54 protein-coding genes (2 of these 54 cut by a window edge) are annotated in these 56,050 nt (G+C 64.3%); 19 read left to right on the plus strand and 35 right to left on the minus strand.

The annotated features are described in order from the left end of the window. Nucleotides 1-681 carry the start of a beta-mannosidase gene (locus OSH12_RS13015; protein ID WP_266343998.1) on the minus strand. The gene continues 1,758 nt to the left of window position 1, outside the view, so the window shows 681 of its 2,439 coding nt (coding positions 1-681); it begins with the start codon at nt 679-681; the stop codon falls past the left edge of the window. A 93-nt stretch (nt 682-774) separates the two neighbouring features. Here OSH12_RS13015 and OSH12_RS13020 point away from each other — a divergent pair, with 93 nt between their 5' ends. The 4 genes from OSH12_RS13020 to OSH12_RS13035 all read left to right on the plus strand — a co-directional run bounded on the left by OSH12_RS13020 (nt 775) and on the right by OSH12_RS13035 (nt 4,608). Continuing rightward, a complete protein-coding gene (locus OSH12_RS13020) occupies nt 775-912 on the plus strand; it encodes a hypothetical protein (protein ID WP_266343999.1) in 138 nt (45 codons plus the stop codon). A 132-nt stretch (nt 913-1,044) separates the two neighbouring features. Further along, nucleotides 1,045-2,016: a transaldolase gene (tal, locus tag OSH12_RS13025; RefSeq protein WP_266344000.1), complete on the plus strand. Its 972-nt coding sequence runs from the start codon at nt 1,045-1,047 to the stop codon at nt 2,014-2,016. Between the two features lie 139 nt (nt 2,017-2,155). Next, on the plus strand, nt 2,156-3,400 hold the full coding sequence (locus OSH12_RS13030; protein ID WP_266344001.1) for an NAD(P)/FAD-dependent oxidoreductase: 1,245 nt from the start codon (nt 2,156-2,158) through the stop codon (nt 3,398-3,400). Nucleotides 3,401-3,576: 176 nt separating this feature from the next. Continuing rightward, the gene (locus OSH12_RS13035) at nt 3,577-4,608 is read left to right on the plus strand and encodes an NAD(P)-dependent alcohol dehydrogenase (RefSeq protein WP_266344002.1); all 1,032 of its coding nucleotides are present in this window, start codon (nt 3,577-3,579) and stop codon (nt 4,606-4,608) included. A 231-nt stretch (nt 4,609-4,839) separates the two neighbouring features. Here the strand turns inward: OSH12_RS13035 and OSH12_RS13040 are convergent, their stop codons facing one another. From OSH12_RS13040 to OSH12_RS13075, 8 genes are all read right to left on the minus strand, one after another. After that, the gene (locus tag OSH12_RS13040) at nt 4,840-5,208 is read right to left on the minus strand and encodes a PRC-barrel domain-containing protein (protein WP_266344003.1); all 369 of its coding nucleotides are present in this window, start codon (nt 5,206-5,208) and stop codon (nt 4,840-4,842) included. A 68-nt stretch (nt 5,209-5,276) separates the two neighbouring features. Beyond that, nucleotides 5,277-5,723 carry a MaoC family dehydratase gene (locus OSH12_RS13045; protein WP_266344004.1) on the minus strand — a complete coding sequence of 149 codons (447 nt, stop codon included), beginning with the start codon at nt 5,721-5,723 and terminating at the stop codon, nt 5,277-5,279. Between the two features lie 239 nt (nt 5,724-5,962). Beyond that, complete coding sequence (locus OSH12_RS13050) at nt 5,963-6,697, minus strand: SDR family oxidoreductase (RefSeq protein WP_266344005.1); 735 nt, start codon at nt 6,695-6,697, stop codon at nt 5,963-5,965. 29 nt (nt 6,698-6,726) lie between these two features. After that, complete coding sequence (locus OSH12_RS13055) at nt 6,727-7,833, minus strand: mandelate racemase/muconate lactonizing enzyme family protein (protein WP_266344006.1); 1,107 nt, start codon at nt 7,831-7,833, stop codon at nt 6,727-6,729. Between the two features lie 23 nt (nt 7,834-7,856). Next, nucleotides 7,857-8,960 carry an ABC transporter ATP-binding protein gene (locus tag OSH12_RS13060; RefSeq protein WP_266344007.1) on the minus strand — a complete coding sequence of 368 codons (1,104 nt, stop codon included), beginning with the start codon at nt 8,958-8,960 and terminating at the stop codon, nt 7,857-7,859. A 6-nt stretch (nt 8,961-8,966) separates the two neighbouring features. Next, on the minus strand, nt 8,967-9,812 hold the full coding sequence (locus OSH12_RS13065; protein ID WP_266344008.1) for a carbohydrate ABC transporter permease: 846 nt from the start codon (nt 9,810-9,812) through the stop codon (nt 8,967-8,969). Continuing rightward, nucleotides 9,813-10,715 carry a carbohydrate ABC transporter permease gene (locus OSH12_RS13070; protein WP_266344009.1) on the minus strand — a complete coding sequence of 301 codons (903 nt, stop codon included), beginning with the start codon at nt 10,713-10,715 and terminating at the stop codon, nt 9,813-9,815. Between the two features lie 168 nt (nt 10,716-10,883). Beyond that, nucleotides 10,884-12,212, minus strand: coding sequence for a type 2 periplasmic-binding domain-containing protein (locus OSH12_RS13075; protein ID WP_380224359.1), 1,329 nt, complete (start codon nt 12,210-12,212; stop codon nt 10,884-10,886). Between the two features lie 167 nt (nt 12,213-12,379). Between OSH12_RS13075 and OSH12_RS13080 the strand changes: the two genes are divergently transcribed. From OSH12_RS13080 to OSH12_RS13110, 7 genes are all read left to right on the plus strand, one after another. After that, a complete protein-coding gene (locus tag OSH12_RS13080) occupies nt 12,380-13,162 on the plus strand; it encodes an IclR family transcriptional regulator (protein WP_266344011.1) in 783 nt (260 codons plus the stop codon). 147 nt (nt 13,163-13,309) lie between these two features. Continuing rightward, nucleotides 13,310-14,140 carry an amidohydrolase family protein gene (locus OSH12_RS13085; protein ID WP_266344012.1) on the plus strand — a complete coding sequence of 277 codons (831 nt, stop codon included), beginning with the start codon at nt 13,310-13,312 and terminating at the stop codon, nt 14,138-14,140. Between the two features lie 184 nt (nt 14,141-14,324). Continuing rightward, on the plus strand, nt 14,325-14,654 hold the full coding sequence (locus tag OSH12_RS13090) for an L-rhamnose mutarotase (protein WP_266344013.1): 330 nt from the start codon (nt 14,325-14,327) through the stop codon (nt 14,652-14,654). A gap of 81 nt (nt 14,655-14,735) precedes the next feature. After that, nucleotides 14,736-15,827 (plus strand): Gfo/Idh/MocA family protein, encoded by a 1,092-nt coding sequence (locus OSH12_RS13095; RefSeq protein ID WP_266344014.1) that lies wholly within the window; start codon nt 14,736-14,738, stop codon nt 15,825-15,827. Nucleotides 15,828-15,918: 91 nt separating this feature from the next. After that, nucleotides 15,919-16,479 carry a MaoC family dehydratase gene (locus OSH12_RS13100; protein WP_266344015.1) on the plus strand — a complete coding sequence of 187 codons (561 nt, stop codon included), beginning with the start codon at nt 15,919-15,921 and terminating at the stop codon, nt 16,477-16,479. Nucleotides 16,480-16,484: 5 nt separating this feature from the next. Further along, entirely contained in the window at nt 16,485-17,642 is a 1,158-nt protein-coding gene (locus OSH12_RS13105) for a CaiB/BaiF CoA transferase family protein (RefSeq protein WP_266344016.1), read from the plus strand. Between the two features lie 214 nt (nt 17,643-17,856). Next, nucleotides 17,857-18,996: an extracellular solute-binding protein gene (locus tag OSH12_RS13110; protein ID WP_266344017.1), complete on the plus strand. Its 1,140-nt coding sequence runs from the start codon at nt 17,857-17,859 to the stop codon at nt 18,994-18,996. A gap of 132 nt (nt 18,997-19,128) precedes the next feature. Here the strand turns inward: OSH12_RS13110 and OSH12_RS13115 are convergent, their stop codons facing one another. Beyond that, nucleotides 19,129-19,824 carry a GntR family transcriptional regulator gene (locus tag OSH12_RS13115; RefSeq protein ID WP_266344018.1) on the minus strand — a complete coding sequence of 232 codons (696 nt, stop codon included), beginning with the start codon at nt 19,822-19,824 and terminating at the stop codon, nt 19,129-19,131. 69 nt (nt 19,825-19,893) lie between these two features. On the opposite strand from OSH12_RS13115, the gene OSH12_RS13120 reads away from it, so the two are divergent. After that, entirely contained in the window at nt 19,894-20,916 is a 1,023-nt protein-coding gene (locus OSH12_RS13120) for a C-terminal binding protein (protein ID WP_266344019.1), read from the plus strand. A 97-nt stretch (nt 20,917-21,013) separates the two neighbouring features. Here OSH12_RS13120 and OSH12_RS13125 read toward each other — a convergent pair whose 3' ends face one another. The 4 genes from OSH12_RS13125 to OSH12_RS13140 form a co-directional block, all read right to left on the minus strand. After that, nucleotides 21,014-21,904: a carbohydrate ABC transporter permease gene (locus tag OSH12_RS13125; RefSeq protein ID WP_266344020.1), complete on the minus strand. Its 891-nt coding sequence runs from the start codon at nt 21,902-21,904 to the stop codon at nt 21,014-21,016. Between the two features lie 105 nt (nt 21,905-22,009). Beyond that, on the minus strand, nt 22,010-23,284 hold the full coding sequence (locus OSH12_RS13130; RefSeq protein ID WP_266344021.1) for an ABC transporter substrate-binding protein: 1,275 nt from the start codon (nt 23,282-23,284) through the stop codon (nt 22,010-22,012). 44 nt (nt 23,285-23,328) lie between these two features. Continuing rightward, nucleotides 23,329-24,126 carry a carbohydrate ABC transporter permease gene (locus tag OSH12_RS13135; protein WP_266344022.1) on the minus strand — a complete coding sequence of 266 codons (798 nt, stop codon included), beginning with the start codon at nt 24,124-24,126 and terminating at the stop codon, nt 23,329-23,331. Nucleotides 24,127-24,137: 11 nt separating this feature from the next. Beyond that, nucleotides 24,138-25,268 (minus strand): ABC transporter ATP-binding protein, encoded by a 1,131-nt coding sequence (locus OSH12_RS13140; protein WP_266344023.1) that lies wholly within the window; start codon nt 25,266-25,268, stop codon nt 24,138-24,140. A 436-nt stretch (nt 25,269-25,704) separates the two neighbouring features. Between OSH12_RS13140 and OSH12_RS13145 the strand changes: the two genes are divergently transcribed. From OSH12_RS13145 to OSH12_RS13155, 3 genes are all read left to right on the plus strand, one after another. Next, nucleotides 25,705-26,469 carry a DeoR/GlpR family DNA-binding transcription regulator gene (locus OSH12_RS13145; RefSeq protein WP_266344395.1) on the plus strand — a complete coding sequence of 255 codons (765 nt, stop codon included), beginning with the start codon at nt 25,705-25,707 and terminating at the stop codon, nt 26,467-26,469. Between the two features lie 34 nt (nt 26,470-26,503). Next, nucleotides 26,504-27,304 carry a BtpA/SgcQ family protein gene (locus tag OSH12_RS13150; protein WP_266344024.1) on the plus strand — a complete coding sequence of 267 codons (801 nt, stop codon included), beginning with the start codon at nt 26,504-26,506 and terminating at the stop codon, nt 27,302-27,304. 308 nt (nt 27,305-27,612) lie between these two features. After that, the gene (locus OSH12_RS13155; protein WP_266344025.1) at nt 27,613-28,701 is read left to right on the plus strand and encodes an Ldh family oxidoreductase; all 1,089 of its coding nucleotides are present in this window, start codon (nt 27,613-27,615) and stop codon (nt 28,699-28,701) included. 48 nt (nt 28,702-28,749) lie between these two features. Here the strand turns inward: OSH12_RS13155 and OSH12_RS13160 are convergent, their stop codons facing one another. From OSH12_RS13160 to OSH12_RS13185, 6 genes are all read right to left on the minus strand, one after another. Then, nucleotides 28,750-29,694 (minus strand): threonine ammonia-lyase, encoded by a 945-nt coding sequence (locus OSH12_RS13160; protein ID WP_266344026.1) that lies wholly within the window; start codon nt 29,692-29,694, stop codon nt 28,750-28,752. A gap of 36 nt (nt 29,695-29,730) precedes the next feature. Continuing rightward, a complete protein-coding gene (locus OSH12_RS13165) occupies nt 29,731-30,576 on the minus strand; it encodes a carbohydrate ABC transporter permease (RefSeq protein WP_266344027.1) in 846 nt (281 codons plus the stop codon). 1 nt (nt 30,577) lies between these two features. Then, the gene (locus tag OSH12_RS13170) at nt 30,578-31,450 is read right to left on the minus strand and encodes a carbohydrate ABC transporter permease (protein WP_266344028.1); all 873 of its coding nucleotides are present in this window, start codon (nt 31,448-31,450) and stop codon (nt 30,578-30,580) included. 67 nt (nt 31,451-31,517) lie between these two features. Further along, entirely contained in the window at nt 31,518-32,852 is a 1,335-nt protein-coding gene (locus OSH12_RS13175; protein WP_266344029.1) for an extracellular solute-binding protein, read from the minus strand. A gap of 280 nt (nt 32,853-33,132) precedes the next feature. Further along, entirely contained in the window at nt 33,133-34,137 is a 1,005-nt protein-coding gene (locus tag OSH12_RS13180; protein WP_266344030.1) for a succinylglutamate desuccinylase/aspartoacylase family protein, read from the minus strand. 80 nt (nt 34,138-34,217) lie between these two features. Next, complete coding sequence (locus tag OSH12_RS13185) at nt 34,218-35,003, minus strand: SDR family NAD(P)-dependent oxidoreductase (RefSeq protein WP_266344031.1); 786 nt, start codon at nt 35,001-35,003, stop codon at nt 34,218-34,220. A 223-nt stretch (nt 35,004-35,226) separates the two neighbouring features. On the opposite strand from OSH12_RS13185, the gene OSH12_RS13190 reads away from it, so the two are divergent. Beyond that, nucleotides 35,227-35,730 (plus strand): RidA family protein, encoded by a 504-nt coding sequence (locus OSH12_RS13190; protein WP_266344032.1) that lies wholly within the window; start codon nt 35,227-35,229, stop codon nt 35,728-35,730. Nucleotides 35,731-35,777: 47 nt separating this feature from the next. Here OSH12_RS13190 and OSH12_RS13195 read toward each other — a convergent pair whose 3' ends face one another. Continuing rightward, nucleotides 35,778-36,593: an IclR family transcriptional regulator gene (locus OSH12_RS13195; RefSeq protein WP_266344033.1), complete on the minus strand. Its 816-nt coding sequence runs from the start codon at nt 36,591-36,593 to the stop codon at nt 35,778-35,780. Nucleotides 36,594-36,774: 181 nt separating this feature from the next. Here OSH12_RS13195 and OSH12_RS13200 point away from each other — a divergent pair, with 181 nt between their 5' ends. Beyond that, entirely contained in the window at nt 36,775-38,031 is a 1,257-nt protein-coding gene (locus OSH12_RS13200; RefSeq protein WP_266344034.1) for a M24 family metallopeptidase, read from the plus strand. Here OSH12_RS13200 and OSH12_RS13205 read toward each other — a convergent pair. The 10 genes from OSH12_RS13205 to uxuA all read right to left on the minus strand — a co-directional run bounded on the left by OSH12_RS13205 (nt 38,028) and on the right by uxuA (nt 47,503). Continuing rightward, a complete protein-coding gene (locus OSH12_RS13205) occupies nt 38,028-38,600 on the minus strand; it encodes an NADPH-dependent FMN reductase (protein ID WP_266344035.1) in 573 nt (190 codons plus the stop codon). The two genes, OSH12_RS13200 and OSH12_RS13205, sit on opposite strands and share 4 nt — an antisense overlap. Nucleotides 38,601-38,762: 162 nt before the next feature. After that, nucleotides 38,763-39,551, minus strand: coding sequence for a GntR family transcriptional regulator (locus OSH12_RS13210; protein WP_266344036.1), 789 nt, complete (start codon nt 39,549-39,551; stop codon nt 38,763-38,765). Between the two features lie 11 nt (nt 39,552-39,562). After that, nucleotides 39,563-40,453: a carbohydrate ABC transporter permease gene (locus tag OSH12_RS13215; protein WP_266344037.1), complete on the minus strand. Its 891-nt coding sequence runs from the start codon at nt 40,451-40,453 to the stop codon at nt 39,563-39,565. 10 nt (nt 40,454-40,463) lie between these two features. Further along, nucleotides 40,464-41,411, minus strand: coding sequence for a carbohydrate ABC transporter permease (locus tag OSH12_RS13220; RefSeq protein WP_266344038.1), 948 nt, complete (start codon nt 41,409-41,411; stop codon nt 40,464-40,466). A 72-nt stretch (nt 41,412-41,483) separates the two neighbouring features. Further along, nucleotides 41,484-42,722 carry an ABC transporter substrate-binding protein gene (locus OSH12_RS13225; RefSeq protein WP_266344039.1) on the minus strand — a complete coding sequence of 413 codons (1,239 nt, stop codon included), beginning with the start codon at nt 42,720-42,722 and terminating at the stop codon, nt 41,484-41,486. Between the two features lie 38 nt (nt 42,723-42,760). Beyond that, a complete protein-coding gene (locus tag OSH12_RS13230) occupies nt 42,761-43,864 on the minus strand; it encodes an ABC transporter ATP-binding protein (protein WP_266344040.1) in 1,104 nt (367 codons plus the stop codon). Nucleotides 43,865-43,868: 4 nt separating this feature from the next. Next, on the minus strand, nt 43,869-44,654 hold the full coding sequence (locus tag OSH12_RS13235; protein WP_266344041.1) for an SDR family NAD(P)-dependent oxidoreductase: 786 nt from the start codon (nt 44,652-44,654) through the stop codon (nt 43,869-43,871). A 105-nt stretch (nt 44,655-44,759) separates the two neighbouring features. Continuing rightward, nucleotides 44,760-45,389 (minus strand): bifunctional 4-hydroxy-2-oxoglutarate aldolase/2-dehydro-3-deoxy-phosphogluconate aldolase, encoded by a 630-nt coding sequence (gene eda / locus OSH12_RS13240; RefSeq protein ID WP_266344042.1) that lies wholly within the window; start codon nt 45,387-45,389, stop codon nt 44,760-44,762. After that, nucleotides 45,389-46,306: a PfkB family carbohydrate kinase gene (locus OSH12_RS13245; RefSeq protein WP_266344043.1), complete on the minus strand. Its 918-nt coding sequence runs from the start codon at nt 46,304-46,306 to the stop codon at nt 45,389-45,391. Before OSH12_RS13245 ends, eda begins: the two co-directional genes overlap by 1 nt. Further along, a complete protein-coding gene (gene uxuA / locus OSH12_RS13250) occupies nt 46,307-47,503 on the minus strand; it encodes a mannonate dehydratase (RefSeq protein ID WP_266344044.1) in 1,197 nt (398 codons plus the stop codon). 433 nt (nt 47,504-47,936) lie between these two features. Between uxuA and OSH12_RS13255 the strand changes: the two genes are divergently transcribed. Further along, on the plus strand, nt 47,937-49,199 hold the full coding sequence (locus OSH12_RS13255; RefSeq protein WP_266344045.1) for a metallophosphoesterase family protein: 1,263 nt from the start codon (nt 47,937-47,939) through the stop codon (nt 49,197-49,199). Next, the gene (locus tag OSH12_RS13260) at nt 49,196-52,663 is read left to right on the plus strand and encodes an ATP-binding protein (protein WP_266344046.1); all 3,468 of its coding nucleotides are present in this window, start codon (nt 49,196-49,198) and stop codon (nt 52,661-52,663) included. The genes OSH12_RS13255 and OSH12_RS13260 overlap by 4 nt, the downstream gene beginning before the upstream one ends. Before the next feature lie 150 nt (nt 52,664-52,813). Here the strand turns inward: OSH12_RS13260 and OSH12_RS13265 are convergent, their stop codons facing one another. The 4 genes in view from OSH12_RS13265 to OSH12_RS13280 are tightly spaced (at most 4 nt apart) and all read right to left on the minus strand, a layout consistent with a single transcriptional unit that may run on beyond the window. After that, nucleotides 52,814-53,563 carry a cyclase family protein gene (locus tag OSH12_RS13265; RefSeq protein ID WP_266344047.1) on the minus strand — a complete coding sequence of 250 codons (750 nt, stop codon included), beginning with the start codon at nt 53,561-53,563 and terminating at the stop codon, nt 52,814-52,816. A gap of 4 nt (nt 53,564-53,567) precedes the next feature. Next, nucleotides 53,568-54,743, minus strand: a complete 1,176-nt coding sequence (locus OSH12_RS13270; protein ID WP_266344048.1) for an ABC transporter substrate-binding protein — start codon at nt 54,741-54,743, stop codon at nt 53,568-53,570. Beyond that, a complete protein-coding gene (locus tag OSH12_RS13275) occupies nt 54,740-55,789 on the minus strand; it encodes a branched-chain amino acid ABC transporter permease (RefSeq protein WP_266344049.1) in 1,050 nt (349 codons plus the stop codon). The genes OSH12_RS13270 and OSH12_RS13275 overlap by 4 nt, the downstream gene beginning before the upstream one ends. Further along, nucleotides 55,786-56,050, minus strand: the final stretch of a protein-coding gene (locus OSH12_RS13280) for a branched-chain amino acid ABC transporter permease (protein WP_266344050.1). Its footprint extends 638 nt past the window's final position; the window shows 265 of its 903 coding nt (coding positions 639-903); its start codon lies off the right edge, out of view — the gene reads right to left on this strand; the stop codon is at nt 55,786-55,788. Before OSH12_RS13280 ends, OSH12_RS13275 begins: the two co-directional genes overlap by 4 nt.

Raw genomic sequence — 56,050 nt, forward strand, 5'->3', positions numbered from 1 at the left:
GGCCACCGGAACGGTGATGTCGGCCTGCGCCAGAAGCTCGATCTCGGCGATTGCCGTCACCGTGCCGTCGGCATGGTGGCGCTGGCGGATCTGCACGGCTTCGATGCGCGCGGCGTCGTAGAAGTGCAGGACGGGCTCGGCATAGATGCCGGCCACCATCAGGCACAGACCCCAGTCCCAGCCGCCATGCGACTGCGGCTTGCGGATCATGTTGAGGTCGGGAACCCTGTTGTTCGAGACGCTCCACGGGATCGGGAAAGGCTGTCGCTTCGCCCGGGCAATTGCCTCGGCGCCGGCAGGCGAGAAGCGGATGCGAAGCGTGTTGGCGCCCGGCCGTAGTGCTTCGGTGACGTCGATCCTATGGCGGATGAAGCAGGAACCCAGCTTCGCCAGCGACTGGTCGTTCACGAATACCTCGGCGAAGGTGTCGACGAATTCGAGTTCCAGGACGGCCCAGCGATTGGCCAGTGCCTCGGCCGAAACGTCGAATGTGCGGCCGATTTCCCAGCTTGCCTCGCCGACCCACTGCATGTCGGTCTCGTTCGTGCCCTCGTAGGGCGAGCCGATCCGGCCGAGCGCGATAAGCGCCGAATGGACGTCGCCGGGAATCGGGCAGGGGCCGACGGCCTCGCCTTTGGCGTCCGAAAGCTGCCACGAGCCTGCAAGCGATAGCTGGGTCATTCGATGTCTCTGGCCATCTGGTTGGGGTTAAGGGTCAGGCGCCGCCATGAGCCGGATCGGTTGCGACAGGAGCCGCCTCGGCACGCGGCCGAAGTGTGCCGTTCTACCATGTCGGCGGCGCGGCTCAACCTCAGCGCGCCAGTGCGTGCGATCGGCGGCTACCCCAAGGATGTCGGCGGCGGGTACGAGGAAGGCATCCACGGCAATCTCGGCCTGTGCTTCACCTGGTAGGCGAAAGCCGCGGCGGAGAAGTCTTATATTTGACCTTCGAACCTATTTTCGCGCTTCCATTTGTCGGCGGCGATGCTCATATGCCAGGTACAAACGTGCGAGTGCGCGAACGTCAGCCTGGAGGAGAGTCAGATGACCTCGAAACTTGATCAGCTCAAAGCCATGACCGTTGTCGTTGCAGACACCGGCGATCTTGAAGCCATCAAGACCTATCGTCCGGTCGACTGCACGACGAATCCGTCGCTGGTGCTCAAAGCCGCCGAACTGCCGGCCTATCAGGACGTCATCGAGAGCGCGATCTCCTGGGGCCGCAAGCAGGGCGGTACGCAGGACGCCATCGCTGGTCATGTCGCCGATCGCCTGGCTGTCGCTTTCGGCGCCGAAATGTCGAAGCTCGTCCCGGGCCGCATCTCGACCGAAGTCGATGCCGACCTCTCCTTCGACGTCGAAGCCTCGGTCCAGCGCGCGCGCGACATCATCGCTGCCTATGACGCCCTCGGCGTTCCGCGCGAAAAGATCCTGGTCAAGCTCGCCTCGACCTGGGAAGGCATCCGCGCCGCCGCGATCCTTCAGAAGGAAGGCATCGACTGCAACCTGACGCTGCTGTTCTCGCTCGCCCAGGCCGCAGCCTGCGCCGAGGCCGGCGTGTTCCTGATTTCGCCCTTCGTCGGCCGCATCCTCGACTGGCACGTCAAGGCTTCCGGCAAGACGTTCGAGCCGGAAGAAGATCCGGGCGTCCTCTCGGTTCGCCAGATCTACAGCTACTACAAGCAGCGCGGCATCGAGACCGTCGTCATGGGCGCTTCGTTCCGCTCGACGGGCGAAATCGAAGCCCTGGCCGGTTGCGACCGCCTGACGATTGCTCCGGCTCTGCTCGAGAAGCTCGCGGCCGATAACGGCACGCTGGTGCGCAAGCTCGACGCAAGCAACACCGGCGAGAAGATCGCGACAATTGCCTCGGACGAGAAGAGCTTCCGCTGGGCCATGAACGAAGACCAGATGGCGACCGAGAAGCTCTCGGAAGGCATCCGCATGTTCGCCAAGGACCTGCGCGCGCTCCGTACGCTGATCACCAAGCGCCTGGAGACCGGCGTCCCGGCCTGATCGATCCTGGTTTGAAGACAGGAGGCCGGTCGCCCCGTGGGCGGCCGGCCTTTTTTGTTTCGCGGCGCAGGTATAGCGGAAGTGGGCTGACCCTTCCCCAAACGTCGGCTGCCCGCCCTGCGCAGCCTGAGGAGAGCGCATGCGCATCGGCATTATCGGGTCGGGGATCGTCGGTGTCGCGACCGCCCATGCGCTGCTCGACGAGGGACACGTCGTCGACCTGATCGACCGCGAAGGCATCGCGGCCGGTATCTCCGCCGGCAATGCCGGATGGATCGCTCATCTCGACATCCTGCCGCTTGCCTCGCCAAAAGCCTGGCGCAACCTGCCGCGCTGGGCGCTCGACCCGCTTGGACCGCTGGCGATCCGGCCGGCCTATCTGCCGGCTCTGGCGCCCTGGCTCGCCCGCTTCGTCGCGGCGAGCCGCCCGTCGCGCATCGAAGCTTCGACGCAGGCGATCGCGGCGCTGAATGGCCGGGCCTTGCCGGCCTGGCAGAAGCGGCTGGCGGCGCTCGGCCTCGATCATCACCTTCGGGAGAGGGGGCTGCTCTCCATCTGGGCCGATGCGCGCGGCTATCACGCCGCGTTGCCGCTGTTCGAGCGTCAGCGCAGCCTCGGCATGGAGGTCGAGACGCTCGATGCGGCGGCGCTGCATGCGCTGGAGCCGGCACTCGGCGCCCGCGCCGTGGCGGGCGCGCTGTATCCGACGGGTTGCCATGTTTCCGATCCGCTCGATTTTACCCGCGCACTTGGCGAGGCAGCGATCGCCCGTGGTGCGCAGGAGCGAAAATTCGAGGCGGTCGAAATTCGCGCCGGCGGTGGCGAGGTGGCGATCCGCACCTCGTTCGATTCGCTGGCGCTCTATGACCGCATCGTCGTGGCGACCGGCGCCTGGTCGAAGCCGCTCGCCGCATCGCTTGGCGACAAGATCCCGCTCGACACCGAGCGCGGCTACAATGTCACCCTGCCTTCCGGCAGCCTCGGCCTGACACGTCCCGTCATGTTCGAAGGCGAAGGTTTCGTCACCACGCCGCTCGATACCGGCGACCGTGTCGGCGGCAGCGTCGAGTTCGCCGGACTGGAAGCCGCCCCCAATTTCAGGCGCGTCGATGCGATCCTCGGCAGGCTGAAGCGCTATCTGCCGGATGCCGATCTTTCCGGGGGCACGCGCTGGATGGGCTTTCGACCGTCGACGCCGGATTCGCTGCCTGTCATCGGTCGGGCGACGCGCGATCCGCGCATCGTCTATGCCTTCGGCCATGCCCATCACGGCCTTACCCAGGCGGCGGCGACGGCGGAACTCGTCGCCGGCCTGATCGCCGACCGACGGCCGGAATTCGACCTCGCTCCCTATTCCCCCGAGCGCTTTGCAAAAAGGTTCTGAGCTTCTTCTTCGATGGAGGATCGCGAGCCGTTCCGGACGAGCCTTCGGCTTGTGGACGGCGCGGGCCAAGCGCCTCAACTTGCAAAGAAGTGTGATGTCCGCGACATCGGACTCGTAGCGTGAGGGGCGCACCTCGGCTAGAATCGCCCTCCCGACGCCAATCTGGATCTGCCGCCATGCGCGCCCTCGTTCTCGAAGAAAAGCTGAAGCTCTCGCTCCGTGATATCGACCTGCCGCTCGAGGTCGGTCCGCGCGACGTTCGCATCGCCATCCACACGGTCGGCGTCTGCGGCTCGGACGTGCACTATTACACCTATGGCGGGATCGGCCCGTTCATCGTCAAGGAGCCGATGGTGCTGGGCCATGAGGCCGCCGGCACGGTCGTCGAGATCGGTTCGGAAGTGAAGTCGCTCAAGGTCGGCGACCGCGTCTGCATGGAGCCGGGCGTTCCCGACCTGACCTCCAAGGCTTCCAAGCTCGGCATCTACAATGTCGATCCGAGCGTCACCTTCTGGGCGACGCCGCCGGTGCATGGCTGCCTGACGCCGGAAGTCGTTTTCCCGGAATCCTTCACCTACAAGCTGCCGGACAATGTCTCGTTTGCTGAAGGCGCGATGGTCGAGCCCTTCGCCATCGGCATGCAGGCGGCGACCAAGGCCAAGATCGTGCCCGGCGACACGGCGCTGGTGATCGGCGCCGGCCCGATCGGCATCATGGTGGCGCTGGCGGCGCTGGCAGGCGGTTGCAGCCGCGTCTATATCTCCGATCTGGTCAACGAGAAGCTGGCGATTGCCGGCCGCTATGAAGGCGTCATTCCGGTCAATGTCCGCGAGCAGGACCTGAAGGCGAAGATCGCCGCCGAGACGGAAAACTGGGGCGTCGATATCGTGTTCGAGGCTTCGGGCAGCCCGCGCGCCTATGACGGTATCTTCAACTTCGTTCGTCCCGGCGGCGCCATCGTCTTCGTCGGCCTGCCGGTCGAGCCGATCGCGCTCGACATCGTCTCGGCCTCGGCCAAGGAAGTGCGGATGGAGACGGTGTTCCGATATGCCAACGTCTTCGATCGCGCGCTGGCACTGATCGCGTCCGGCAAGGTCGACCTGAAGCCGCTGATCACCGGCACTTACGATTTCGAGGAGTCGATCGCTGCGTTCGAGCGCGCCGCATCGGCCAACCCGAACGACGTGAAGCTGCAGATCACCCTCTGATTTGTGCGTGGCACCCGCTGCGTGCTTCACCTCTCCCTGAGGGAGAGGTCGGAGCGAAGCTCCGGGTGAGGGTTTAGGAAACGATCCGGTGAGGCCGTAAACCCTCACCCGCCGCCCTTCGTGCGTCGACCTCTCCCTCAGGGAGAGGTGAGTTCCGGCTCTGTCACCGCAAGCAAAAAAGGCCCCGGACTACTCCGGGGCCTTTCCTTTAGTCGGCTTAGAACTGCTGGATTACATCATCCAGTAGGGCGGCATGCCGTAATAGTCATGCACCTTCTTCTCATAGTCGCGATCGCCCCAGGCGGGCTCGCTCCCCTCGTCATAGGTGGGGCCTCCCTCAAGCTGCTCCAGCGTGAGGCCGACAACATAACCACCCTGGTTCGTGTCGTATTTCAAAGTGTTCCACGGCAGCGGATGGTATTTCTCGCCGATGCCCAGAAAGCCGCCGAAGGACATGATCGCATAAGCGACGCGGCCGGTCTGCTTGTCGATCATCACGTCGTGAATATCACCAAGGCGGTCGCCCTGCGTATTGTAGACGGCGGTGCCGTCAACCTTCGCTGCACCGATCAGGGAGCTGGTGGTGTGAACCTGTTCCATCGTCTTCCTCCATGGTTGCTTGTCCATGGAGTGAAAACGTCGATCGCGGGCGATGGTTCCGAGCTATCTCAGACCGGCTTTTTCGCGACCAGATAGATGTGCTCGCAGGCAAGCACCGTTTCGCCGGTCTGCTTGGTGACGGTCACCAACTCGGACACGATGCCATGCGTCGCCCGCTTCGGGTGGTCGCGCTTGTCGACGATCTTGGCTTCGACGGTGATGGTATCGTTGATGAAGACGGGCTTCACGAACCGCACCTTGTCATAGCCATAAGACATGGCGTGCGGATTGATCGTCGTCGCCGTCATGCCGACCGCGACCGAGAGGATCAGCGTGCCATGGGCGACGCGCTGCTTGAAGTCCTGCGTCGCGCACCATTCGGCGTCCATGTGGTGCGGGAAGAAATCGCCCGTCTGGCCGGCATGCAGGACAATGTCGGTCTCGGTGATCGTCCGGCCCATCGTGCGACGGGTGAAGCCGATTTCGTAGTCTTCGAAGTACTGCTCGACGATCATGGGTTTTCTCTTTCACGATCAGGCGCCGCGCCATACTCGAATGGCTCCGTCATCCCGGGCCCCGACCCGGGATCCATTCAGCCGGAGTCGTCGACGGCAAGGCTTCGGCTGGATGGATCCCCGCTCTCGCGGGGATGACGGCGGGGGCAGGGGAGCCGCCGCCGGCGGCAGAAAATCCTCTCCCGCATCATCGGCGCATGCCGGAGGCGGGAGAGGGTAGGGTGAGGGACTTGCTGGTCTTAGTTGACCCAGCCGCCGTCGATGATGTGCATCTGGCCGGTGGTGTAGGTCGCCGTCGCCAGGTAGATGGCGAGGTCGGCGATTTCGCTCGGCTGGCCGATGCGGCCGATCGGCTGACGGGCGATGAAAGCGGCGCGGGCCACTTCATAGTCGCCCTGGTCGCGCAGGCGCTGCTGCAGCGACGGGCTTTCGACCGTGCCGGGGCAAATGCCGTTGCAGCGGATGCCCTTGGTGACGTAGTCGGCGGCGATCGACTTGGTCAGGCCGACGGTGGCTGCCTTGGTCACGGCATAGGCGAAGCGGTTCGGCACGCCCTTGATCGAGCCGGCGACCGAGCAGATGTTGACGATCGAGCCGTCCTTCTGCGCCAGCATGCCCGGCAGCGCGGCGGAGATCGTGCGCCACATCGACTTGACGTTCAGATCGTAGGCGAAGTCGAGATCGGCCTCGGTGGCCTCTTCCAACGTGCCGGCATGGACGATGCCCGCGCAGTTGAACAGCACGTCGATCGTGCCGATCTCGGCGATCAGCGCCTTCACGTCGTCGTTCGACAGCACGTTCAGCTTGCGCGTGGTGATGCCGTTGACGCCGTTCAACTCGGCCAGCGCCGTCTCGTTGATGTCGGTCGCCCAGACGATGGCGCCTTCGGCCGCGGCCTGTTCCGCGATCGCACGTCCGATACCCTGTGCCGCTGCCGTGACCAGCGCGACCTTGCCTGCGAGCTTGCCGCCCATGTCGTCAGTCCCTTCGGTTCGTCGTCAAATCAAGTGGTCAGGAAGTTCGAACCTTCGACCGTCTGGCGGCCAATGGCGTCAAAATCCCACGCGATGCCGAGTCCGGCGTCGGCGCTCGGAATGGCATATCCGTCCGCGATCGTCATGCCCTTTGTCGTCAGGCTGTCGAGTTGCGGAATATATTCGACCCAACGCGCATTCGGCACGGCCGAGCAGAGCGCCACATGCAGTTCCATCAGGAAGTGCGGGCAGACCACGACGTTGAACGTCTCGGCCAGGTGCGCGACCTTGAGCCAGGGCGTGATGCCGCCGATGCGGGCGACGTCGACCTGGACGATCGAGCAGGCGCGGCGCTGCAGGTAATCGCGGAAATGCAGGCTCGAATAGAGGCTTTCACCGACCGCGATCGGGATCGAGGTCGATTCGCAAAGCCGGATGTGGCCGTCGACATCGTCGGCCGTCAGCGGCTCTTCGAGCCAGCCGATATCGGCCGCCTCATAGTGGCGCGCGCGCCGGATCGCCTCGTCGACCGAGAAGGCCTGGTTGGCGTCGGTGAACAGCTCGAAGCCGGGGCCGACAGCCTCGCGCACGGCGTTGAGACGGGCGACATCCTCGTGGATCGGCCGGCCGACCTTCATCTTGGCGCCGCCAAAGCCGTTTTCCTTGGCCCGTAGCGTGTCCTCGATGATCGATTCGACCGGCAGGTGCAGCCAGCCGCCCTCGGTGGTGTAGAGGCGGATCTTCTCCTGCGCGCCGCCGGCCAGGATATGCACCGGAAGGTCGGCCTTGCGCGCCTTCAGGTCCCAGAGCGCCGTATCGATGGCGGCGAGCGCCAGCGAGGTGATGGCGCCGACGGAGGTGGCGTGCGTCATGAACAGGAGGTCGCGCCAGATCTGCTCGATCATGCCGGCTTCGCGGCCGATCAGGGCAGGGGCCAGCGTCTTCTCGATCAGCGACATGATCGCCGGGCCGCCGGTGCCGATCGTGTAGCTGTAGCCGGTGCCGACGACGCCATCGGCATCGGTGATGCGGATGATCGGCGTTTCCTGGCTGACGAAGGACTGGATCGCATCGACCCGCTTCACCTTCGGCTTCAAATCGACCATCAGGCCTTCGACACGAACGATCTTTGCCATTTGTCTCCCCCGAATTCTCTTTTTTAGACCAGTACGCTCATGCCCGATGCCTTGTCGAAGACATGCAGGCGCGAGAGGTCGAGATTGAAGCTCAGTTGCTCGCCCGGCTTGACGACGCGCGGGTTCAGCATCTTGCCCTGAACTTCCTTGCCGCCGAGCTCCGTGTAAAGCAGGGTTTCGGTGCCAAGCGGCTCCGGCAGGATGATCGTGCGCTCGATGGTGGCGACTTCGCTATCGCCGAACAGGCCGTAGCCGACCGGCGAGAACGCCTCGGCGCGGAAGCCGACCGTGATCGCCTGGCCATCCCTGACCTTTTCGGCAGCGGCGGCGGGGAGGGCCAGCGTCACGCCATCTGCGAGCTTGGCCACCTTGCGGCCGGCCTCGTCTGCCACCGTCGCGTCGAGCAGGTTCATCGGCGGCGAGCCGATGAAGGAGGCGACGAAGGTGTTCTTCGGCTTCTCGAACACTTCGGCCGGCGTGCCGACCTGCTCGATGTGGCCGTCCTTCATGATGACGATGCGGTCGGCGAGCGTCATCGCCTCGACCTGGTCATGCGTCACGTAGACGATCGTCGTCTTGACCTTCTGGTGCAGTTTCTTGATCTCGACGCGCATCTGCCCACGCAGCTTGGCGTCGAGGTTGGAAAGCGGCTCGTCGAACAGGAAGACGTCCGGGTGGCGCACGATGGAGCGACCCATGGCGACGCGCTGGCGCTGGCCGCCGGAGAGTTCGCCGGGCGTGCGTTCGAGCAGCGGCGTCAGGCCGAGGATCTCGGCTGCTTCCGCCACGCGGGCTTCGATGGTCGCCGCGTCCTGCTTGGCGATCTTCAGCGAGAAACCGAGGTTCTCCTTGACCGTCATATGCGGGTAGAGCGCGTAGTTCTGGAACACCATCGAGATGTTGCGCGCCCGCGGCGGCAGGTCGTTGACGACCCGGTCGCCGATCGAGATCGTGCCTCCGGTGATGTCTTCGAGACCGGCGATCATCCGGAGCGTCGTCGACTTGCCGCAGCCCGAAGGCCCGACCAGCACGACGAACTCATTATGCGCGATGGTGAGATCGATGCCGTGAACGACGCCAATCTTGCCGTAGCTCTTGACGAGCTTTTCGAGTCTGACCTCTGCCATATCGAATTATCCTTTGACGCCGCCGAAGGTGAGACCGGCGATCAGATGTTTCTGCACGATGAAGGTCAGGATGAGCGCCGGCACGATGATGATCACGGCCATGGCGCACATGCCGGTCCAGTCGACCGTGAACTGTGCGGTGAAATCCATCAGCCCGACCGGCAGCGTCTTCGACGCGGTGGTCCGGGTGAGCTGGGATGCGAGGGCGAATTCGTTCCACGAGGTCAGGAAGGCGAAGATGCCGGCCGACGCGATGCCGGATTTCGCCAGCGGGAACTCGATCTTCCAGAATGCCTGCCAGCGGGTGCAGCCATCGACCTGGGCGGCTTCCGAAAGCGACAGCGGGATCTGGCGGAAGAAGCCGTCGATCAGCCAGATCGTGAACGGGATGTTGAGCGCCAGATAGACGAGAATGACGCCGATGCTGGTGTCGATCAGGCCGAGCCGGCTCCAGATGATGAAGACGGGCAGCGACAGGGAAATGCCCGGCACCGTGCGCGAAAGCATCAGCCAGAGGAAGGCGACGTTCTTGCCCTTGAAGCGGTAGCGGGCGAAGGCGTAGCCGCCCATCATGCCGATCAGCACCGCCAGAACCGTGCTCGTCACCGAGATGACCAGCGAGTTCAGGAAGTAGCGGATGACCGGGATGCCCTGCTGGGTCTCGGACAGGCCCAGGATGGCGCGGAAGTTATCGAGCGTCCAGCGTTCGGGGATCCAGACCGGGGGACGGGCCATCACTTCGACATTGTCGCGGAAGGCCGTCATCACGATCCACAGACCGGGGATGCAGATGATCGCCATGACGATGAAGATGCCGAAGCGGATCAGCCAGCGCTGCCAGGAGCGTTCCATTTATTCGACTCCGCCCATGGTGCGTCGCGCCGCGGCGAGCTTCCGGAAGAAATAGACGGTGAAATAGACCGACAGCAGGATCGAGGCGTAGGACATGGCGTTGGCCATGCCCATGCGGGCGTCCTGGTAGCCGGTGCGGGCGATCAGCGTCCAGAGCAGCTCGGTGCGGCCGGCCGGGCCGCCATTCGTCATGATCTTGACCGTGTCATAGGCGCGCGCCACGTCGAGCGAGCGGATGGCCATGGCGATGTAGACGAAGGGCATCAGGTAGGGCAGCGTGATGTGGCGGAAGACTTGCCACGGATTGCAGCCATCGACCTTGGCCGCCTCGACCGGATCTCGCGGCATGGCCATCAGGCCCGCCAGCAGCAGGATCGCGAAGATCGGCGTCGACATCCAGACCTCGGCCATCAGGATGGCGAGGTTGGCGGTGACCGGGTTCACCAGCCACGGGATCGTCACGTTTTCCCAGCCGAGCGACTGGATCGCGTTGTTCACCAGGCCGACATTGTCGTTGAAGATGTACTTGAACTGGAAGCCGACCAGGATCGGCGAGAACATCATCGGGAACATCATGATGGTGCGGATGATGCGCTGGCCGGCGGTCAGCTTGTCGATCAGCAACGCGATGCCGAGACCCAGCACCAGTTCCAGATTGAGCGCGACCGTCAGGAAGACCAGCGTGCGGCCGAAGGCCCACCAGAAATCGACGTCGGTCAGCAGGCGCTGGTAATTGCGCAGGCCGACCCACTGCCAGAGCGAGGCCGGCTGCACCAGGCGATAGCCGGTGAAGCTCGTATAGAGCGAAAACAGGAGCGGCACGGCCACCACCAGCGTGATGATGACGAAGGCCGGCATCAGCAGCAGGATCGGAGGCGAGAGCCGGCTTCGGAAGAAACGCATGAAAGGATTCCGTGAGCCGTTGAACTGGCCTGGACCTAACGGCCCGAGGTCTTTGTGCCCGCTCTCCGCGAGGAGGGCCGGGCGGGAATGCCGTCGCAATCGTGCGGCATCCCAGAAACAAAACCTCGCCCGCGAGCGGGCGAGGTTTCAATCTTGGTCGGTCGATGCCTACTGGAGGACGCCGGCGTCTTCCATGATCTGCGTCGCCTTCTTGGCGGCCGTGTCGAGCGCCTCCTGGGCGGTCTTCTGGCCGACGATGGCAGCCTGCAGTTCCGGCCAGATCACGTTCGACACTTCGATCCACTGCGGAACCAGCGGCGGCGTACGAGCGTCGGCGAGCGAAGCGCCCCAGACGGCGAACATGTCGGCCATGTACGGCGTGTCGCTCTTCTTGAACTCTTCGACGACGTCGGTGAAGGCCTTGGTCCGGGTCGGCAGATTGCCGGCGCGGGCTTCCATCATCGCGGAATCGTAGTTGGTCAGGAAGTTGGCGAGGCTGGCGGCAGCCGGCTTGTTGTCACAGGCTTCGGTGACCGAGAAGGAGTGCGAGCCGGACCAGCCGCCGCGCTTGCCGGCGGTGCCGAGCGGCGACAGGGCGAAGCCGACCTTGCCGGCGACCTTGGACTTGGCCGGGTCGTTGTAGAAGGCGGCGAAGCCGGGCCAATCGAGATCGACGGCGAGCGTGCCGGCGGCGAAGGCCTGGCCGATATCGTCCCAGGTGTAGTTCACGGTGCCGGCCGGAACAGCCTTGGCGTTGTAGATGTCGATGAACCACTGCAGGGCGTCGACGCCGGCCTTCGAATTGAAGATCGGCTTCCAGTTCTCGTCGAACATGTCGCCGCCATTGGCGCGCACGATCTCCATGAACCGGCCGGTCATGCCTTCGTCCTTGCCGGCGAAAGCGGTGCCGTAGAGGTTCGGCGGATTGGCGAAGAAGATGACCTGCTGCTTCAGCTCGTCATAGGTGACGGGCGGCGCGAGCTCTGTGCCGAACTTCTCCTTGTACTTCGCCTTGTTGTCGGCGTTCTCGTACAGGTCCTTGAGGTAGTACAGGTTCGATACGTCGGTGACGCGGGGCAGCTGCACAAGGCGGCCGTCCACCATCGATGCCGCGAGCGTGCCGGGGACGAACTCGTCCAGCGTCGCCTGCGGGATCAGCGTCTTCAGGTCGACATAGAGGTCGCCGTACTGCGGCGCGAAGCTGGTGTGGTTGGAACCGACGCACCAGGTGATCGCACCGGACGCGATGTCCTGCTTGATCTCGCGGTCGAGCTCGAAATGGTTCTTCGAGGAAACGATCTCGACCTTGGCGCCGGTCGCCTTTTCCCACTCGGGAATGCGCGTGTAGAGCTTCTCGTACTGCGTGCCGCCGACGAGCTTCACCTTCAGGGTGTAGCCGGGGAACGAACCCCAATTGGCAGCGTCCTCAGCCGAGGCGACAGCGGTCAGCGCGCCGAGGGCTGCGCACGAAAAAAAAGCGGCCTGAATGCCGCGCACAAAATTCATGTGTTGAATTCCTCCCAGAAAACGACCGAACCGCTTTGGTTCAAGGCCGCCACATTCTCCACTACTGAATGGAGCATTCGTATATAAGCGAAATTGACTGGAACGAGTCAATGTCTAACTTGTCACGGCCGGGCCCTGCGCCCATGGGGAGGCGCATCATGCTGGACGACGCGAACGACCGATATCGCGCACCCGCCCTCGACAAGGGGCTGGATATTCTCGAACTGCTCGCCGCGACCGACGAGAGCATGACGCAGGCGGAAATCGCCAAGGCGCTGAACCGTTCGCCGAACGAGATCTACCGCATGCTCGACCGCCTCGTGCGCCGTAGCTATGTCGCGCGCGTGCATGGTGACCGCTACGAGCTAACGCTGCGCCTGTTCGCGCTGGCGCATCAGCATGCGCCCGTTCGCCGGCTCGTCAGCCAGGCGCTGCCGGTGATGCGGCAGTTCTCGCGCGATTCGGAACAGGCCTGCCATCTCGCCATCTATGACCGCGGCCGGATCGTCGTCGTCGCCCAGATGGATGCGCCAAGCTATTGGAGTTATTCGATTCGTGTCGGTGCGCGGGTCAGCTTGTACAACACCGGCTCCGGCCATGTGCTGCTCGCTTTCGCTACGCCGGAAGAGCGCGTCATGATGGAAGCCGAGCGCGAGGAGCAGGCCGAGGACAAGGGCCGGCCGGATAATCTCGACGAGAGGCTGACCCAGATTCGCCGTCGCGGCTACGAATCGACGCCGAGCTCCCAGTCGCAATCCGTCTACAATCTGTCGGTCCCGGTGCTGGGCGCCAATGATACGGCACTGGCGGCGCTGACCTGTCCGTTCCTGCCGCGCATCGATCGTCCCAACGTCCCCGACATGCAGGAGGCGATGACCATCCTGCTCGCCGCCAGCCGCGACCTGTCGCATGTGCTCGGGCGCGGCCAAGCCGAAGCGTGATCCCTGTTCCATGCGGCCGGCAGGGAATCACCCCGCTTTGACCGCCCAGAATCCCGACAGATCGGCTTGTCAGGCGCCGGTTTGACGTAAATGATGAACTCACAGATGAATGGACCGGACGTTCAAATTCCGGCCGGAGGAGACGCCATGCGGATGATCGATACCCACCTCCACCTGGTCTATCAGGAGCGGTTTTCCTATCCGTGGCTCGGCGGCGCGCCGGCGCTCAATCGCAATTTCACGCTGGAAGATTACCTGCCGCAGGCGAAAGCCGCCGGCATCACCGACATGCTGCACATGGAAGTCGATGTCGCCGAGGCTGACATCGAGCCCGAGACGGCGTTCGTCACCGGGCTCGGCCAGGGTGTGATCGGCGCGATTGCCGCCTGCCGTCCCGAGAGCCCGGATTTCGCCGGCCAGCTTGAGCGCCTCGCCGCCAATCCGAAGGTCAAGGGCCTGCGCCGCATCCTGCATCAGTCGCCGGACGAGCTTGGCCAGCAGCCGATCTTCGCCGAAAACATCAAGCGCCTCGCCGCCCACAAGCTGACGTTCGACTTCTGCGTGCTGCCGCGCCAGATCCCGATTGCGATCGCCATCGCCAAGGCGGCGCCCGACGTGCAGTTCGTCGTCGATCATTGCGGCGTGCCGGATGTCAAGGACAAGGCTTTTGAGCCCTGGCGCACCAACATGACGGCGATCGCCGAACTGCCCAACGTCGCTGCCAAGATTTCCGGGGTCATCGCCTATGGCGATCCCGTCAACTGGACGGTCGACGACCTGCGCCCCTTCGTCGAACACACGATCGGTGCGTTTGGCTGGGACCGCGTTGTCTGGGGCTCGGATTGGCCGGTCTGCACGCTGACCGCCGATCTCGGCCGCTGGGTCGCGGCGACGCACGAGATCATTGCCGGCGCCAGCGAAGACGAGAAGGCCGGCCTGCTTCACCGCAACGCCGAGCGGATTTACCGGCTGGACTAGCTTTTGCGACTGTTGTGCGTGCTTCGAGGCCCGGCTCTGCCGGGCACCTCAGCATGTTGAGTTTGGGAAAGACCCGCCTCCGGTAGGCGGAGCCTGGTTCCCCAACATGCTGAGGAGCCCGCGCGAGCGGGCGTCTCGAAGCACGCACGACCAACCGATCCAAACTGAACGGGAGGGAAATTCCATGCAGCGTATGGGAAATGTCATCGGCCTGCAGGACGGGGCGATCGCCGAATACAAGCGCCTGCACGCCGCCGTCTGGCCGGGCGTCCTGGCCAAGATTGCCGACTGCAATATCAAGAACTATTCGATCTACCTGAAGGAGCCGGAAAACCTGCTCTTCGCCTATTTCGAATATCACGGCACCGACTTCGCCGCCGACAGCGCCAAGATGGCCGAGGACGCGACCACGCAGGAATGGTGGGCCGTCTGCATGCCGCTGCAGAAGCCGCTCGACACCCGCAAGGAAGGCGAGTGGTGGGCTGGCATGGAAGAAGTCTTCCACATCGACTGAGGGTTCCCCCTTGCCATCCCTTCTCCCGCACGCGGGAGAGGGCGTCCGGCGCTCGTCGCCGAGCCAATCGAGGTTTACTCCATGACGTCCTTCGACCCCGCATCGCTGGCCCAGTCCTGGCCGCTTCCGACCGCGCCCCGGCCCATCGTCATCATCGGCGCCGGTGGCATCGTCAACGACGCACATCTGCCGGCTTATGCGCTGGCGGGCTTCCCTGTCGCCGGCATCTTCGATCGCGATGTTGGGCGCGCCAAGGCGCTGGCCGATCAATGGGGCGTGCCCTTCTTTCGGGCGATGGATGAGGCGGTTGCGGTTCGTGATGCGGTGTTCGATCTAGCAACGCCGCCTGTCGCCCATCTGGAGATCCTGCGCCGCCTGCCCAAGGGAGCGGCGGTGCTGATCCAGAAGCCGATGGGCCGCGATCTCGACGAGGCGACGGCGATCCTGAACCTCTGCCGCGAGCGCCAGTTCAAGGCCGCCGTCAATTTCCAGCTCCGCTTCTCGCCGATGATGCTGGCGGTCAGGGATGCGCTGGAGAAGGGCCTGCTCGGCCGGCTGGTCGATGTCGAGATGCATCTGAACCTCGTCACGCCCTGGCATCTGTTCCCATTCCTGAAGGGGATGTCGCGGGTCGAGATCGCGGTGCATTCGATCCACTATCTCGACCTGATCCGCGGCATGCTGGGCAATCCGACCGGCATTCATGCGCGTACGCTGGGCCATCCCGGCAACGAACTGGCGCAGACCCGCACCTCGGCGATGCTCGATTTCGGCGGGGATGTCCGTTGCGCCTTGTCGATCAACCATGACCATGATTTCGGGCGAAAATTCCAGGACGCGACCTTCCGCTTCGAGGGCGACAAGGGCGCGGCTTCGGTCAAGCTCGGCCTGCTGCTCAACTATCCGGAAGGCGAGCCGGATGAACTCTGGATCACGGCCTCGCGTGGGGCGGACGCCAACTGGCAACAAGTGCCGCTTACCGGCGGCTGGTTCCCGCATGCGTTTGCCGGCGTGATGTCGAATTTGCAGCGCTTTTCTGCCGGCGAGGACGCGAGCCTCGTCACGTCCGTCGAGGACGCCTGGCACACGATGGCGCTGGTCGAGGCGGCGTTCCGCTCGGCCGCAGAGCCTGCCACGCCGGTGCCGCAACAGCCCGGAGCGAGCGTGGCCTGATCAAAACAATCAATCGATCTGCAGGGTGGAATCTTGATTTGCAGATGAGCGGATGATTGATATATGAATTCTGCTTTAGGGAGGATGAGCCATGGCAGCCGAGACATTTGCACCTACGGTCGGTGTGGAATCGACGCATCCCAAGGACATGCCGAAGGAGCATTCCAACCTGCCGGTCTGGAATGCGGAAAACTGGCTGTATGAGGATTGGCCGGTCGGCCAGAAGATCCGTTCGCTGCGCCGCACGATCGGCGAGGGCGAGTCGCACCTGTTCAACGCGCTGGTCGTCGACATCCATCCCTACGTCCAGGATCAGATGTTCGCAGAGAGCGAAGGCGTGTTCGGCCGCCGCCTTGTCGCCGGCGCCTTCGTCTTTTCGGCCGGCCTCGGCCTTGTCGCGACCAACTGCGTCAACGCCTTTTCCTATGGCTATGACAAGCTCCGCTTCATCAAGCCGGTCTTCATCGGCGACACCATCTACACGATCCGCACCAACATAGATAAGCGGCCGAAATACGAGAAAATGGGCCTGATCCGTGCGGCCTATGAAGTCTACAAGGGCGACGGTGAGCTGGTGCTTTATTGCGAGCATCTGCAGACCGTCCGCTACCGCGATCCCACCGCCTTCGCCGACCAGGTCGAGAAGAAATAGGCCCCATGTCCCAGTCCGATTTGCCACTCGACGGTCTGCTCGTCGTTGATCTCAGCCAGTTCTTGTCTGGTCCCTATTGCGCGCTGCGGCTGCGCGATCTCGGCGCCCGCGTCATCAAGATCGAGCGCCCGGATGGCGGTGATCTCTGCCGCCGCCTGTATCTGACCGACACCGAAATCGGCGGCGATTCCACGCTCTTCCACGCGATCAACCGCGACAAGGAGAGCTATGCCGTCGACATGAAGAACCCGGTCGAGCTGGAGAGCCTGAAGAAGCTCCTGGCCAAGGCCGATGTCGTCATGCAGAATTTTCGCCCCGGCGTGATCAACCGCCTCGGCCTCGGCTACGAGACGATCACGGCGATCAATCCCGACGTCGTCTATGGCTCGATCACCGGCTATGGCGACGAGGGGCCGTGGGTCACGCGTCCCGGCCAGGATTTGCTGGCGCAGGCGCGTTCCGGCGTCACCTGGCTGAACGGCGACGAGGGGCAGGGGCCGGTGCCGTTCGGCCTCGCCATCGCCGACATGCTGGCGGGTGCAGCGCTTTGCCAGGGCGTGCTGGCGGCGCTTGTCCGGCGCGGCATTTCGGGCAAGGGCTCGCATGTCGAGACCAGCCTGATCGAGGCGCTGGTCGACTTCCAGTTCGAGGTGCTGACGACGCATCTGAACGATGGCGGCCGCAAGCCGACCCGCGCCAATTTCCGCAGCGCCCATGCCTATCTGTCGGCGCCCTACGGCATCTATCCGACCCAGAACGGCTTCCTCGCCGTCGCCATGACGCCGATTCCGAAGCTGGCCGACCTGCTGGAAATGCCGGAACTGGACCTCTATCGCGACACGCCGAAGAGCTGGTTCTCGGAGCGCGACGCGATCAAGCGCCTGATCGCCAACCGGCTTGCGACCGAGACGACCGAGCATTGGCTGTCGATCCTCGAGCCGGCCGATATCTGGTGCGCCAAGGTGCTGGAATGGCCGGAGCTGCTGCAAAGCGAAGGCTTCACCTCGCTCGACATGCTGCAGACGGTGGAGCGCGCCGACAATGTCCGCGTCGTCACCACGCGCTCGCCGATCCGCGTCGATGGCAAGCGCCCGCCGGTCTCGCGCGCCGCGCCGCGCATCGGCGAGCACACGGAAGAGATCCGGGCCGAATTCGGCCTGTGAGGGAGAAAGCTCGTCCTCGCTTCATCTCTCCCTGAGGGAGAGGTCGACGGCCAAAGGTCGGCGGGTGAGGGTTTAGGGAACCATCCGGGAGAGGGCGTAAACCCTCACCCGGACCTGCGGTCCGACCTCTCCGTTAGGGAGAGGGGAAGGGCCAGTTTCATTGCCAGCCGGGATCCTGCGCGACGCGAGCGATCTCGACCGAGGGGGAATAGAAATGACCAAGCCAATCACGCTCAAGGGCATGACCTGGAGCCATCCGCGCGGCTACGATCCCGTTGTCGCCGGCGCCGAACTCTATCTCAAGGAGACGGGCGTTCAGGTCGAATGGGACAAGCGCTCGCTGCAGGATTTCGAGAGCTTCCCGGTCGAGGAACTGGCGCGCACCTATGATCTGATCGTCATCGATCACCCGCATGTCGGCCAGATCACCAAGGAAGGCTGCCTGGCGCCGCTCGACGTGCCGGGCCGCGAGGCCGAGCGCGAGGCGTTGGCCGCCGGTTCCGTTGGCCTGTCCTATCCGAGCTACACCTGGCAGGGCCATCAGTGGGCTTTCCCGATCGATGCCGCGACGCCGGTTCTGGCGTATCGCCCCGATCTGATCGATACGCCGCCGACGACGTGGGACGAAGTCCTGGCGCTCGGGGCCGGCAAGGCGCTGATGCCGTTCCGCGCGCCGCATTCGCTGATGAGCTTCTATTCGCTCGCCGCCAATCTCGGCCGCCCTTGCAACGTCACGGGCGAGGGCAACCTGATCGACCCAGAGGTGGGCGTTCGCGTTTATGAGCTGCTGCAGAGCCTCGCTGCCAACGGCGTGGCTGATTTTGACAGCGACCCGATCGAGGTATTCGAGAAGCTGGCGGCGGAAGGTTCTGAAATTGCCGTCGCGCCGCTGCTCTATGGCTATGTGAGCTATGCGTTTGAGGGCTTCCGCCCCAATCGTCTCGCCTTCGCGGACATGCCGATTCTGGGTGAGAACGGCCCGGTCGGTTCGGCGCTTGGCGGTACGGGCATCGCCGTCTCTGCCTATTCGGAAAACCGCGACGCGGCCATCGATCTCGCCTACTGGCTCGCCAGCGCCACCATCCAGCGCGGCATCTATGCGCAAAATGGCGGCCAGCCCGGCCATGCGACGGCGTGGGAAGATCCCGCCGTCAATGCGCCGACGCATGGCTTCTATGAGAACACGCGGCCGACGCTGGAAGGCGCCTGGCTGCGCCCGCGCCACAATGGCTACATGGAGTTCCAGGACGCAGCGGCAAAGCGCATCAACGAGGCGCTGAAGGCCGGCGAGCCCGGCGCGTCGCTGGTCGCCGAGCTGAACCTGCTGTTCCGCGAGAGCTTCGCCAACGCCTGAGCCGAGGCTAGCCTTGGAACGAAACGGGGCGCGATTGCGCCCCGTTTTTTTGTCTGAAGTGTCCGCCGGTCGGGCGGTCAGTCGAACATTGTTAACAATCGTGTCGAGGGCTGAAGCCCCTACGGTTTGCGATCAGGCGGGAGAATCCTGCAACAGCTGCTCGCGCAGACGGCCATAGGCGGCCTGGATATGCGCGTCGATAGCGCTGACGGCTTTCGCCACGTCGCGCTCGCGCAATTGCGCCAGCAGGCTCGAATGATCGCGGTGCCAGGACGTCAGGTAGTCGTCCGGCAGACCGTCGCGCAGCAGCAGGAACACCAGGATCTGCGAGCGCAGCGCCTCCCAGGCGCGATAGAGCCGGGCATGATGGGCGGCCCGAAACAGCGCATCATGGAAATCGATATCCAGTTCGGCGACGCGGCGACGGGTCATGCTCGCGCGCGGAACGGATTGAAAAACCAGAAGAATTGCTTCCATCGGGGCCAGATCCGCCTCGGTCGCCTTGAGACAGGCGCTCTCTATGGCCAGCCGCTCCAGGGCGCGACGCAGCGTGTAGATCTCGTCCGCGTCTTCGACCGACACGCGCGCCACCGTGGCGCCGCGATGCGTCTCGTGGATGACCAGACCTTCCTGCTGCAGGCGAAAGATTGCCGCCCGGATCGGCCCCCGGCTCACCTTCAGGCTTTCGGCCAGTTCGTCCTCGATCAGGCGCGCGCCGCTCGCGATGCGGCCGCTCAAAATGGCTTCGCGGATTGAATCCGCGACATCGTCGGTCAGGACGCGGCGTTCGCGTCTCTCGAAGGGAGGCGTCACTGGGCTCTTGCTCATCGCTACAGTCTACTGTTAACAATCCGAGGAACGCCAGCTTCTAGATCGGCGACGACCGGAGGAAACACTATGCGCATTCTCAAGGCCAATTGGTATCCGCCCTTGAACGAGGAGCTGACGCGCCTCTTCGGCTCGACGGTGGATTTCGACATCGATCCGATCTCGACGGATCCCGACTATCGGCTGTCGAACGACCGTGCCGCCAGCGCGGACGGGTTGATCAATTGCTCCGCGACGCACCTCCTGCCGGCCGATCTCGACGCTTTTTCGAATGTGAAGATCGTGGTGCGCGAGGGCGTCGGCTACGACAATCTCGATCTCGAAGGCTGGGGCGCGCGGGGTATCCCGGTCTGCAACGTGCCCGACTATGGCACCACGGAAGTGGCCGACCACGCCCTGGCGCTGATGCTGGCGCTGACGCGCGGCACAAACACTTATGATCGCCTGCTCAATAGCGACCCGGTCAATGGCTGGAGTTTTTCGCGCGCGCCGCTGGTCCGGCGCTTGCGCGGCGCGACGTTTGGCGTGGTCGGTCTCGGCCGCATCGGCCTGGCCGCGGCGCGGCGCGCGGCGGCGTTCGACATGCGCGTCGTGTTCTACGATCCGCATCTTTCGAACGGCGTCGAGCTCTCCACCGGCTATGAGCGCGTCCACAGCCTCAACGAACTGATGGCGATCAGCGACATACTGAGCCTGCATGCGCCGCGCAGCGCCGAGACGATCGGCATGATCAACGCGGCAGCGCTCGCGGCCGCAAAGCCGGGCCTGATCCTGATCAACACGGCGCGCGGACCGATTGTCGACCTCGACGCTCTGTACGACGCCATGCGCGACGGTCGGGTTGCCGGCGCCGGTCTCGATGTGCTGCCGGCGGAGCCCGCCGATCGCAGCCAGAAGCTCATCGCCGCCTGGGCCGCGAACGAACCCTGGATCGAGGGCCGGCTGGTCCTGAGCCCGCATGCGGCCTTCTACAGCCCCGACGCGATGAACGACATGCAGCGCAAGGCCGTCGAGTGCATCCTGACTTATGTGAACGAGGGTCGCCTGACCAACTGCGTCAATCGCGAGTATCTGAAGACCCCGCTGCGCTAGGCGTCTTCGTCGGCTGAGTCTAAACGGGGAAGGGGCGATGATCGCGGGATCGTCGCCCCTTTTCATTGCCGGGTGCCCGAGGAGGCGGGTTCTCGCTCTATGACTTCGACTGGCGTTCCAGCAGGGCGAAGAAGACCACTGTCATAGCCAAGACGATGACCAGCAGCACGAAGGCGGCAGCCGCGCCCTCATTGATCGATAGGCCGAGGAACGCCTGTCGATAGGCGAAGAAGCTCAGCACCTCGGTCGATGTGCCGGGGCCGCCCTTGGTCAACACATAGGGCAGGTCGTAGGTACGGAATTCATTGATCAACTGGATGATCACGGCGATCGCCGCGACCGGGCGCAGCATCGGCAGGGTGATGAACCAGAATTGCTGCCATCCGCGAGCGCCGTCGACTTCGGCCGCTTCATAGGGTTCGCGCGGCAGCGAGGCGAGGCCGGCGGCGAGGATCAGCACGACGAAGGACATCTGCTGCCAGATGTCGATGCCGGCCATGGTCCAGAGCGCCAGGCTTGCCGAACCGAGCCAGTCGAGCCGCGGCAGGCCGAGCGTTTCCATCAGGTGATTGACGATACCGAGATTGGGCTGCAGCAGCATGCGCCAGATCAGGGCGACGCTGACCGGCGACATCGCCATCGGGATGGTCAGGATGGCGAAATAGATCGGCTTGGTGCGGACGACCCGGTTCAGCATCAGCGCGATGCCGAGGCCGATGACAAACTGGCAGGCGACCGTAACGACCGAGTATTTCACCGTCAGCCAGGTGGCGCCCCAGAAGCGTTCGCTCGCCATCATCGTCGCGAAATTGTCGGTCCCGACGATCGGCAGGATCGCCGGCTTCAGCAGCGTGTAGGAGGAGACGGACAGCAGGCAGGCATAAAGCAGCGGAAAGCCCATGACGATGGCGAGCAGGATCAGGCCCGGAGAGGCAAAAGCCCAGCCGATCCGCACTTCGCGATGCGCCCAGTTCATGAAGCCTGTCATCCGTCCGTCCGTTGTTCTTCGTCCGCTAGGCGTCGCCATGCCGGTTGCCCGGAAACGGGAGCGCAGCCTTGCCGCCGCGCCCCCGAATTCGTGTTGCTGGATGGATTACTTGGCCAGCAATTCCTCAAGCCCCTTGGCAGCGCCCTTCAGGGCGTCTTCCGGCGTCGCCTCGCCGCCGCCGGCCTGCGAGAGGTGCGTGCCGAGAACGTCCTCATACTGGGCGGAATAGGCGAAGATCGGGAACGATTTGCCCGTCGCGACGATGTCCTGGGCTTCCTTGTAGTAGGGGTATTTTGCCAGCACCTTGGCGTCCGTGTAGACGTCGGCGCGAACCGGCGCATGGCCCTGCAGGGCGCGGGCGACCGAGACGTCCTTGCTCTGTACCCACTGGATGAACTTCCAGGCGGCTTCCTGCTCTTCCGGGCTGACATTCTTCGGAATGCCCCAGCCCCAGCCGCCGCTTTCGCCATGTCCGCCCGGCATGGTGGTCAATGCGACCTTGCCAGCGACGTCAGGGCATTTTTCGGCATTGTCGACCTGCGGCAGCATCCACCAATAGGTGACCATGCTGAACGCCTTGCCGCTGCACATCAGACGCAGCGTGTCGTCGAGATTGGCCGAGAGGGCGCCCTGCTGCGCACCGTTCTTGATGTTGTCGACATAGAGGTCGAGCGCGACCTTGCCCTCGGGACTATCGAGCACGACCTTCTTGCCGTCGGCGAGATAAGCGCCGCCGGACGCGAACAGGTAGTTGGAGAACTCCATGCTGTTCGGGTCGCCGCGCTGGCCCTGCATGGCGGCGCCCGCCACGTCGGCGTTGGCCTTCATGAACTTGGAGATCTCGACATATTCGGCCAAGGTCGTGGGAACGGCGAGATCCCTGCCGCTCGCTTTCTTGAAGGCTTCCTGCAGCTTCGGATCGGCGAGCAGGTCCTTCCGGTAGATCAGGCCCATCGAGTAATTATACATCGGCAGGATCTGGAGGCTTTCCTCCGTGCGGCCGAGCAGGTCGAGCGTCGAGGGAATGAACGGCGTCAAATCGTAGTTCGACTTGGCGATGAACGGCTTCAGATCCGCGAGCCAGCCGGCGGCGGGGAATTCGCCCGCCCAGAGGAAGTCGACCTCAAGCAGATTGTAGTAGCTCTGCGGCGAGACGAGCTGCGACACCAGCTTATCGTGCATGTCGCCATAGCCGATCTTCTCGAACTCGACCTTGATGCCGGTCTCCTTCTCGAAGTCGGGCAACATAGCCTCGATGATCTGCGTCTCCGGCACGTCTTCCATCAGCGCGCGCAGGACGATGTCGTCCGCATAGGCGGGTGCGGCCGCCATCAGCGCGCCGGCGCCGACAGCCGCGAATAGAATCTGTTTCAGCGTCATGATGTTCTCCTCGTTCTGGCCAGCGCGCATCCTGCCTCTCGGGCTTATTTGACGCCGCCGAAGGTCAACCCCTGGATGATGAAGCGCTGGATGAAACGCGAGGCGATAACAAGCGGCAGGATGGCCAGCACCACACCCGCCGAAACTTTGGCAATCTGCACGCCATTCGATGTCTGCAACGCCGCGAGTGAAACCGGAATCGTGGCAGTTTGCGGCCCGCTCAGGACGAGGGCGAACAGGAACTCGTTCCAAGAGAGAATGAAGCCGAGCACGCCGGCGGCCGCAAGACCGGGCAGCGAGACCGGGATGACGATGCGCCAGAACGCGCCCCAGGCGGTCGCGCCATCCGTCATCGCCGCCCCTTCCAGATCGGCTGGAACCCCCTCGAAGAACCCCATCAGGATCCAGGTCAGGAATGGCAGGTTAAGCGCCGAATAGACGAGGATCAGGCCGGGCAGCGAATTGGTGAGGCCGGCGCCGCGCAGGATGGCGAAGGCCGGAAGCACCAGCGCCACCGGCGGCAGCATCTGGGTGGCGAGCACGGCGAAGCGGGCAAATCGCCCGCCGGTACGGAAGCGCGCGAAGGCGTAGCCGGTGCAGGCAGCGAAGGGCAGCGCCACGATCACCGAGCCGAGCGCGACGATCAGGCTGTTCACATAGAAGGTGCCGAACCGGTTCTTGGCGAAAAGACCGCGATAGTTGTCGAGCGTGAAGGCCGGGAAGATTTCCGTGCTGTAGGACATGGATTCCGGCACGAGGCTCGTGCGCAGCGCCCAAAGCGGCGGCAGCAGCACGATCACGCAAGCCAGGATCAAACCGAAATGCAGGCCGAATTTTCGCATCGCGCCTCGCTCTAGCGGCCGGCCGGCAGGGGTGGTCGCGCCACCGCCTTGCCGGTCTCGGTATCGAACAGATGCATCGGCTCGGTATCGACGTAGAGATCGACGATCGAGTCGACGGGTGCGAAGAAATGCCGGCCCAGCCGCGCCTGGATTTCAATCGGCTTGTCGCGACCCAGCAGGCCGATCAGGACGTTCTCCGCCCCCAGCGCCTCGACGGCGACGACTTTGACGGAGATGCGCTGCCATTCCGGCCGCGCCTGCGTTTCGTAGATATCTTCGGCCCGGATGCCGGCCGTTATCGGCCCGCCTGCCTTTTGAACATAGGGCGCATAGTGCTTTGGCGGCACGCCGACATGCGTCGTGGGATCGATCTGCACGACCAGCTTGTCGTCCGCGTGCGTGAGCTGTGCGGGGATCAGGTTCATCGGCGGCGTCGCCAGGAAGCGCGCCACGAAAATGTCGGCCGGGTTGGCATAGACGTCGAGCGGCCGGCCGGTCTGTATCATCTGCCCGTCGCGCATGATGCAGATGCGGTCGCCCATCGTCATCGCCTCGACCTGGTCGTGCGTCACATGCACCATGGTCCGGCCGAGACGGCGATGCAGCTTGACCAGTTCGAGCCGCATTTCGGCCCGCAGCTGCGCATCGAGATTGGAAAGCGGTTCGTCGAGCAGGAAGGCTTCCGGCTCGCGCACAATGGCGCGGCCGAGCGCCACGCGTTGGCGCTGGCCGCCGGAAAGCGCGCCTGGCTTGCGCTGCAGCAGGAGGTTGAGGCCGAGAAGGTCGGCGGCCTTGGCAACCTTCTGGTCGATCTCCTCCAGCCCGACGCCGCGCATCTTCAGGCCGAAGGCCATGTTGTGCCACACTGACATGTGCGGATAGAGCGCGTAATTCTGGAACACAACGGCGACATTGCGGTCGCGCGGGGCGACGTTGTTGACGCTGCGGCCGCCGATGCGCAAATCGCCCGACGAGATGCTTTCAAGGCCGGCGATCATCCGCAGTGTCGTCGATTTTCCGCAGCCGGAGGGGCCGAGGAAGATCACGAACTCGCCGTCCTCGATTTTCAGGTCGATATCGCGCACGCCGTAGGTGCCGTTGGCAAACCGTCGGGATACGCGCTCGAGCTCGATGGATGCCATCTTCGTGCCTTGTCGGGTGAGGGCTTCGCTGCCCGTTCCGCCCTCCGCAATTTGCCAGCCGAAGCCCGCATCTTCCAGTAGCGTCAACGCCCGAATGTAAGCGCACAAATTCCAACGCCTCAAGAGCCAATTTTGATCGATAGTGTTTCTTTTTGCGCTTTTGGTGGGCAAAGCCCGATTTAACCTCAATTGACCCATCGCAGGGATTGTTGAGAGATTGCAGCGTGGCGCTTGGAAAACGGCCTGTTCCCTCGCGATGCATCGCACAGCCACGCAATCGAACAAGCTGCCCGATATCGTGTTTGAATTTGTTCATATTCCTGTTATGCAGGAGGTTGCCGGCTCGATTTCGTCCATGCAGGAACCCTGATTGTCTGAATTCCCGACCGCACACCTCGGTCCAAACGCCGCCGCTCGCGGCCGCATGCTGCCGGAAATGCGGCATGCCGCCATTCTGGATGCCCTGCGCTCAAGCGGCGCCGTCCTGGTCGCCGAAATCGCGGCGCAGCTTCAGGTTTCCGATATGACCGTGCGGCGCGACCTGGTCGAGCTGGAGCGCGCCGGCCGGCTGATCCGCACGCATGGCGGCGCGGTCAGCGCCTCAGGTTCAGCGACCGTCGCGATGGACAATGAGGAGCCGAGCTTCGACGCCAGGCTTCGTCGCCAGCACGAGGCCAAGGAGCGCATCGCCGCCGAGGCGGCCACACTTTCCATGGCTCACCGCACCATCGCTCTCGATGTCGGCACCACCACCTATCTCGTCGCCAACCATCTGCGCGAGCGGGCTCATACCAAGGTTTTCACCAACAGCGTGCGCGTCGCCGCCTCGCTCGGCACCAGCCAGGCCGAGGTCTATCTGGCCGGCGGCCGGGTGCGGCGCGACGAGCTTTCCGTCGGCGGCGCTGAAGCGGTCGCCCAGTTCGACAAGCTTTGGTTCGACATCTGTTTCGTCGGTCTGTCGGGGATCACCGAGAACGGATTGTTCGATTACTCTTTCGAGGATGTCGACCTGAAGCAGGTCTACCTTCGTCGATCCGGCCTCAAGGTTGCGCTCTGCGACTCGTCGAAGTTCCAGCGCATGTCGCTGGTGCATGTCGCGCAGCTGACCGAGATCGACGTCCTCATCACCGACGCGCCGCCGCCGTCCGATATCGTCGCGGCACTCAAAGCAGCCAAGGTCGACATTCACGTCGCGCCCTGAGCTTTTCCTCGTTTCTCTCGCAATGGAGCGGATTATGGTTTTCGATTTCTTTGGCGACAAGAAGAAGGTCGTCATCTCGATGTCGCATATCGGCGCCCTCCCGGGTTCGCCGCTCTATGACGCCAAGGGTGGCCTCAACAAGCTGATCGACGATGCGCTCGCCGATGTCGTGAAGCTCCAGGCCGGCGGCGTCGACGCCATCATGTTCGGCAACGAAAACGACCGTCCCTACGTCTTCAAGGGCGCGCCGTCGGGCATTGCCGCCATGTCGGCCATCGTCCAGGCGATCAAGCCTGAACTGAAGGTGCCGTTCGGCGTCAACTACCTGTGGGATCCGATCGCCTCGGTCTCGATCGGCGCCGTCACCGGCGCATCGTTCGTGCGCGAGATATTCACCGGCGTGTTCGCCTCCGACATGGGCATCTGGGAGCCGAACTGCGCCGAGGCTTCGCGCCTGCGCCACAATCTCGGCCGAGATGACATGAAGCTGCTCTTCAACATCAACGCCGAATTCGCCCATTCGCTCGACCAGCGCCCGATCGAGCTGCGCGCCAAGAGCGCCGTCTTCTCGTCGCTCGCCGACGCGATCCTGGTCTCGGGCCCGATCACCGGCGAGCCGGCCGACGCCTCGAGCCTGCGCAAGGTCTGCGAGACGGTCACCAGCGTTCCGGTCTTCGCCAATACCGGCGTCAACATCGACAACGTCACCGACGTCCTGAGCCATGCCAGCGGCGTCGTCATCGGCACCCATTTCAAGGTCGATGGCTACACCTGGAATGCAGTCGACGCAGACCGCGTCAAGCGCTTCATGGACGTCGTTTCGCGCCTGCGCTGATCGCTCAGAACACCCTTCCGGCCGGACGTCACCGGTCGGAAGGAACTTCGCTCACGAGGACGCCTCGCTCCATCTGTGGGCGAAATGTCATACAATCAGACTACTGCGTGGATTTATGTCACTTTCCCCAGCGTCCGCGCCATCTTCGATGCCAATCATCATTTGAATGCGAAGCGGATTCGCCCTAGACGAGGGTACGCGGTTGCGCGGGCCTGCGAAGGCGTGCGCGCAATCGGAAGGATTGTCATCTGGCGAACCCTGATGCCGACCCACGGCTACCGGTTCTGCGCTTGCTCGAGGAAGAGAAAATGGCTCTGGAAAAGATCGCGGGCGTTCGCGCCGCGGCCCGTGATGTCGAACCGTTCGTCGCTGAGCTGTTCGTCGCAGCCGGCGTGAATCGCGAGAGCGCCGAAGCCTGCGCGCGCGCGCTGGTCGATGCCTCCGCCCGCGCTTATGACACGCATGGCGTCCGCCTGATCCCCTTCTACATGCAGGGTCTCGACGGCGGCCGCATCAACAAGACACCGACGCTGACCGTGACCGAGAAGGCCGCTTCCGCCGTCCATATCGACGCCGATGATGGCTTTGGTCACTATGCCAGCTATCTCGCCATCGACGAGGCTGCCAAGCTGGCCGAGAAGACCGGTGTGGCGGTCGCGACCGTCGGCCGCTCGACGCATCACGGCGCAACCGGCGTTTACACGCGCTATGCCGCGACCAAGGGCTTCGTTGCCATCGGCATGACCCATGCTGACGCCATGGTGGTTCCGCATGGCGGCGCCTCTGCCTTCTTCGGCACCAACCCGCTCTCCTTCGCCGTGCCGGTCGAGGGCGAGGATCCGATGGTGCTCGACATGGCAACCAGCTCGATCCCGTTCAACCGCGTCGGCCTGCGCCGCGCCACTGGCCAGCCGCTGCCGGAAGAGGTCGCGGTCGACGAAAAGGGCGAGTTCACCACCGACGCCAACGCGGCGGTCTGGGTCGCCCCGGTCGGCGGCGCGGATTACGGCTACAAGGGCTCGGGCCTCGCCGGCATGGTCGATCTGCTCTGCTCGGCCTTCACCGGCATGGGCCACGGCAAGACGATGGCCTCGTTCAACGGTCCGGACTTCTCGAAGCCGATCCAGATCGGCCATTTCTTCATCGTGCTGTCGCCGGCCGTGTTCCAGGCGCTTTCCGCCTTTGATGCGCGCATCACCGACTTCCTGAACGACCTGCGCGCCCAGCCGGCCAAGCCGGGCCAGAAGGTCTATGCCCCGTCCGACATCGAGAAGGGCGAGGCCAAGAAGCGCGCCGTCGACGGTATTCCGGTCGATAACGTCACTTGGGGCGCGCTGGAAGGCTATGCTGCCAAGCTCGGCGTCAAGGTGCCGACGGCAACCGCCGACGCAGGCTGATCCGCCAGCTGTTAGCGGGAGGCTGCAAGTCTGCCTCCCGCTGATGAACTAGCCCTTCAGGCCCAGTCCATCATTGCCGCTGCCGCAGAGAACGACGACCGTCTTCTCGCCGGGCGCGAGGTTGATGTGGCCGTTGAGAACTGCGGCCGCTGCGGTGGCCGCGCCGAGTTCGACGGCGAGGCCGGTGTTCTTCCACATCCATTCCGCCGCCAGGATGGGCTCGTCTTCCGGCACCAGGACGAGTTCGTCGACGCAGCGCTCGATGATCTCGAAGTTGATCGGTGCCGTCGCCCGGGCCGCCAGGATCGGCACGTTGGTGACGACATCCTGCATCATCACCGGGTGGCCGGCCTTGCGGGATTCATAGAGCGTCGGGCAGCCCGCTGCCTCGACACCGACGATGCGCACACCGGGCTTGCGCTGCTTGATCGCCTCGGCGATGCCGGCGATCAGCCCACCGCCGCCGATCGAGATCACCACCGTATCGACATCCGGCATGTCGTCGAGGATCTCGAGGCCGATCGTGCCCTGGCCGGCGATCGTCGCCTCATCGGCGAACGGGTGGAGCAGGGCGCCACCGCGCTCCTCCGCCAACTTGCGGCCGGCCTCCCAGGAGAGGTCCCAGAATTCGCCGACGACATGCAGCTCCGCGCCGTAGGAGGCGATGCGCTGGCGGGCAAGTTCGGTCGAGGTGGTCATGACGCAGACATTGGCGGGTACGCCCAGCTGCTGTCCGGCATAGGCGATCGCCGCGCCGAAATTGCCGCCCGAGGCGGTGACGACACCGCGATTGCGAACCTCTTCCGGGAGCGACAGCACCGAGTTGAACGCGCCACGCGCCTTGAACGAGCCGGACACCTGCAGGCATTCTGGCTTGAACCAGAGTTCTGCCACGTCGCCCTTGCGGGTAGCTGGAGCCGCCGGCACCAGTGTGGTGCGGCGGACATGGCCGAGTATGCGTTCAGCGGCGTCGGTATAGGCAGTCGGTTGCATGGGATCACCGTTCCAGGAGGCGGGGGCGCGAAGGGACTAGCCCTTGACCGCGCCGGCAAGCATCGACTTGCCGATATAGGGATAGGCGAACAGGCCGAGAATCAGCGGTGGCAGGATGCCGATGGTCATGGCCGCCGCCGTCGGTCCCCATTCGATGCCGCGCGAGGTGACGAAGAAGGTGGCGCCCACCGTCACCGGCACGGCGCTCTTCGTCGTCAGGATCAGGCCGAACAGGAACTCGTTCCAGCTATAGATGAAGGAGAGCAGGAACACGGCCAGCATGACAGGGCGACTGAGCGGTAGCACGACATGCCAGAGGGTCTTCCACATCGAGGCGCCGTCGATCTTGGCCGCGTCATCCAGCTCGCGCGGCACGTCCTGCACGAAGCCGACGAACATCACCAGCGCGATCGGGATGTTGATGATGCAGCTGATCAAAGCGAGGCCGATGCGGGTGTCGAGCAGGCCGACCTGCTTGTACATGAAGTAGAACGGGATCGCGAAGATGATCAGCGGCAGCGCGCGCAAATTGGTGATGATCGGCAGCAGCCAGGTTCGGCCGACGCCCTGTCGCACCATGGCGTAGGCGGCCGGCAGCGTCAGGACGATGGCGAAGATCGTGCCGAGCGTCGCGATGACGATGCTGTTCATGATGTAATGCGAATAGTTGACGTTCGGCGACGCTAGAACCGCCCGGTAGTGCTCCAGCGTCGGCGAGAAGATCCATTTCGGCGGATAGGCGTTGATGTCGGCATTCGTCTTGAACGAGGTCAGCACCGTCGAGAGGATCGGGAAATTGACCAGAAGGGCGACAGCGACGAACACCACCCAGCGCAGGCAGTGGGTGACGCTGTCGAGCCGGCTGTGGCGCGAGACGATCATGTCAGCTTCTCCGGACCACGAGACGCATCGCCACCACGATCAGGGTGAGCGACATCAAGAGCAGCAGGATCGAGACGGCGACGGCCTCGCCCAATGTGTTCTGCACGAAGAACAGCTTGTAGATGTAGATGCTGATCGAGGTGGTCAGGTTGCCGGGACCGCCGCCGGTGAGCACGTAGATGTGGTCGAACACGCGAAAACTGTCGATGAAGCGCACGAAGATGACGATCACCAGAGCTGGCTTCATCATCGGCAGCAAAATGTGGAAGGTCGAGCGGAAGCCGGTCGCGCCGTCGACAGCAGCGGCTTCTTCCAGTTCGTAGGAGACCGTCTGGCGCGCCGTCAGCAGGATGAGGAACGCGAAGGGCGTCCACTGCAGCACCTCGATGGCGACGACGGTCTTGTAGATGTTGCCGCGCCCGAGGAAGTTCACGGCATAGCCGGCCATCTCCAGATAGACGGGGACGGCGCCGGTGAATTCGTTGAGGATCAGCCGGTACATGACGCCCATCAGCGCCGGCGACACCATCATCGGCAGCATCAGTATCGCGGTCATCCAGGGGCGCTTGATCAGCAGCGGATGCAGGATGAACACCAGCACCAGGGCGACGGCGACTTCCAGCGTCGTGCAGATCAAGGCGAATTTCAGCGAGAAGCCGAGCGCCTGCCACATCTTCGGGTTGCTGATCGCCGCGACGTAGTTATCGACGCCGACGAAGGTGCCGATCATGTTCTGGAACGAGACGTCGCTGAACGAATACCAGAGGTTGATCAGCGTCGGGAAGCCGAGCAGCGCACCCAGAAACAGGCAGAGGGGCACGAGAAGGGCGCGGGCCGAGGCCTGCTCCTTGGTCTCGAAACTTGAGTAGGACATTCGGGCTCCTGGGCGCGGAGGCTGTCGCGAGGGGTTCCCGCGACAGCCTGAGGTCACCGGGCGGAAATTACTGGGCGAAGGCCTTCTTCATGTCGGCGACGACATTGGCGATCGCTTCGTCCTGCTCCATCTCGCCGGTCCAGTAGCCGGTGAAGTTCTCGGCCATGTTGGTGTAGATGCCCATCGCCTTGGCGCTGGTGGCGCCGTCCATGACGAAGCCGTACTTGGCGGCATGCTCGCCCATCAGCAGCATTTCCGGCCGGTCGCCGGCGATCTCGGCCATCAGGCCTTCGGCGAGCGGCGGCGAGCCGCCTTCCTTGGCGTAGAGCTTCATCGGCTCGGCGGTGGCCAGCCAGGAGAGGAAGGCCTTCGCCTCGTCGAGCTTCTCGGTGTTCTTGTTGATGCCGAGACCGAGGCTGTGGAAGTGGGTCTTCGGACCTTCCGAGCCGGCTGGCTCGTGGCTCAGGCCGAGCTTGCCGGCAACCGTCGGATACTTGGTGGCGTCGTTGAACTCCGGCACGGCGGCGTTCCACTGCAGCATGAATGCGACCTGGCCGGCGCCGAAGACGCTGTTGGCCTCGCCATATTCATAGGTCGAGCTGTCGCCGGGCGTTGCTTCGTTGTCGGTGATGATCTTGTAGATCTCGAGGCCGCGCTTGTAGGCCGGCGAGTCGACGGTGATGTTGCCGTCCTTGTCGCGCCAGTTGCCGCCATTCGAGGCGACCGTGCCCTGCCACAGCATGATGTTGTAGAGCAGGTTCTTCATCTGCAGCACGGTGCCGTAGCGGGTCGGGCTGTCGGGATTGATCGACTTGGTGAAGAACAGGGCGGAGGCGATGAAATCGTCCCAGTCCCACTGGTCGGCCGGCTTCGGCGACAGCTTCTTGCCGAGGATCTTTTCCGAGATCTCCTCGTACTTCGCCTTCCAGGCCGGATCGGTGTTGAGCTGCTCGATCAGGTCCTTGCGATAGTAGAGGAAATGCAGGCTCAGGTCCGTCGGGATGCCGTAGGTCTTGCCTTCGTACTTCTGCGTCTCAATCGAGTTCTTCGAGACGACCTTGTAGACGTCGTCGGTGATCAGATCATCGATCGGCGTCATGAAGGGGGCATAGAGGCCGACGTCATAGGTCGCCGTCAGCATGACGTCGAATTCCTTCGAGCCGGCCGCGACATCGGCCAGCATCTTTTCCTTGAAGCCCTGCTGGCTGAAATAGATGACCGAAGCCTTCGAATTGTTCTTGGCGCCTTCCGTCGAATTGTAGAGGTCGAGCACCTTGCGGAAAGCGGACTCGGCCGGTTCGCCCGGCCAGGCCAGGATGGTGATGTCGGCAAGAGCCGTCGAAGCGGAGAGCGCGGTCGCCAGAATGGCGGCGCCGGCCGTCAGGAATTTGGATCTCAACATGTCGTTCCCCATTGCTGATCTCTGGACTGGTGCCCGTCCCGCCGTTCCCTCTTTCGGCAACCGACCCCGAAGGAGTCTGGCTGTTGCAGGGATTATTATGGGCGGGCGGTAAAGTTTATTCCATAATTACGTAGTTCAATTCATTACAACAGAAGCCTACCATTGTGACTTGCCGGGTCAAGACCCCGTTTGAATCGAACCGTCACCGCAGGGGCAGGCCGCGATGAGGAGTGGCCCTCGGATCGCCGGCCGCTTGGCCGCGATCCGTTCGTCGCCGCGCTTAGTCGAAGCGCGCGAGGTTGATCAGGCAGTCGCCCGACTGGCTGTGCGTGTGCAGACGACGGGTCAGGACTATGCCGCCTTCCTGGAAGCGCAGCACCAGCGGCTCTTCCAGCGGGCGCTCCAGGTGGTGGAGCCAGCCCGCGATGTCACCCGCCGCCACTGTCTCGCCGATATCGACGGCCGGTTCGAACCAGCCCTCGCGCTCGGCATAGACGAACAGCGACTGACCGCCGGTCGACAACACGACCGTCTCGGGACCGCGATCGTCGCCGTGATAGAGGATCGGCCGACTGGTGATGCCGACCGCCTGCAGCAGGTTGTCGACGGCGCGCTGGGTGACGGCCATGCTGGTCTTGGTCGCCGTGGCGCCGCCGCCGAATTCGCCAGAAAGCGCAATGCAGCCGGCGCGCAGGGCTGCTGCCATCGAGGTCGGCGAATCCGGGCCGTTGTCGGCGATCATGCCGTAGGGCAGGCGCATCGAGCGCATCAGTTCCAGGCCGCGCTGGTAGCGCTCACCGTCGCCGAGCCGCTCGATCAGGCTGCAGATCAGGTGGTCCATGCTGGTGCCGCCGGAATGCAGGTCGAGCACGACGTCGTGGCGCGGGAAGATCTCATGCTCGATGAAATGCGCCATGCGCTGCGTCGGACCGCCGAACGGGTTGCCGGGGAAGGAGCGGTTCATGTTGCCGCCGTCGAAGGGCGAGCAGCGCTTGGCTGCCATCACAGCCGGCGTATTGGCCGAGGTGAGGATGGTGAGCGAGCCGCGAATGTCGGACGCCTCGATCAGGCGGATTGCCTTCAGCAGCGTCAGTTCGCCCTCGTACTCGTCGCCATGGTTGCCGGCCATCAGCACAAGGCTCGGGCCGTCGCCGTTCTTGATCCGGCAGACCGGCATCTTGATCTGGTAATAGGGCGAGCGGTCGATCGAATAGGGGAAGCTGAAGAAGCCGACCTGCTTGCCGTCCTGGTCCCAGGAAATGTCGGAAAAGGCGCCCGTATGCATTCTCTAGATCCTTCGTGATGTCTGCGTCTGGGACGGATGGGCGTAGGCCCTTGCCGCCGTAATTTCGCGAATGGGCCGCTTCAGCCCCGCATGCCGCCAAAGATCATTGCCGAAAGGCCGCCATCGATGCTGATGGTCGAGCCGGTAATGAAGCTCGATCCGTCCTCGGCCAGGAACACGGCGGCCGTGGCCACTTCATGCGGCAGGCCGGGCCGCGCCAGGGCCACTTCGTCCCGGACTTCGCCGGCCAGCTTCGGTTCGCTGTAGCCGGTATTGTTGCCGGTCACGTCGACGGGGCCGGGTGCGATCATGTTGACGAGGATGCCATATTTGGCGAGGTCGACCGCCATCGCTTTGGTCAGCATGGCCACGCCGCCCTTGGCCGTGACATAGGCGGCGGCGTCCGGCTCCGACAGGAACGAGTTGATCGAACCGACGGTGATGATCCGGCCGCCCTTGCCGCCTGCCGCCATGGCGCGCGCGGCCGCGCGGCAGGAAAGGAAGGTCCCGGTCAGGTTAATGTCGATGTAGCGGTCCCAGTCGTGGTCGGTAAGGTCGAGGAAATTCCCCGTTCCACCCTTCATCGCGCCGGAGGCGACGAAAATATCCAGCCCGCCAAGCTTCGCGACCGCATTGTCCGTCGCGGTCTGGATCGCGGCGCGGTCGCCGAGGTCGCAGGAGATCTTGATGACGTCGGACGCTGCGAACTGGGTCGCCGCCAAGGGGGCGTCGAGATCCATGGCGACCACTCGCGCGCCTTCCCGGATGAAAGCTTCCACCGTTGCGCGGCCGATACCGCCGGCGGCGCCCGTCACGATGGCGGCCTTGCCGGCCAGGCGGCCCGCCCGTGCGGAATGTTCGTTCATGTCTTCGTCCCCGTCCCGGTTGGCGGCCCACAGTCTCGGCACGCCGGGCTTGACCTCGTCGGAGAGGATGCTAACGTTCCGTTCTAATGAGCGCAATTACACAGTTATGGAATTGCATCGCCAACAGGTCGAGATACCTGATATCGAGCTGCCTGGCGCCGAAGGGGTTCCAGCCATCTATGCAAGAAACGCTCCGACGCGCGGGGCGGGAACGGGTCACTGAATGAGCGACAATCTCCCCGCAGCTCTCGTCGTCGAGGGAAGCTCCCCGTATGACCGCCTGCGCGCCCTGGGCATCGAATTGCCGAGCGCGCCGCCGCCCGTCGCCAATTTCGTGACCTATGTTCGCGAAGGCAATCTGCTGTTCCTGTCGGGGCAGGGGCCGATGCAGGCTGACGGATTCGAACATCATGGCCGCGTCGGCGACGACGTGACCGTCGAGCAGGCCTACGAGCATGCACGCATCACCGGCATCAATCTTCTGTCGGTGATGCAGGAAGCGCTCGGTTCGCTCGACAAGGTGCGCCGGGTGGTCAAGCTGCTCGGCATGGTCAATGCCGTGCCGGATTTCACCCAGCATCCGCAGGTGATCAACGGTTGTTCGGATCTGTTCCTCGACGTATTCGGCCAGGAAAAGGGCCGGCACGCGCGCTCCTCCGTCGGCATGGGATCTCTCCCCAGCCAGATCACGGTGGAGATCGAAGCGGTAGTCGCGGTCGAGGATTGAGCGCTGTCGTCCTCTTCTTGCCTCCTTGGCGGAGGTGAAGGGCCGATCTAGCGCTCGCGCCAGCCGAGCTTGCTCTCGATGGCTTCGGAGGCATTGCGGACCGCGTTGCCGTAGAGATCGGGATTGGCAACGACCTTGTGTTCCGGCAGCACGATCGAGATCGTCGCGACGCACGCGCCGGATGCATCGCATATCGGGGCGGCGACACAGGAGACGAGAAAATCCGTCTCGCTGATCTGGATCGACAGCCGCTCCTTGAACGCCTGGCCGGCGAGTTCTGAAAGCGCGGCCGCGTCGGTCTTGGCCTTTTCGGTCGGCGAAGCCTTGGCGCTACGCCGGAAGACGGCGATCCGCTCGGCGTCCGGCAAATGGCCGATCAGCAATCGGCCGGATGCTGTCCAGTTGAGCGGCACCCGGGTGCCGACCTCCGACATGACGCGAAAATGACCGGGGCCGTCCGCCATGGCGAGGACAACCATGTGGTCGCCGTCGCGGCCGCAGATCTGCACGGTTTCGCCGATCTCGCGACCGAGCTCATGCATGACGTGGCTCGCTTCGCCGAGGAAATCGAGCGACCGGGCATAGACCAGGCCGTAGTGGTAGAGGCGCGGTCCGAGCCAGATGAGGCCTTCCGGCCGCCGCGAAAGCATGTCGCGCTCGACCAGCTCGTCGATGATGACATAAACGGTCGAGAGCGGCGCGCCGATCGCCTTGGCGATGGCGTAGCTGCCGGCCGGCTCGCCGGTGGTGTAGAGATGATCGAGGATCTGCAGGGCGCGATCCATGCCGCTGACACGCGAGCGACGCGGCGCCTTGGTGCTCTCCGCTTCAGGTTCGGCGAGGCTGCGTTGGATCGTCTTCATCGCGGGCGGCCATTCTCTCTGAATGTGATCTATTACATATATATGGAATAGATGCGGACGCTGCCGTCGTCAATGGAATCCGTTCTCGCCGGGAGAGGGACTGGCCAAGTTCATGGTCAACCCGTAAACCCAGGGGGCGTCGACGACCGATCGTCGGCTGTTTTCGACCTCGGAGAGACCCATGTCCGACCTGGATCGCTCGCGCGCGCAGCGCCTGCTGAATGAACGCGGGCTGGATGCGCTGGTTCTGACCCAGCCGGAGAGCTTTTCCTATGCGACAGGATTGCCCGCCGGCGTCCCGGCGATGTGGAGACGGGCGGGCGGTGCAACGGCGCTGGTGCCAGCGGATGCGGGAGCCAGGATTGGCGCGGTCGTCGGAGAACTGAACGCCGATGTGCTGGCCCGGCGCGCGCCGGAGATCGATATCCGGACGCATCCGCTCTGGATCGATCTGGTCGACATCAGCGGGATCGATACTGCTGGCCTCGATCCGGCGGCTCTGGTGACAGAAGCCTATCGTCGGGAGAATGGCGGCGAAGCCGTCTTCCCGCCTCGTCCGACGACGTTCTCCGCCAGCGGGGCCTTTGCGGTTCTCGGCGAGTTGCTACGCGAGCGTGGGCTCGCTCGGGCGCGGATCGGCATCGACCTCGAATTCATGCCGGCCGCTGATTTCGCCACGCTGCGGCGAGCCTTGCCCGATATCGACTGGGTGGATGCGTCCGAGGTCGTCCGCCGCCTTCGCGCGATAAAGTCGGCGCGCGAGCTTGATTGTGTCCGCCGTGCCTGCGCGCTGGCGGATGCCGGTTTTCATGCGCTGACCGCCGGAATTCGGCTTGGATCGACGCCGCAGGACATGACGCGTCTCTGGCGCGGAGGCGTTGCGGTCGCCGCTTCGGCGCGCGGCGAAGCCGGTTTGACGGGAATGTGGGACTACATGTCGGTCGGCTCAGATCCCTGGAGCGGCGGCGGATCCGTGGTCCCTGGCGCGGTCCTCAAGGCCGATGTCGGCTGTATCGTCGAGGGCTACAATTCGGATACAGCGCGCAGCTATGTATTCGGCGAACCGGACCCGATCGCGCGCGACGTTCATGCCGCGCTGGAAGACGCGTTCGAGGCCGGATTGGCGGCGATCCGGCCGGGCGTCGCCATGCGCGAGGTATTCGAGGTGACGGCCGGGGCCATGCGCGCCGCCGGCTATCCCGGCTATCGGCGCGGTCACTACGGCCATTCGATCGGCGCCAGCGTCGGCTCCGAGGAATGGCCGTTTTTCGCGGCCGACAGCGATGTCATCCTCGAACCGGGCATGACGCTCGCCTTCGAGACGCCGTTCTATGGCAAGGGTATCGGCGCACTGACGATCGAGGATTCCCTGCTCGTCACCGACACCGGCATTGAGGTGTTCAACGCCTTGCCCCGTGGCCTTGTCCGCCTCGGCTAGGCGTCGCGCGGCAGCACCGAGGTGACGCGCGCGATGAAGATGTGGAACGCCTCCATGTAGTCGCGCAAGAACGTCTCGGTCGATGGGTCCGTGACTTCGCCCTGGTCGTCGATCAGGCCCGGCTTGAACTGGATGTAGGCCTCCGGCGCGTTCATCTGCGGCGCATTGCAGAAGGAGAGCACGCTGCGCAGGCTCTGCTGGGCCACTGCGGTACCGATCGCGCCGGGCGAGGTGCCGATGACGGCGGACGGTTTTCGGGCAAAGGAGTTGGTGCCATAGGGGCGGCTCGCCCAGTCGATGGCGTTCTTCAGCCCGCCGGGGATCGAGCGATTGTATTCCGGCGTCACGAATAGCAGCGCGTCGGCCTCGGCAATGGCCGCCTTGAACGCCTTGGCGACAGGTGGATAGTCCGCGTCATAGTCGTAGCTGTAAAGCGGCAGGTCCTTGAACGAGATTTCGCTGAACTTGAGATTTTCCGGCGATAGCTTGATCAATGCGGTTGCGAGCTTGCGATTGATCGAGGCCTTGGCGAGGCTGCCGATGAAGTAGCCGACCTTGTACGTTTTCATGATCCATCCACGCTGTGCGCTGCGCCACATCGTGATGCGGAATGCACCACCTGCTGCTAGAGAGCGCTTTCGGCGGCTGTTTCAAGACGCGGTACGGATACGGGTCGTTTTCAAGCGAAGTGGGTAGCTTTTCGCGAGCAGAAGAAGCGACCAGGCAAGGCTCTAGGCTCCGATCGACTGGTCCAGATGGATTTCGCCCTCGAAACGCTGGATGCGCGAGGGCTCCGGCTGGTTCGAGGCGGAGAAATATTCCGCATAGCGTTCCTGCACCGCACCCAGCACGGAGAAGATGCGCCGGAGATGGAAGCGCATCGCCTCTTCCGCTGCGTGGAGATCGCCGCTCTCGATCGCCGCGACGATGGTGCGGTGCTGGTCGATGACGATCGCCATGCTGTCCATGCGCGGGAAGCTCAGATAGCGGAAACGGTCCATGTGCAGCTTGGCGGCGCTGATATCCGCCCAGATGCCGGGGAAGCCGGCATAGGCTGCGATCTGCTGGTGGAACAGCTCGTCCGAGCGAAAGAAGCGCTGGTCGTCCGAGATCGAAAGCAGCGTGTCCTGCAACGCCAGCTCGTCCTTGAGCTTCTGAACGAGTTCGTCGCGCTGCGGGCTTTCGATGGCGCGGGCGATCAGACCCACTTCCAGTGCTTCTCGCAAAAACTGCGATTTTCGCAGATTGGCCAGCCGCAAGGGCGCGACCACGCTGCCACGCTGGGCGTAGATGTCGATCAGGCCGAGGCTGGCGAGACGGGCCAGCGCCTCGCGCACCGGGGTGCGGCTGACGCCCAGCGCCTCCGACATGCCCTTTTCAGAAATCAGCTCGAACGGCTTCAGCCGGAAGCTCATGATTTCGTCGAGCAGGATGTCGAAGGTTCGCTGCGCAACCGAACCCGCGGCGCTCATCTCGGGATAGAAGGCAGAACTGGTGCGGGCCACGCGATCTCGCGCCATTTCCAGGTTTCCTACAGGCTTTGCAGTTTCAGACCATTCATGAAGTACTTGCGCAGCAGCAGGAACAGCAAAACGCTGGGCAGGCTGGCGAGCAAGGTCGCCGTCATCACGACATTGGGCGTGGTGTTGGCGTAACTGCCTTGTAGCACCATCAGCCCGTTCATGAGCGAGCGCGCATCCTCGCGATTGGTCAGTACCATCGAAAAGATCAGGTCGTTCCAGATCCAGGTGAACTGGATCAGGAACAGGGTCGCCATCGGGGCCCAGCAATTCGGCAGGACGATCGAGCGGAAGATGCGGAATTCCGAACAACCGTCGATGCGCGCCGCCTCGTCCATTTCGCGCGGCAGGCCGGCCATGTAGTTGCGCAGCACCAGTACCGGGAAGGGGATGCAGACCGCCGTGTAGAACAGCATCATGCCAAGGCGCGAATTGGTCAGGCCGAGCTTGTTGTAGCCCATGAAAAGCGGGATCAGGTACATCTGCAACGGGAAGATCGTGCCGGAAAAGATCAGCATGAACCAAAAGCCTTTGCCGCGAAAATCGATCCGCGTCAGCCCGTAGGACGCCAGCGCTGCGATGAAAATCGCCGCCGCGCCGCCGACGAGGCCATAGAGCAGCGAATTGAGCATGCCCGAGCCCATCTTCGCCTTCGACCAGGCCTCGGTGATGTTCTCTATGACAGGCGCGAACGAAGTGGGCAGGGCAAGCGGGCTGCCCATGCCGTATTCGGCATTCGATTTGAAGATCGAGATGGCGAGATAATAGAACGGCGTCAGCCAGGCCAGCGCCAGGATGGCGGTGACGGAGAACATCACGATGCGCTGGATGCGGGCCTGGTCGTTGCGCCGGGCGATGGCGTCGAAATCGAGGCTGGCGAGGTCGAAGGTGGTTACGGACATTTCTTGACCCTCAGCGCTTGTCGAGACGGTGCTGGAGCGCGCCGAGCGACCAGGAAATGCTCATCGCGATGACGCCGAGCACGACGGCGATGGCCGAGCCATAGGCCCAGTACCCGGCGCGGAAGGACTCCCAATACTGGTTGACCGAGAGCGTCAGCGTTGAGCGGTTGGGGAAGTCGCGGCCCATCACCCAGACGAGATCGAACGAGGTGAAGCCGGCCAGTACGGAAACGGTCGTGACCATGATCAGGGTCGGCATCAGCAGCGGCAGCACGATGTGGCGGAAGATCTGGCTGCGCGAGGCGCCGTCGACCTTGGCGGCTTCCATCGGTTCGCTGGGCAGCGCGTTGAGGCCGATCAGCAGCAGCACCATCATCAGGCCGACCTGCTGCCAGATATGGGTGACGATCATTGCCGGAGTCGCCAAGTGGCTCTCATAGAGCCAGCGATTGGCGAGATCGCCGAGACCGACGGCGCGCAGGCCGGAATTGATGATGCCCTCATTGGCATAGACGTAATACCAGACGACGCCGACCGCGGTGGCCGAGAACATGCGCGGCAGGAAGAAGATCGACTTGAACGTCTCCTCACCCTTGACCCCGCGCACCAGCATGGCGAGCGAAAGGCCGATGGTGGCCGGCAGCACGAAGGACACGCCGACCCAGATCAGCGTATTCCACGTCGCATCGTAGAATTTCGGGTTGGAGGCCAGGCGCTGGTAATTGGCCAGGCCCGCGAACTGGTTCAGGCCGGAGAACTTGGCCCACTGCGTCAGCGACGCATAAAGATTGAAGAATACCGGCAGCAACAGGAAGATCGCGACGAAGCCGATCGCCGGCGCCATGAAGGCGAGCGCCGTCCAAAGCCGCTTTCGCGCGCGCCGATTTTCCGCCGCGATCATCGCGTCGATCGATGGCGCGCCGGGCGGCAGGGCAAAGGCTTGTTGTTGCTGCTTCATGTCTCGTTTCCCGCTTTGGCGCCGGCAGGGCCGCGAGATGCGGTCCTGCCGGAAGGTCTGGTTGGGTCCGGATTACTGCTTGCTGGCCCAGTATTGCGAGGCGATGGCTTCGATGTTTGCCATGGCCTTCTGCGCCTGCTCTTCCGACGGATTGGTCATGAAGCGGTTGAACTCCTCGACGGCCGGCAACACGATCTCGGAAGGCGAGGCCTCCCAATAGCGGGTGACGGACGTGTACTTGCCGTCCGCTGCGATCTTGGCGAGCTCGGCAATGATCGGGTTCGGCGTCTTGGCCTTGAGGTTGCCCGCATAGAGGCCCGGGTCGGTCGCCCAGCTGTTCATGGCGTTTTCGCTCATATACCAGTCGGTAAACTTGACCACGTCCGGGTTTTCCATGCCGGCCTTGGTGATGACGATCGGCGCGCCCTCGACGATGACGGCGTTGGGCAGGGACGGGTCGACATTCGGCATGATGAAGGCGCCGAAATCGGTGCCGGCCTTCACGCCGCCCTTTTCGACAAGGCCGATGACCCAGTCGCCGAACAGGTACATGCCGGCCTTGCCGCGTGCGAAATCAAGCGGCTCTTCCTGGCTCGTCGCGTCGGTGAAATAGCCCTTCTGGTAGAAATCGGTCCAGATCTTGAAGACGTTCTGGACCGGCTCGTCGGTATATTTGAGCTTGCCCTGGTTCAGCGCGGCATAGGCTTCCGGATTGGTGCGGAGCAGAAGCTCCTGGAACCAGACGAAGCCGCGCCAGCCATCCTGGATGGTGGCGTTGAACGGGGTGGTGCCGGCTGCCTTCAGCTTGTCGGCGGCGGCGATCAGCTCTTCCCAGGTCGCCGGGGCCTTGGCGATGCCGGCCTTTTCGAACAGCGCCTTGTTGTAGAGCACCACCCAGCGGTTCAGGCCGGTCGGCATGCCGTAGATGTGGCCATCGACGGTGAAGGGCGCGGCGCTCGAGGCGTCATATTCGCCGGAGGCGATCTTTTTGGCCCAGAGATCATCCAGGGGCGCAAGCTGGCCGCTGTCGACGATTTCCTTGAGCTTGGTGCCGTTCCACCAGGTGAAGGCCTGCGGCGCGTCGCCGGACATTAGGCTCGACTGGATATAGGCCTGGAACTGATCAGTGGCGTAGGCGCTGAAGTTCAGGTCGATGCCGTCCTTCTTCGCCGTTGCCGTCAGCCCGTCCCAGCCGGACTGATAGAACGGCTTGTCGTGGAACACGGTGACGGGATCCGCCGAAGCGGCCGCCGTCGTGAACGTAACGCCCAGGGCCACAGCGGCCAGGAGCTTCGACAATTTCTTCTGCATGGCTCTCTCCTCCAGAGTTTTTGCGGTTTTGGTTCTGCTTATCTGCGCAACGAGCGGCCGGTATCCGCGTCGAAGAGGTGCAACCGTTCCTTGTTCAGCAGGAAGGTCAGCGTTTCGCCTTCCGCGACGGGGCGTGGCCGCTGCATTCGGCTGGTCACGTCGACGCCGCCGAATTCGGCGAAGATCAGGGTTTCGTTGCCGAGCGATTCCGTCAGGCTGACCTGTGCCGAGAAGCGGAGCGCCTGCTCGGGTGGCATGCCGTGGCCTTCGGGCACGATGTCCTCGGAGCGGATGCCGAGCGAGACCGAGCGGCCTTCGTCCAGCGTCTCGAAATTGTCCGCACTGATGGCAATGACGGGGCCGTTCTCGACCGCGACGGCCGGCTGGCCCTCGGCGTCGCGGGTGACGCGTCCCGAAAGGATGTTCATGGCGGGGGAGCCGATGAACTGGCCGACGAACTGGGTCGCCGGGCGCTCGAACACGTCGAGCGGGGCGCCGGCCTGCTCGATCAGCCCGTCGCGCATGATCACGATCTTGTCGGCCATGGTCATGGCCTCGATCTGGTCGTGCGTGACATAGATCGCCGTGGTGCCGAGGCGCTGGTGCAGCCGCTTGATTTCGACCCGCATGGCGGAGCGCAGCTGTGCGTCGAGATTGGACAGCGGTTCGTCGAACAGGAACACTTTTGGTTCGCGGATGATGGCGCGGCCCATGGCGACGCGCTGGCGCTGACCGCCGGAAAGCGCGGTCGTACGGCGGTCGAGATAATCGGTCAGCCGCAGGATATCGGCGGCGTGGCGCACGCGGCGGTCGATCTCGTCGCGCGGGACTTTCGCCACCTTCAGCGAGAACGCCATGTTCTCGTAGACGGTCATGTGCGGGTAGAGCGCGTAGGACTGGAATACCATGGCGATGCCGCGATCGCGCGACGGCACGTCGTTGACGCGCTTGCCGCCGATGCGGATGTCGCCATGCGAAACGCTCTCGAGGCCGGCGATCATGCGCAGCGTCGTCGACTTTCCGCAGCCGGAAGGGCCGACAAAGGCAACGAAGCTGCCGGCCTCGATCTCCAGATCGATGCCTTTGACGGCGACCTGGCGGCCATAGACCTTGACCAGTTCGCGAAGGGTGACGTTGGACAAGTGCTTACTCCTTGCGCGGCGAGCCGCCGATCCGCGACAGCAGGCCGCCATCGACGCGGACGACCTCACCTGTCACGAAGGACGCGGCTTTTGAGCCGAGGAAGGCGACGACCTCGGCGATTTCCTCGGGCTCGGCGGTGCGGCCGAGCGGGTGCATGTCATCCAGCGTGCGCCAGATGGCGGCCGGGTTTTCGTTGAGGGCGACGGCGTCGCGCAGCATCGGCGTGTTGACCGCGCCGGGCGCCACCGCGTTGATGCGGACGCCGAGCGGCGCATAGTCTACCGCCATGGATTTGGTCATGCCGATCAGGCCGTGCTTGGCAACGGAATAGGCGAGCACGCCTTCCTGGCTTGCCAGCCCCTGCGCCGACGACATCAGCACGATGGCGCCGTGGCTCTCGCGCAGCATCGGCATGCAGGCCTGCGAGATCAGGTAGGCGGCCTTGAGGTTGACGTTCATCACCTCGTCCCAGAGCGCTTCATCCGTCGTCTCGACCGTGCCGTAGCGCTGAATGCCGGCATTGTGGGAAAGCAGGTCCAGCCCGCCGAATTCCTGCTGGGCGATGGCGGCGGCCTGGATGCATGACGAGCGGTCGGCGACCGAGCCAACCACCGCATGGACATCGCAGCCCCCAGCGCGCAATTCGTCAGCGAGTGCGCGAAGTGGCTCGGCGGCGAGGTCGAACAGGACCATGGATGCGTTGTCGCGCGCGAGCCTTTCAGCGACTGCGCGGCCAATGCCCATGGCGGCGCCTGTGACCAGCGCGCGTTGTGCCTGTGCTGCCGCCATGCGGCTTCTCCCTCAATGGTACTGCCATATGACTACCATGGTAGCCATCGGCGCGGTTTTCGGCGTAGAGCGGGCCGGCCATCGCTGGCCGGCCGAATGTCGTGTTTAGCGGCGACCTTCGCGCATCGCGGCGAGTGAGGCGGCCATGCGGTCGCGGGCACTTGTCGTCGAGCCCTCGGCATACATCCAGGAGCCGCCGACCGAGGTGATGTTCTTGAGCCTGGCGTAGCCGGCCAGATGTGAAAGCTGGATCTTGCCACTCGGCATGAAGGTGGCGGTCGTGAAGATGTTGGCGAAATCGGCCAGCACCACCGTGCCGCCAGCGGGCTCGGACGGATAGAATTTCAGCAGGTCGAAGCCGGCAGCCTGCGCTGCCATCACCTCGCTCGCCGTCTGCACGCCGGGCACCAGCGTGATCGGCCCCCTCTTGGCGTGGGCGCAGACCGAAGGCAGGAAGCCGGGGCTGATACCAAACTGCGCGCCGGCGTTGACGGCGGCATCATAGTGGGCGTCGGTGAGGATCGTACCGGCGCCGACAAGCAGTTCCGGGAACTCGCGGCGGCAGGCTTCGATCGCCGAAAGCGCTGCGTCGCTGCGCATGACGATCTCGATCGCCTCGGCACCGCCCTCGGCGAGCTCTGCCACCAGAGACAGCACGAAATCGACCGAGCGCGGCTGCACGATCGGCATGATCGCGGCCTGGCGCAGCTTCGGTTCGAGGATATCCGGGGTCATCAGGCGAACTGTCCTTCGAGCATGGCGAGCGTTTCGGCCCGGTTGGGGGCGCCGAGACGGCCACCGAATTTCAGGCATTTGAGCGCGGCGGCGGCGCTGGCGAAACGGATCGTCCGTTCCATGTCGAAGCCCTCGGCCAAGCCGACCGCAAAGCTGCCATGGAAGACGTCGCCGGCGGCCAGCGTATCGACCGGCGTAATTTTCGGCGCGGGCGTATGGCGTATATGGCCGGTCTCGGTATCGAGCCAGAACGTGCCGTCACCGCCCGCCGTCACCGCGACGAACACGCCGGTGCGGGCATGCAGAGCCAGTACGGCCTCGGGGCCGGAAATCTCGTCGCCGCACAAGATCATGGCGGCAGGCTCCGACGCGACGATGTGGGTGGCGAAGGGCAACAGGCTCTCCAGCACAGATCGGGCCGCAACATCGGCGTCGAGAATGGCTGGAATTCCGGCAGCTTTCGCCGCCTTCAGTGCCATGGCGGCGGCACCTGGCCAGCGAACGTCACTCAGCACGGCGTCGAAACCGGATATGTCGAAGGGTAGGGCGTCCGGCGCCGTGGTGGCGCGCGGATCGTAGAACGGCACGATCATCCGCTCGCCGCTCGCGTCGACGAAGATGGTGGCGATGGCCGAGCGCGCCCCGACAACCCGGCGCACACCCGAGCAATCGATTCCTTCGGCCGTAAGCTCAGCGATCAGCTCGCTACCCAGCATGTCGTCGCCGACACTGGCCCAGAGCGAGACTTCAGCGCCCTGGCGTTTGGCGGCGGTGGCAGCGCTCGACGCCATGCCGGCGGCATTCTGGACGGCCTCGATCGGAATGAACTTGCCCGGACCGCGCGGCAGCTCGTCCAGACGGAAGATCGTGTCCTGCGTCAGAGCTCCGACAGAAAGGATGCGGGGAGGGCGACTCATCTAGAGGACATAGCCGCGCTGGTGAGAAAGGGCCGCCATGACGCCGCGTAGTTCGGCGAGGCCGCGCAGGCGGCCGATGACGGGATAACCGGGATGGGTCGGACGGGTCGCATCGTCGATGAGCTCATGGCCGTGGTCGGGCCGGAACGGTAGCAGAGAATTCGGCAGCCCGGCATCGCGACGGCGCTGTTGTTCAGCGAGAAGAACGTCGACAACGGCTACCATGTCGACGTCGCCGCCGAGATGATCGGCCTCCATGAACGAGCCGTCCGCCTCCTTCGTCACATTGCGCAGATGCACGAAGAAGATCTTCGACGCGAACTGCCTGGCAATCGCCGCCACATCATTGTTCGGATTGGCGCCCAGTGAGCCAGAACAGAGCGTCAATCCGTTCGATGACGATGGCACCGCGTTGAGGATGTAGTCGATATCTCCGGCATTCTTGACGATGCGCGACAGTCCCATGATGTCGCGCGGCGGGTCGTCCGGATGGATCGACATCACGACGCCAGCCTCTTCGGCCGCCGGCAGCACGTTTTCCAGGAACTGGACGAGATTGGCGCGCAGTTTGGGGTGGTTCATCTCCGCCTGCTCGGCCAGTACGTCGCGCAGTTCCTCGATGCCGTAGCGTTTGAAGGCGCCCGGCAGCCCAGCCATGATGTTGGCGAGCAGCTTCGTCTTCGCTTCCGGCGGGGTGGTGTCCATCCATTCGCTGGCGCGCTGCAGCACATCCTGACTGTAATCGCGCTCGGCGCCGGGGCGTTGCAGCACGTGGCAATCGAAGGCTGCGACCTCGTGCATATTGCACTTCAGCGCGCGCGCCCCGCCCGGGAGTTCGACCGCGAGGTCGGTGCGGGTCCAGTCGAGCACGGTCATGAAATTGTAGCAGACGGTGCGGATTCCGGCCTGGCCGAGATTGCGCAGCGTCTGGCGGAAATTGCCGTAAAGCCGGTCGAGATCGCCGCGCCCGAGCTTGATGTCGTCGTGCATCGGCACGCTTTCGACGACGCTCCAGGTGAGGCCGAGGGATTTGTCCGCCTCGATCAGGGCCTTGCGCTCGAGGATCGCTTCCAGCGGCCAAGCTTCGCCATAGGGGATGTCATGCAAGGCGGTGACGATGCCGGTCGCGCCGGCCTGACGCGCATGGGCAAGCGTGGCAGCATCGTTGGGTCCGAACCAGCGCCAGGTCTGTTCCATTCATTCCATCCCGCATGCATGTTTGTCCGGCGCTGCGAGCGCCGGGCTTGGGTCGCTGTTCTTCGGCGGCGCTCTTTGGCGCCATCCGGATCCCCGCTGCGAGCCGTTTCCAGTTCCGTATCTGGATCGTCTTCAATGGGTCGGATGCATCTAATTGCCGTCTACCATGGTAGTCAACCTGAGTCTTTCGCTCTGACGATTTTTCCCGCCGTCCGATGATGGAGCCAGGTTTGGTCCGGCCCGGGCTAGAAACGAAGAACTCGGCCGTGACCAGGACAACGGGCCCTGTTGGCGACAACGGGCTGCCCAAGCCATATGATTGGTTCGAAAGCGGCCCGCTGGCGTCTGAGTCGCGCCGCTTTTGCGTCCGGCTCCAATGGCCGGCTTATTGATCTGCCGCCCACCGGGGCGTTCGGATAGGCCACGGGGATCCATGTCGTTTCGCTTCATTCATGCCGCCGATATCCATCTCGACAGCCCGCTGCGCGGCCTTGCCCGGCGCGGCGAACTCGCCGGCGTGTTCCTCGAAGCCTCGCGAAAGGCGCTGGAAAATCTGGTCCAGGCGGCGATCGACGCGAAGGTCGCTTTCGTGGTCATCGCCGGCGATGTCTATGACGGTGACTGGAAGGACTATGCGACCGGACAATTCTTCGTTCGCGAGATGGGGCGGCTTCACCGCGAAAGCATCCGCGTCTTCCTGATCCGGGGCAATCACGATGCCGAATCCCTCATCAGCAAAAGCCTGACCCTGCCGCCGAATGTCTTCAGTTTTTCCGTCCGCGCGGTGCAGACCGAGACGATCGAGGATCTGCGCGTCGCCCTGCATGGGCGCGGCTTTGCCAACCGGCATGTGGCGGAGAATGTCGCGCTGACCTATCCGGCCGCGAAGCCCGGCTTTTTCAACATCGGTCTGCTGCACACCTCGCTGACCGGCCGCGATGGCCATGACGCCTACGCACCATGCTCGATCGAGGATCTGCGGATCGCGGGCTATGACTATTGGGCGCTCGGTCACATCCATAAGCGCGAGATCGTTTCGGAAGACCCGACCATCGTCTTCCCCGGCAATTTGCAGGGCCGACACGCGCGGGAAACGGGTCCAAAGGGCGCGACGCTGGTCACGGTCACCGATGGGCGGATCGAGAGCCTGGAGGCGCTGACACTTGACGCGGCGCGGTTCGAGACGGTCGAGATCGATGCGTCCGACATGACCGAACCGGCAACCCTGCTGGCCGAAGCGCGGCGCGTCATCGCCGCCGCTCGTGATAGCGCCGAGGGCCGGCCGCTGGCGCTGCGGCTGACGCTTATCGGCGAAACCGCGCTGCACGACTATCTCTCGGTGCAGGCGGAACAGGTCCGCGAGGAAATGCAGGCGCTCGCCTGGGAGGCGGGTTCCGACGTACTGATCGAGAAGGTGCGCGACAAGACCACGGCCAAAACCGGCGCGGCGCGGCTCTCGGCGCTGCTCGGTTTCGACGCGATCCTGGCGGATATCGCCGCCGATCCGGCCTTTCGCGCTGAGATTGCCAAGACCTTGGGCGACCTGCGCGTCCGCACTCCGGTCGAGGCACAGGCACTCCTGGATGCGGACGGCTCCGATGCCGAGGCGCTGGCGGGCTCCGCAATCGAGTTGGCGACGGAAGCGATCCTTGCCGGCCTTGGCCATGTAGGCAACGAGCCGGAGGGCGCACGATGAAGCTCCGCTCACTCGGCCTGGAACGCTATGGCCGCTTCACCGGGCGCGTGCTCGAATTCGATCCCGAGGCGCGTGTCACGGTCATCGTCGGCGCCAACGAGGCCGGCAAGACGACGGCGCTCGCCGCCGTCGCCGATGCGCTTTACGGCATCGAAACGCGCTCACGCTATAATTTCCTGCATGATTACAAGACCATGCGGCTCGCCGCCACCGTCGAAGCGTCGGATGGTCGGTCGCTTTCCTTTGCCCGGTTGAAGCGGCAGAATGCGACGCTGATCGATCCGGCGAGTGATAAGCCGCTGGCCGATGATGTGCTGGCCGCCTTTCTTGGCGCGCATGATCGACAGGCCTTTCTCGATATTTTCGGGCTGAACCAGCGACGCCTGCGTGAGGGCGGCGAGAAACTTCTCGCCGGCGGCGGAGACCTCGCCGAAACGCTGCTGGCCGCCGCTCCCGGCCTTGGCCAGGTGGCAGCTCTGCGCGACCGGTTTCAGGAGAACGCGGCAAAGATCTTCAATCCGGCGCGGAAAACCTCGAGCCACACCTTCCATGCCGCGGTCGACAAGCGCGCGCAGGCGCAAAAGGCCATCCGAGAGCAGGAACTGCGCGTCGACGAGGTGAAGAAGCTGCGCGACGCCGCCGAGCGGGCTGCCGAGGCCCGGAGGGCGGCGGAAAAGGCCGAGCGCGCTGCGGACATGGCGCTGGCCCGGGCTCGCTCGCTGGTACATGGCGTCAAGGAACTCCGCATCCTCGATGCTCAGACGCTGGCCCGCGCCGAACTGGGTGAACTGCCGATCGTGCCATCTGGCTTCGTGCCGCGTGCGCGCGGATTGCTGGCGGCGCTCGACAAGGCGCGAGAGGCGTCCGCTCTCGCGGCAAAGGAAGAGGCAGCCGCGAAAGTGGCGCTTGAGGCCATCGCGGTCGACGACGCCATCCTTGCCTTTGCAGCTGTGATCGAGAGCTGTGACGAGGAGCGCGCCGCGGTCGAAAAAGAGCTGCTGAGCCTGCCAAAGCGGCGCGTTGAGGCCGGTGAGGCGGAGGCCGCCCTGCATCGCATCGCGTTGGCGCTTGGACTTGCCGATGTCGAAACGCTGCGCGAAAAATTGCCGGATCTGCCGTTGCTGGCGCGCGCTGAGGCGCTGGTCGAGAAGATGCGCGCCTCGGCCATTCGCGACGAAGCGGTTTCGCGCGATCGGGCACGGCTCGCGGCTGAACAAAGCTCTGCCGAGGAAGCGCGCGAAGCACTTGGGCATATCGTCGATCCGGTGCCGCTGCAGCGCCGGCTGGCGCGGCTCGATGGCGTCGAGGAGCGCGAGCGGGCGCTTCGCACGCTCGAGCTTCGGCTTGAGGCGCAACAGGCGCAACTGGCCGAGCGGGTCGGCCGGCTCGGGCATGGCGTGGCGGATGCGTCGGCCCTGGCCAGTTTGCCGTTGCCGGCACTTGCCGTGATCGAGGCGGCGCTGCGCGAGTTGAAGAACGCCGCTGACGGGTTGGATCGTCAGAACGAGGCGTTGGCCGGCTTCGAGGAACAGCGCGCCCAAGCCGAGGCCCGGCTGGCGGCGCTTCGCTCCGGCCGCCCGGCGCCGACCGAGGACGTCATCGCCGCCGCGCGAACCGAGCGAGATACCGCCTGGACAGCGCTTCGACCACTGGCGCTTGGCGAGCGTGGCCGGGAGGAAGGCGATGCAGGGCTGGCGCAGCGCATCGATCGCGCGCTGATTGCCGCCGATCAACTGGCCGATGAACGACAGGTCGAGACGCAGCGCCTCGCCGCCCTGGCGCAAGCCGAGCGTGATATTGCCGAGCTTTCCGCGCGGATCGAGATGGCGACGCGGCGTGCCGCCGAGGCGCTCGCGCGGCGGGAGGCGCGGGAAGCAGAATGGGTGGCGCTCTGGACGCCCTGTGGCCTGACGCTACCGACTGACGAACGTGCGCCGGCGTTCCTGCGCGAGGCCGAACTGATCCGTCAGGCGCGCGATGGCATTCGTCAGGAGGCGGCGCAGGCCGCCGCCCAGCGCGAGACGGTGCAAGGAGAGCGGGTCGAGACGGATCGGCTGCGGCATGAACTCGGCCTGCCGCCGCTTGGCGATGCGCCGTTGCGGATCGCGGATCTGCGCGAGGCGATCGCCGCGACCGAAACGCGCTTCCTGCAGGCGCGCGACCATGAGCGCGATTTGCGCCAATTGGAGCAGGGCGCCGCCGATCTCACTGCGCGCCAGCGCGACGGCACGGCCGAGTCCGAGGCACAGGCGGCGGAGGCGGCCGAGATCTTCCCGCGCCTTGCCATTCGTCCGGCCGCGCAGGCCGGCGAGGCCCGCGCTGCCATCGATCTCTGGCGCGAGGCGCTGCCTCAGTTCACGGCACTCCGGTCGCTGGAAACGCGTATTTCCGCGATTGAACGTGACGAAGCCCTGTTCGTTGGCCGGGTTGGTGAACTTCTGGCCGAGGTTGGCGATGCCGTCGCGGATGGCAATCCCTTCGCCTCCGCGCAGCGTCTGCGCAAGCGGCTGGAGGTCGCCGGTCAGGCACGGTCCAAGGCCCACGCCGCCGGGGAGGCGCTCGCGATCCGACGCGCCGCACTCGTGGCTGCGAACGAGGCGTTCGAGCAGGCCGACGCGGCACTGGGCGAATTGCTGGCCGTGGCGGATTGTGCGAGCGCAGAGGCGTTGCCGGCCCTGCTGGAGCGGATGGAAAAGGCATCTATCTGTGACGATCGGCTGGTCGAGGCGCGCCAGCGGCTCGATGGCCTGCGCGGATCGCGCAGCGAGGAGGAGGTTCGCGTGGCGATCGACGGTCGCGACGACGAGGCCCTGATCCTGGCCGCGGCCGAAATCGAAGGAGCGCATTCCGAGGCGCGTGCCGCCCGCGATGCCGCGATCGAGGAAGACACTCAGGCACGATCGGCTCTTGCCGCGCTCGACCGTCGCGAGGGCGCGGCGGCTGCCGCCCAGGACGAGCAGGATGCGGTGGCCGAAATCGCCGAGGCGGTCGAACGGTTCAGCCGCGATCATGTCGCGGCAAGGCTGCTGCAGGCAGCAATCGAGCGCTATCGGGCCGAACATCAAAACCCGATCGTCGAGCGGGCCTCGCGCGCCTTCGCGACCCTGACGGGTGGGCAGTGGAGCGGCATCGGCATCAATTATGACGAGGATCCGCCGCGTCTGGCTGCCTCGCGTGATGGCGCGCATTTCGGTCCGGATGCCTTGTCGGAGGGGACGCGCGATCAGTTGTTCCTGGCGCTACGCATCGCGGCGATCGAGGAGCACGCCCGCCGCGCCACGCCATTACCCTTCATCGCGGATGACCTGTTCATCACCTTCGATGAGGCGCGGACCGCGGCGGGCTTCGAGTTGCTGGCCGAACTCGGCGCGGTGACGCAGGTGATCGTCTTCACCCACCACGTCCATGTCGCCGAACATGCCGCGCGGGTGCTGGGCAACAGGGCGGCGCTGATCGAGTTGTGAGGGCGGGACGGCAATAGCTCGACGCCTGTCCTTCACCCCTCCCTGAGGGAGAGGTGAAGAACAGGCGATGGAGGCTGGAATCAGCCCCCGTCGTTCACTCGCCAAAACTCTGGATGAGCCGCGACCTCGACGGGGTTGTATTGTGCGAGGTCAGCGATGGATCGCGACGACGCGGGCCGGGAAGCCCGAACCGTCCTTGACCTTGGGCCAACTGGCCATGATCAGCGCCCCGGCTTCCGGGACCTTGTCGAGATTATTCATCAGCTCGATCTGCCAGCGGTCGAGCGACAGCACGTAATGCTCGAGCGCGTAGTTGCCGGCCGAGGTGGCGAGGCCGGGATCGGTGTCGATCTGCTCGTGACCGATAGCGGTGATGCCGCGCTCGACGAAAAGCAGTTCCAGCACGTTGCGGCTCCAGCCGGGCGTGTGCACGACGCCATCGGCCGAGCGGTTGTAAAAGCGATCGGAATCCGGCCAGCGCTTGTACCAGTCGGTACGGAGCGCAACGAAAGCCTTCTCCGGGATGCGGCCGTTGCGCGCCTCCCAGGCGGCAACGTCGTCCGTCGTCGGTGTGGCGTCGGCATCCGCCGCCACGCGTTCGCTGATGTCGAGAATGACGAGCGGCAGCAGCATCTCCGAGACCGGGATCTCGTCGAGCGTCCGCCCACCTTCGATGAAGTGGACGGGCGGATCGACATGCGTCCCCCACTGGCCGGGAATGCTGTAGCGATGGACCTGAAATCCATGGCCCTTGGCAAAATCGAACAGCAGTTCGCGCTCCTCGTCCGGGAAAGACGCGAAATGCGGCTGGCCCGGATGGAAGGCGTGGGTGAGGTCCGTGTAGGTCGCACCGGCAAGGCCGCTGCGGTGGAGATCCCAGAGAGGGTTGCTGCCGCTCATGATGTTACGGCTCCGGAACGAAGGCCGGAGCGGCTTCGCTGGCGAGCATCAGCTTGCCGTCCTTGACGCCGATGACCGAGACGGACTTGTCCGGTACGGCGACGCCCGGGCGATAGGTGATCGTGCCGGTAACGCCGGGCAGGCCCGAGGTGGCGGCGATGGCGTCGCGGATCTTGGCGGGCTCCGGGGCGCCGGCGCGCTTGATGGCGTCGGCCATCAACTTGACGGCGTCATAGCCCAGCGCTGCGAAGGAATTCTCCGGCGCGTTGCCGGTCGCCTTCTTGTAGGCGTCGCTGAACGCCTGAACCGCCGGGCTGGCGCCTTCGCCCATGAAGGCATGGGTGGTGAAGTACGCGTCATTGGCAGCGGCGCCGCCGACTTCGAGCAGCAACGGCGTGTCGTAGCCATCGCCGCCGACGACCGGCAGGTTGATGCCAGCCTGGCGCAGCTGCTTCAGGATCAGGCCGATTTCCTCGGCATTGGACGAGGCATAGATGAAGGCGGGCTGCTCCGGCAGCGCCTTGATCTTGGCGATCTGGGCGGTGAAGTTCTTGTCGCCGATCTTGTAGGTGTCCTTGCCGAGCAGCTTGCCGCCGCCATGCTCATACGCCGATACGAAGTAATCGGACAGCAGCGTGGTGTATTCCGAGCCGATGTCGGTCAGCAGGTAGCCGGTCTTGGCACCCAGCTTGTTGAGCGCGAATTCGGCGCCGACAGCAGCCTGAACGTTATCGCCGAAGGCGGCGAGGAACACCTGGTCGCCCAGCTGGCTCGGCAGCTTGGGCGAAGTGGCGCCCGGTGTGATGAACGGGATCTTGGCCTTGTCGACCTGCGGTCCGATCGACAGCACGCTGTCGGAATCGGCGAAGCCGATGATGCCGACGACCTTGTCGCTGTCGATCAACTGGGACGCGACGGTCGAGATGACGGTCGCGTCGCTCTTCGAGTCATAGGTGACGAGTTCGAGCGGGCTGCCGAGTACGCCGCCGGCGGCGTTGATCTCGGCGACGGCAAGCTTCGCGCCGTTCAGCATCGGGCCGTCGAGCGAGGCCTGCACGCCGGTGACGTTGGCGGGGAAGCCGATCTTGATGGGGTCGGCGGCGTAGGCGCCTACGGTGGAGAAGGCAAAGGCGGCGCCGAGCCCGAGGCCGATGGCCGCCCGTCTGGAAAGCTTCATCATCTGTCTTTTCCCTCTTTTTGGTTATGGTTCGCCGATCTTCCGGAGAGACCGAACGTCAGTTCGCGGTCTCCCATGATCCCCTTCGGCCGGAAGATCATGATCAGGATGAACAGGAAGCCGAGCACGATTTGGCTGGCTCCGAACAGAGCAGGCACCGTGATGTCGCCGATCGTGAAGCCACGCTCGACCGAGCGCAGGACTTCCGAAAGGATCGACACGCAGATGACGCCGATGATCGCGCCTGAGAGCGAGCCCATGCCGCCGAGAACCAGCATGGCGATCAAATTCATCGTCATCGCGAAGTAGAAGGTGTTGGGGGAGAAGGAACCGAGATAGTGGGCATAGAGCGAGCCGCCGACGCCCGCGAAGAACGCGCCGATGACGAAGGCGACGAGGCGGGCGCGCAGCACGCTGATGCCCACGGCGCTGGCGGCGATCGTATCGTCGCGCACCGCCTTCATCCGTCGCCCGAACGGTGAATAGACCAGCCGCGACAGCACCAGCAGCGTCACCGCCAGCCAGCCGAGCACCCAGGGCAGCGAGGTTGCCAGCGGCACGCCGGTGAAGGTCCGCGCACCGCGGGTAAAGTCGGAGGCGTTGATCAGCACGACGTTGACGATGATGAGGAAGCCCATCGTCGCGACCGAGACGAAATAGCCGGAAAGCCGCATCAGCGGATAGCCGACGATGACGGCGAGGATCGCTGCGAACAGGCCTGCCGCCAGCGTCGCCGGCAGGAAGGGCAGGCTGAACCAGTTGAGCAGGTCCGGCAGATGGGGCAGCAGCGCCTTTTTCTGCTGGACGGTCAGCGACAGGATGCCGGCGGCATAGGCGCCGGCACCGATGAAGCCGACATGGCCGAGCGAGAACACGCCAGTGAAGCCGTTCGAAAGAGACAGCGACAGCACCAAAATGCTGTTCAGGGCGATCAGCAGCAGGATGCGGACGAAATAGTCGCCCACCACATGCGGCGCGCCAAAGGCGACGACGGCAGCGAGGATGAGCGCCGCAGCGACGGCGAGCGGAATACGCAGATCAGCCTTCACAGCTTGATCTCCCGGTTCGGCTGCATGAGGCCGCCCGGCCGGAACAGCAGGAAGGCGATCAGGAGCGCAAAGACGATGGCGTCGCGGTAGGGGACGACGACGTCGGGCATGAAGGCGACGATGAAGATTTCCAGCGCGCCCAGCATGTAGCCGCCAAGCAGCGCCCCCGAGATCGAACCGAAGCCGCCGATGATCGCCGCGACGAAGGCCTTCAGCAACGGCGTGAAGCCCATCTGCGGCTGCACGACGCCGGCCTGCGCC

It is taken from the genome of Kaistia terrae, assembly GCF_026344005.1.
Lineage (GTDB): Bacteria > Pseudomonadota > Alphaproteobacteria > Rhizobiales > Kaistiaceae > Kaistia > Kaistia terrae.

Excerpts from the sequence above, each read along its gene's own strand:
- OSH12_RS13085 (WP_266344012.1), top strand. The coding sequence starts at position 13,310 with ATGCGGATGATCGATACCCACCTCCACCTGGTCTATCAGGAGCGGTTT.
- OSH12_RS13060 (WP_266344007.1), bottom strand. The coding sequence starts at position 8,960 with ATGGCAGAGGTCAGACTCGAAAAGCTCGTCAAGAGCTACGGCAAGATT.
- OSH12_RS13105 (WP_266344016.1), top strand. The coding sequence starts at position 16,485 with ATGTCCCAGTCCGATTTGCCACTCGACGGTCTGCTCGTCGTTGATCTC.
- OSH12_RS13155 (WP_266344025.1), top strand. The coding sequence starts at position 27,613 with ATGGCTCTGGAAAAGATCGCGGGCGTTCGCGCCGCGGCCCGTGATGTC.
- OSH12_RS13255 (WP_266344045.1), top strand. The coding sequence starts at position 47,937 with ATGTCGTTTCGCTTCATTCATGCCGCCGATATCCATCTCGACAGCCCG.
- OSH12_RS13170 (WP_266344028.1), bottom strand. The coding sequence starts at position 31,450 with ATGTCCTACTCAAGTTTCGAGACCAAGGAGCAGGCCTCGGCCCGCGCC.
- OSH12_RS13055 (WP_266344006.1), bottom strand. The coding sequence starts at position 7,833 with ATGGCAAAGATCGTTCGTGTCGAAGGCCTGATGGTCGATTTGAAGCCG.
- OSH12_RS13125 (WP_266344020.1), bottom strand. The coding sequence starts at position 21,904 with ATGACAGGCTTCATGAACTGGGCGCATCGCGAAGTGCGGATCGGCTGG.
- OSH12_RS13210 (WP_266344036.1), bottom strand. The coding sequence starts at position 39,551 with ATGGCGCGAGATCGCGTGGCCCGCACCAGTTCTGCCTTCTATCCCGAG.
- OSH12_RS13050 (WP_266344005.1), bottom strand. The coding sequence starts at position 6,697 with ATGGGCGGCAAGCTCGCAGGCAAGGTCGCGCTGGTCACGGCAGCGGCA.
- OSH12_RS13130 (WP_266344021.1), bottom strand. The coding sequence starts at position 23,284 with ATGACGCTGAAACAGATTCTATTCGCGGCTGTCGGCGCCGGCGCGCTG.
- OSH12_RS13065 (WP_266344008.1), bottom strand. The coding sequence starts at position 9,812 with ATGGAACGCTCCTGGCAGCGCTGGCTGATCCGCTTCGGCATCTTCATC.
- OSH12_RS13150 (WP_266344024.1), top strand. The coding sequence starts at position 26,504 with ATGGTTTTCGATTTCTTTGGCGACAAGAAGAAGGTCGTCATCTCGATG.
- OSH12_RS13225 (WP_266344039.1), bottom strand. The coding sequence starts at position 42,722 with ATGCAGAAGAAATTGTCGAAGCTCCTGGCCGCTGTGGCCCTGGGCGTT.
- OSH12_RS13110 (WP_266344017.1), top strand. The coding sequence starts at position 17,857 with ATGACCAAGCCAATCACGCTCAAGGGCATGACCTGGAGCCATCCGCGC.
- OSH12_RS13220 (WP_266344038.1), bottom strand. The coding sequence starts at position 41,411 with ATGAAGCAGCAACAACAAGCCTTTGCCCTGCCGCCCGGCGCGCCATCG.
- OSH12_RS13120 (WP_266344019.1), top strand. The coding sequence starts at position 19,894 with ATGCGCATTCTCAAGGCCAATTGGTATCCGCCCTTGAACGAGGAGCTG.
- OSH12_RS13115 (WP_266344018.1), bottom strand. The coding sequence starts at position 19,824 with ATGAGCAAGAGCCCAGTGACGCCTCCCTTCGAGAGACGCGAACGCCGC.
- OSH12_RS13260 (WP_266344046.1), top strand. The coding sequence starts at position 49,196 with ATGAAGCTCCGCTCACTCGGCCTGGAACGCTATGGCCGCTTCACCGGG.
- OSH12_RS13190 (WP_266344032.1), top strand. The coding sequence starts at position 35,227 with ATGAGCGACAATCTCCCCGCAGCTCTCGTCGTCGAGGGAAGCTCCCCG.
- OSH12_RS13030 (WP_266344001.1), top strand. The coding sequence starts at position 2,156 with ATGCGCATCGGCATTATCGGGTCGGGGATCGTCGGTGTCGCGACCGCC.
- OSH12_RS13245 (WP_266344043.1), bottom strand. The coding sequence starts at position 46,306 with ATGAGTCGCCCTCCCCGCATCCTTTCTGTCGGAGCTCTGACGCAGGAC.
- eda (WP_266344042.1), bottom strand. The coding sequence starts at position 45,389 with ATGACCCCGGATATCCTCGAACCGAAGCTGCGCCAGGCCGCGATCATG.
- OSH12_RS13145 (WP_266344395.1), top strand. The coding sequence starts at position 25,705 with ATGCGGCATGCCGCCATTCTGGATGCCCTGCGCTCAAGCGGCGCCGTC.
- tal (WP_266344000.1), top strand. The coding sequence starts at position 1,045 with ATGACCTCGAAACTTGATCAGCTCAAAGCCATGACCGTTGTCGTTGCA.
- OSH12_RS13100 (WP_266344015.1), top strand. The coding sequence starts at position 15,919 with ATGGCAGCCGAGACATTTGCACCTACGGTCGGTGTGGAATCGACGCAT.
- OSH12_RS13165 (WP_266344027.1), bottom strand. The coding sequence starts at position 30,576 with ATGATCGTCTCGCGCCACAGCCGGCTCGACAGCGTCACCCACTGCCTG.
- OSH12_RS13270 (WP_266344048.1), bottom strand. The coding sequence starts at position 54,743 with ATGATGAAGCTTTCCAGACGGGCGGCCATCGGCCTCGGGCTCGGCGCC.
- uxuA (WP_266344044.1), bottom strand. The coding sequence starts at position 47,503 with ATGGAACAGACCTGGCGCTGGTTCGGACCCAACGATGCTGCCACGCTT.
- OSH12_RS13040 (WP_266344003.1), bottom strand. The coding sequence starts at position 5,208 with ATGGAACAGGTTCACACCACCAGCTCCCTGATCGGTGCAGCGAAGGTT.
- OSH12_RS13035 (WP_266344002.1), top strand. The coding sequence starts at position 3,577 with ATGCGCGCCCTCGTTCTCGAAGAAAAGCTGAAGCTCTCGCTCCGTGAT.
- OSH12_RS13195 (WP_266344033.1), bottom strand. The coding sequence starts at position 36,593 with ATGAAGACGATCCAACGCAGCCTCGCCGAACCTGAAGCGGAGAGCACC.
- OSH12_RS13265 (WP_266344047.1), bottom strand. The coding sequence starts at position 53,563 with ATGAGCGGCAGCAACCCTCTCTGGGATCTCCACCGCAGCGGCCTTGCC.
- OSH12_RS13070 (WP_266344009.1), bottom strand. The coding sequence starts at position 10,715 with ATGCGTTTCTTCCGAAGCCGGCTCTCGCCTCCGATCCTGCTGCTGATG.
- OSH12_RS13160 (WP_266344026.1), bottom strand. The coding sequence starts at position 29,694 with ATGCAACCGACTGCCTATACCGACGCCGCTGAACGCATACTCGGCCAT.
- OSH12_RS13180 (WP_266344030.1), bottom strand. The coding sequence starts at position 34,137 with ATGCATACGGGCGCCTTTTCCGACATTTCCTGGGACCAGGACGGCAAG.
- OSH12_RS13080 (WP_266344011.1), top strand. The coding sequence starts at position 12,380 with ATGCTGGACGACGCGAACGACCGATATCGCGCACCCGCCCTCGACAAG.
- OSH12_RS13200 (WP_266344034.1), top strand. The coding sequence starts at position 36,775 with ATGTCCGACCTGGATCGCTCGCGCGCGCAGCGCCTGCTGAATGAACGC.
- OSH12_RS13095 (WP_266344014.1), top strand. The coding sequence starts at position 14,736 with ATGACGTCCTTCGACCCCGCATCGCTGGCCCAGTCCTGGCCGCTTCCG.
- OSH12_RS13215 (WP_266344037.1), bottom strand. The coding sequence starts at position 40,453 with ATGTCCGTAACCACCTTCGACCTCGCCAGCCTCGATTTCGACGCCATC.
- OSH12_RS13175 (WP_266344029.1), bottom strand. The coding sequence starts at position 32,852 with ATGTTGAGATCCAAATTCCTGACGGCCGGCGCCGCCATTCTGGCGACC.
- OSH12_RS13135 (WP_266344022.1), bottom strand. The coding sequence starts at position 24,126 with ATGCGAAAATTCGGCCTGCATTTCGGTTTGATCCTGGCTTGCGTGATC.
- OSH12_RS13090 (WP_266344013.1), top strand. The coding sequence starts at position 14,325 with ATGCAGCGTATGGGAAATGTCATCGGCCTGCAGGACGGGGCGATCGCC.
- OSH12_RS13140 (WP_266344023.1), bottom strand. The coding sequence starts at position 25,268 with ATGGCATCCATCGAGCTCGAGCGCGTATCCCGACGGTTTGCCAACGGC.
- OSH12_RS13205 (WP_266344035.1), bottom strand. The coding sequence starts at position 38,600 with ATGAAAACGTACAAGGTCGGCTACTTCATCGGCAGCCTCGCCAAGGCC.
- OSH12_RS13185 (WP_266344031.1), bottom strand. The coding sequence starts at position 35,003 with ATGAACGAACATTCCGCACGGGCGGGCCGCCTGGCCGGCAAGGCCGCC.
- OSH12_RS13045 (WP_266344004.1), bottom strand. The coding sequence starts at position 5,723 with ATGATCGTCGAGCAGTACTTCGAAGACTACGAAATCGGCTTCACCCGT.
- OSH12_RS13235 (WP_266344041.1), bottom strand. The coding sequence starts at position 44,654 with ATGGCGGCAGCACAGGCACAACGCGCGCTGGTCACAGGCGCCGCCATG.